Annotated in this window: 48 protein-coding genes (2 of these 48 only partly in view); 32 read left to right on the forward strand and 16 right to left on the reverse strand. The window is 63.9% G+C overall.

All coding sequences use genetic code 11. The annotated features are described in order from the left end of the window. Together YUA_RS0118615 and galE are read right to left on the reverse strand one after the other, a co-directional pair. On the reverse strand, window positions 1-860 hold the start of the coding sequence (locus YUA_RS0118615) for an ABC transporter ATP-binding protein (protein WP_027532060.1). It extends 943 nt beyond the left edge of the window; the window shows 860 of its 1803 coding nt (coding positions 1-860); it begins with the start codon at window positions 858-860; its stop codon lies off the left edge, out of view. A 119-nt stretch (window positions 861-979) separates the two neighbouring features. Next, window positions 980-1993: a UDP-glucose 4-epimerase GalE gene (gene galE, locus YUA_RS0118620; protein WP_027532061.1), complete on the reverse strand. Its 1014-nt coding sequence runs from the start codon at window positions 1991-1993 to the stop codon at window positions 980-982. Window positions 1994-2119: 126 nt separating this feature from the next. Between galE and YUA_RS0118625 the strand changes: the two genes are divergently transcribed. The 4 genes from YUA_RS0118625 to YUA_RS0118650 all read left to right on the forward strand — a co-directional run bounded on the left by YUA_RS0118625 (window position 2120) and on the right by YUA_RS0118650 (window position 5464). Continuing rightward, entirely contained in the window at window positions 2120-3157 is a 1038-nt protein-coding gene (locus tag YUA_RS0118625; RefSeq protein ID WP_027532062.1) for a glycosyltransferase family 4 protein, read from the forward strand. Between the two features lie 429 nt (window positions 3158-3586). Beyond that, the gene (locus YUA_RS0118630) at window positions 3587-3883 is read left to right on the forward strand and encodes a type II toxin-antitoxin system RelE/ParE family toxin (RefSeq protein WP_027532063.1); all 297 of its coding nucleotides are present in this window, start codon (window positions 3587-3589) and stop codon (window positions 3881-3883) included. A gap of 13 nt (window positions 3884-3896) precedes the next feature. Beyond that, window positions 3897-5003, forward strand: coding sequence for a HigA family addiction module antitoxin (locus YUA_RS44395; RefSeq protein WP_035971244.1), 1107 nt, complete (start codon window positions 3897-3899; stop codon window positions 5001-5003). Next, window positions 5000-5464, forward strand: coding sequence for a hypothetical protein (locus tag YUA_RS0118650; RefSeq protein WP_027532066.1), 465 nt, complete (start codon window positions 5000-5002; stop codon window positions 5462-5464). The genes YUA_RS44395 and YUA_RS0118650 overlap by 4 nt, the downstream gene beginning before the upstream one ends. Before the next feature lie 131 nt (window positions 5465-5595). Here YUA_RS0118650 and YUA_RS0118655 read toward each other — a convergent pair whose 3' ends face one another. After that, the gene (locus YUA_RS0118655) at window positions 5596-6126 is read right to left on the reverse strand and encodes an HAD-IIIA family hydrolase (RefSeq protein WP_027532067.1); all 531 of its coding nucleotides are present in this window, start codon (window positions 6124-6126) and stop codon (window positions 5596-5598) included. Then, on the reverse strand, window positions 6119-7189 hold the full coding sequence (waaF, locus tag YUA_RS0118660; protein ID WP_027532068.1) for a lipopolysaccharide heptosyltransferase II: 1071 nt from the start codon (window positions 7187-7189) through the stop codon (window positions 6119-6121). The genes YUA_RS0118655 and waaF overlap by 8 nt, the downstream gene beginning before the upstream one ends. Window positions 7190-7393: 204 nt before the next feature. Here waaF and YUA_RS0118665 point away from each other — a divergent pair, with 204 nt between their 5' ends. From YUA_RS0118665 to YUA_RS0118695, 6 genes are all read left to right on the forward strand, one after another. Next, window positions 7394-7660, forward strand: a complete 267-nt coding sequence (locus tag YUA_RS0118665; RefSeq protein ID WP_027532069.1) for a type II toxin-antitoxin system Phd/YefM family antitoxin — start codon at window positions 7394-7396, stop codon at window positions 7658-7660. 8 nt (window positions 7661-7668) lie between these two features. Continuing rightward, a complete protein-coding gene (locus YUA_RS0118670) occupies window positions 7669-7935 on the forward strand; it encodes a Txe/YoeB family addiction module toxin (protein ID WP_027532070.1) in 267 nt (88 codons plus the stop codon). A 446-nt stretch (window positions 7936-8381) separates the two neighbouring features. After that, window positions 8382-9362, forward strand: a complete 981-nt coding sequence (rfaD, locus tag YUA_RS0118680) for an ADP-glyceromanno-heptose 6-epimerase (RefSeq protein ID WP_027532071.1) — start codon at window positions 8382-8384, stop codon at window positions 9360-9362. A 28-nt stretch (window positions 9363-9390) separates the two neighbouring features. Then, complete coding sequence (gene rfaE1, locus YUA_RS0118685) at window positions 9391-10875, forward strand: D-glycero-beta-D-manno-heptose-7-phosphate kinase (protein WP_027532072.1); 1485 nt, start codon at window positions 9391-9393, stop codon at window positions 10873-10875. After that, window positions 10875-12161: an O-antigen ligase gene (locus tag YUA_RS0118690; RefSeq protein WP_035971245.1), complete on the forward strand. Its 1287-nt coding sequence runs from the start codon at window positions 10875-10877 to the stop codon at window positions 12159-12161. Before rfaE1 ends, YUA_RS0118690 begins: the two co-directional genes overlap by 1 nt. Before the next feature lie 83 nt (window positions 12162-12244). Then, window positions 12245-14167 carry an SDR family NAD(P)-dependent oxidoreductase gene (locus YUA_RS0118695; RefSeq protein ID WP_027532074.1) on the forward strand — a complete coding sequence of 641 codons (1923 nt, stop codon included), beginning with the start codon at window positions 12245-12247 and terminating at the stop codon, window positions 14165-14167. Here YUA_RS0118695 and YUA_RS44400 read toward each other — a convergent pair. Both YUA_RS44400 and YUA_RS0118705 read right to left on the reverse strand, forming a co-directional pair. After that, a complete protein-coding gene (locus YUA_RS44400) occupies window positions 14145-14918 on the reverse strand; it encodes a glycosyltransferase family 2 protein (RefSeq protein ID WP_051383263.1) in 774 nt (257 codons plus the stop codon). The genes YUA_RS0118695 and YUA_RS44400 overlap by 23 nt on opposite strands. Before the next feature lie 103 nt (window positions 14919-15021). Continuing rightward, on the reverse strand, window positions 15022-15981 hold the full coding sequence (locus YUA_RS0118705; RefSeq protein ID WP_027532075.1) for a lysylphosphatidylglycerol synthase transmembrane domain-containing protein: 960 nt from the start codon (window positions 15979-15981) through the stop codon (window positions 15022-15024). Between the two features lie 192 nt (window positions 15982-16173). Here YUA_RS0118705 and YUA_RS0118710 point away from each other — a divergent pair, with 192 nt between their 5' ends. The 7 genes from YUA_RS0118710 to YUA_RS0118740 all read left to right on the forward strand — a co-directional run bounded on the left by YUA_RS0118710 (window position 16174) and on the right by YUA_RS0118740 (window position 23840). Continuing rightward, window positions 16174-17163: an SDR family NAD(P)-dependent oxidoreductase gene (locus YUA_RS0118710; RefSeq protein ID WP_027532076.1), complete on the forward strand. Its 990-nt coding sequence runs from the start codon at window positions 16174-16176 to the stop codon at window positions 17161-17163. Window positions 17164-17170: 7 nt separating this feature from the next. Then, window positions 17171-18583 (forward strand): mannose-1-phosphate guanylyltransferase/mannose-6-phosphate isomerase, encoded by a 1413-nt coding sequence (locus tag YUA_RS0118715; protein ID WP_027532077.1) that lies wholly within the window; start codon window positions 17171-17173, stop codon window positions 18581-18583. A 182-nt stretch (window positions 18584-18765) separates the two neighbouring features. After that, a complete protein-coding gene (locus tag YUA_RS0118720; RefSeq protein WP_027532078.1) occupies window positions 18766-19770 on the forward strand; it encodes a Gfo/Idh/MocA family protein in 1005 nt (334 codons plus the stop codon). Window positions 19771-19780: 10 nt separating this feature from the next. Then, entirely contained in the window at window positions 19781-20968 is a 1188-nt protein-coding gene (locus tag YUA_RS0118725; RefSeq protein ID WP_027532079.1) for a DegT/DnrJ/EryC1/StrS aminotransferase family protein, read from the forward strand. A 191-nt stretch (window positions 20969-21159) separates the two neighbouring features. Continuing rightward, entirely contained in the window at window positions 21160-22686 is a 1527-nt protein-coding gene (gene murJ, locus YUA_RS0118730; protein WP_027532080.1) for a murein biosynthesis integral membrane protein MurJ, read from the forward strand. A gap of 165 nt (window positions 22687-22851) precedes the next feature. Continuing rightward, window positions 22852-23055: a hypothetical protein gene (locus YUA_RS0118735; protein ID WP_027532081.1), complete on the forward strand. Its 204-nt coding sequence runs from the start codon at window positions 22852-22854 to the stop codon at window positions 23053-23055. A gap of 380 nt (window positions 23056-23435) precedes the next feature. After that, the gene (locus YUA_RS0118740; RefSeq protein WP_027532082.1) at window positions 23436-23840 is read left to right on the forward strand and encodes a DUF1127 domain-containing protein; all 405 of its coding nucleotides are present in this window, start codon (window positions 23436-23438) and stop codon (window positions 23838-23840) included. 95 nt (window positions 23841-23935) lie between these two features. Here the strand turns inward: YUA_RS0118740 and YUA_RS0118745 are convergent, their stop codons facing one another. Then, window positions 23936-24631, reverse strand: a complete 696-nt coding sequence (locus YUA_RS0118745) for a class I SAM-dependent methyltransferase (protein WP_027532083.1) — start codon at window positions 24629-24631, stop codon at window positions 23936-23938. Between the two features lie 203 nt (window positions 24632-24834). Between YUA_RS0118745 and YUA_RS0118750 the strand changes: the two genes are divergently transcribed. Further along, a complete protein-coding gene (locus YUA_RS0118750; protein ID WP_027532084.1) occupies window positions 24835-25875 on the forward strand; it encodes a glycosyltransferase family 2 protein in 1041 nt (346 codons plus the stop codon). Continuing rightward, entirely contained in the window at window positions 25875-26474 is a 600-nt protein-coding gene (locus tag YUA_RS0118755) for a bifunctional 2-polyprenyl-6-hydroxyphenol methylase/3-demethylubiquinol 3-O-methyltransferase UbiG (RefSeq protein WP_027532085.1), read from the forward strand. Before YUA_RS0118750 ends, YUA_RS0118755 begins: the two co-directional genes overlap by 1 nt. 15 nt (window positions 26475-26489) lie before the next feature. Here YUA_RS0118755 and YUA_RS0118760 read toward each other — a convergent pair whose 3' ends face one another. Further along, window positions 26490-28031 carry a hypothetical protein gene (locus YUA_RS0118760; RefSeq protein ID WP_245285195.1) on the reverse strand — a complete coding sequence of 514 codons (1542 nt, stop codon included), beginning with the start codon at window positions 28029-28031 and terminating at the stop codon, window positions 26490-26492. A gap of 273 nt (window positions 28032-28304) precedes the next feature. On the opposite strand from YUA_RS0118760, the gene YUA_RS0118765 reads away from it, so the two are divergent. The 3 genes from YUA_RS0118765 to YUA_RS0118775 all read left to right on the forward strand — a co-directional run bounded on the left by YUA_RS0118765 (window position 28305) and on the right by YUA_RS0118775 (window position 32587). Continuing rightward, window positions 28305-30614 carry a xanthine dehydrogenase family protein molybdopterin-binding subunit gene (locus YUA_RS0118765; protein ID WP_027532087.1) on the forward strand — a complete coding sequence of 770 codons (2310 nt, stop codon included), beginning with the start codon at window positions 28305-28307 and terminating at the stop codon, window positions 30612-30614. 97 nt (window positions 30615-30711) lie between these two features. Next, the gene (locus YUA_RS0118770) at window positions 30712-31161 is read left to right on the forward strand and encodes a cytochrome c (protein WP_027532088.1); all 450 of its coding nucleotides are present in this window, start codon (window positions 30712-30714) and stop codon (window positions 31159-31161) included. 142 nt (window positions 31162-31303) lie between these two features. Continuing rightward, complete coding sequence (locus YUA_RS0118775) at window positions 31304-32587, forward strand: cystathionine gamma-synthase family protein (protein ID WP_027532089.1); 1284 nt, start codon at window positions 31304-31306, stop codon at window positions 32585-32587. 7 nt (window positions 32588-32594) lie between these two features. On the opposite strand, the gene YUA_RS0118780 is transcribed toward YUA_RS0118775, so the two are convergent. Both YUA_RS0118780 and YUA_RS0118785 read right to left on the reverse strand, forming a co-directional pair. Further along, window positions 32595-32969 carry a VF_A0006 family four-cysteine protein gene (locus YUA_RS0118780; RefSeq protein WP_084292684.1) on the reverse strand — a complete coding sequence of 125 codons (375 nt, stop codon included), beginning with the start codon at window positions 32967-32969 and terminating at the stop codon, window positions 32595-32597. A gap of 164 nt (window positions 32970-33133) precedes the next feature. Then, window positions 33134-33553, reverse strand: a complete 420-nt coding sequence (locus YUA_RS0118785; protein ID WP_027532091.1) for a CHRD domain-containing protein — start codon at window positions 33551-33553, stop codon at window positions 33134-33136. Between the two features lie 153 nt (window positions 33554-33706). Here YUA_RS0118785 and YUA_RS0118790 point away from each other — a divergent pair, with 153 nt between their 5' ends. Continuing rightward, window positions 33707-34633, forward strand: coding sequence for a cytochrome c (locus tag YUA_RS0118790; RefSeq protein ID WP_027532092.1), 927 nt, complete (start codon window positions 33707-33709; stop codon window positions 34631-34633). A gap of 11 nt (window positions 34634-34644) precedes the next feature. Here YUA_RS0118790 and YUA_RS0118795 read toward each other — a convergent pair whose 3' ends face one another. Next, window positions 34645-34890 (reverse strand): Lrp/AsnC family transcriptional regulator, encoded by a 246-nt coding sequence (locus YUA_RS0118795; protein ID WP_018642903.1) that lies wholly within the window; start codon window positions 34888-34890, stop codon window positions 34645-34647. 83 nt (window positions 34891-34973) lie between these two features. Next, window positions 34974-36953 carry an ATP-binding protein gene (locus YUA_RS0118800; protein ID WP_156947168.1) on the reverse strand — a complete coding sequence of 660 codons (1980 nt, stop codon included), beginning with the start codon at window positions 36951-36953 and terminating at the stop codon, window positions 34974-34976. A 304-nt stretch (window positions 36954-37257) separates the two neighbouring features. On the opposite strand from YUA_RS0118800, the gene thiD reads away from it, so the two are divergent. From thiD to YUA_RS0118820, 4 genes are all read left to right on the forward strand, one after another. Then, window positions 37258-38058, forward strand: coding sequence for a bifunctional hydroxymethylpyrimidine kinase/phosphomethylpyrimidine kinase (gene thiD, locus YUA_RS0118805; protein ID WP_027532094.1), 801 nt, complete (start codon window positions 37258-37260; stop codon window positions 38056-38058). 204 nt (window positions 38059-38262) lie between these two features. Beyond that, window positions 38263-39075 carry a UDP-2,3-diacylglucosamine diphosphatase gene (locus tag YUA_RS0118810; RefSeq protein ID WP_027532095.1) on the forward strand — a complete coding sequence of 271 codons (813 nt, stop codon included), beginning with the start codon at window positions 38263-38265 and terminating at the stop codon, window positions 39073-39075. Window positions 39076-39088: 13 nt separating this feature from the next. Further along, entirely contained in the window at window positions 39089-40147 is a 1059-nt protein-coding gene (locus YUA_RS0118815) for a glycosyltransferase family 1 protein (RefSeq protein WP_027532096.1), read from the forward strand. Window positions 40148-40274: 127 nt separating this feature from the next. Continuing rightward, a complete protein-coding gene (locus tag YUA_RS0118820) occupies window positions 40275-41258 on the forward strand; it encodes a threonine/serine dehydratase (RefSeq protein WP_027532097.1) in 984 nt (327 codons plus the stop codon). A 245-nt stretch (window positions 41259-41503) separates the two neighbouring features. On the opposite strand, the gene YUA_RS0118825 is transcribed toward YUA_RS0118820, so the two are convergent. Both YUA_RS0118825 and YUA_RS0118835 read right to left on the reverse strand, forming a co-directional pair. Continuing rightward, entirely contained in the window at window positions 41504-43225 is a 1722-nt protein-coding gene (locus YUA_RS0118825; RefSeq protein WP_027532098.1) for a caspase family protein, read from the reverse strand. Between the two features lie 273 nt (window positions 43226-43498). Next, window positions 43499-44863, reverse strand: coding sequence for a hypothetical protein (locus tag YUA_RS0118835; protein ID WP_027532099.1), 1365 nt, complete (start codon window positions 44861-44863; stop codon window positions 43499-43501). A 75-nt stretch (window positions 44864-44938) separates the two neighbouring features. Between YUA_RS0118835 and YUA_RS0118840 the strand changes: the two genes are divergently transcribed. After that, window positions 44939-46135, forward strand: coding sequence for an MFS transporter (locus YUA_RS0118840; RefSeq protein WP_027532100.1), 1197 nt, complete (start codon window positions 44939-44941; stop codon window positions 46133-46135). On the opposite strand, the gene dgcA is transcribed toward YUA_RS0118840, so the two are convergent. Further along, window positions 46105-47100, reverse strand: a complete 996-nt coding sequence (gene dgcA, locus YUA_RS0118845; RefSeq protein ID WP_027532101.1) for an N-acetyl-D-Glu racemase DgcA — start codon at window positions 47098-47100, stop codon at window positions 46105-46107. The genes YUA_RS0118840 and dgcA overlap by 31 nt on opposite strands. 134 nt (window positions 47101-47234) lie before the next feature. Between dgcA and YUA_RS0118850 the strand changes: the two genes are divergently transcribed. Genes YUA_RS0118850 through YUA_RS0118860 form a run of 3 tightly spaced genes read left to right on the forward strand, consistent with a single transcriptional unit; the run spans window position 47235 to window position 50048 of the window. After that, window positions 47235-48368 carry an ABC transporter permease gene (locus YUA_RS0118850; RefSeq protein ID WP_027532102.1) on the forward strand — a complete coding sequence of 378 codons (1134 nt, stop codon included), beginning with the start codon at window positions 47235-47237 and terminating at the stop codon, window positions 48366-48368. A gap of 2 nt (window positions 48369-48370) precedes the next feature. Next, complete coding sequence (locus YUA_RS0118855; RefSeq protein ID WP_027532103.1) at window positions 48371-49153, forward strand: ABC transporter ATP-binding protein; 783 nt, start codon at window positions 48371-48373, stop codon at window positions 49151-49153. A 16-nt stretch (window positions 49154-49169) separates the two neighbouring features. Then, window positions 49170-50048, forward strand: coding sequence for an MlaD family protein (locus YUA_RS0118860; protein WP_027532104.1), 879 nt, complete (start codon window positions 49170-49172; stop codon window positions 50046-50048). 131 nt (window positions 50049-50179) lie between these two features. Here the strand turns inward: YUA_RS0118860 and YUA_RS0118865 are convergent, their stop codons facing one another. Further along, window positions 50180-55888, reverse strand: coding sequence for a negative regulator of septation ring formation (locus YUA_RS0118865; protein ID WP_027532105.1), 5709 nt, complete (start codon window positions 55886-55888; stop codon window positions 50180-50182). 421 nt (window positions 55889-56309) lie between these two features. Here YUA_RS0118865 and YUA_RS0118870 point away from each other — a divergent pair, with 421 nt between their 5' ends. Then, window positions 56310-56453, forward strand: the start of a protein-coding gene (locus tag YUA_RS0118870; protein WP_035971270.1) for an Hpt domain-containing protein. 201 nt of this gene lie beyond the right edge of the window; the window shows 144 of its 345 coding nt (coding positions 1-144); the start codon lies at window positions 56310-56312; its stop codon lies off the right edge, out of view.

Raw genomic sequence — 56453 nt, forward strand, 5'->3', positions numbered from 1 at the left:
GTGGCGTTGAGCGCAACCACGCTGTAGCCGCCATAAAGCAAACAACCGGCGACCGCGAAGCCGCCGAGCATTTCCATCAGCGGGTTGGAGCGGTTGGCGACGCGGGCCATCTTGTTGGCATTGCGCTCGACGATCGCGATGTTCTGGTCGATGCGCTTCTGCATCGTCTCTTCAAGCGTGAAAGCCTTGACGGTGCGGATGCCCTGCAGCGACTCCTGCATCGTTTCCAGGATGTCGGCGGTGCCGGTGAACTGGTTATAGGCGAGGCCCTTGATGCGCTTGACCAGCTTGCGCAGCACCAGCATGGCCGGGGGCACCACGACGAGGCCGATCAGCGACATCAGCGGATCCTGCCACACCATCACGCCGATCATGGCGAGCAGCATCATGAGGTCGCGCCCGACCGCATTGACGAGCATGTTGAGCACGTCGGTGATCGACTTGGCGCCGGCCGTGAGCCGCGCCAGGAATTCAGACGAATGCCGCTCCGAGAAGAAGCCGACGCTCTCGCGCATCAGCTTGGCGAACAGCTGGCGCTGGTTGGTGGCGAGGATGGCGTTACTGATCTTGGTCAGGATCACCATGTGGCCGTAGGTCGCCACGCCCTTGATGAAGAGCAGGATCACCGTGATGCCGGAGAACATCGCAATGCCCGGGATGTTCTTGTCGACATAGGCCTGGTTGATGACCTGGCCGAGCACGTAGGTCGCACCTGCGGTCGCGCCGGCGGCAGCGGCCATCAAGGCAAAGGCAACGAGGTAGCGCCGCCAGTAGGCGAGCCCCTGTTCCATGACCAGGCGGCGAACAAGGACCATTGCCGCATAGGGATCGTCGGTGATTTTCTTTGGAAACTGGGCCATCCGGTGTCCATTGACGGCCAAGGCGAAAAGCCTGCCCGCGCGTCAGGGATCGAACGGCCTCTGTGCCCGCTAAAGCTGGGCTTTTCAAGCCCAATTAAGGGCTTGCGCCTGGATGGAATCTAGGCCGAGACGGCGTGGCGGAGCTCGCTGTGGCGCTCGCGGAACAGCTTGTCCTCCCAGGCCAAAGCGTGCGCCGCGATGGTCTCGAGGTCCTCATATTGCGGCTTCCAGTCGAGCAGGCCGCGGATGCGGCTGGTGTCGGCGACCATGGTCATGATGTCGCCGGGCCGGCGCGGGGCGTATTGCACGGCGAAGCTGCGGCCCGACACCCGGCGCACGGCGTCGATGGTTTCCAGCACCGAATAGCCGCGGCCATAGCCGCAGTTCAGCGTCGTCGAGGCGCCGCCATTGCGCAGGTAAGCGAGCGCCGAGCGATGCGCCTGCGAGAGGTCCGTGACGTGGATGAAGTCGCGGATGCAGCTGCCGTCCTGGGTCGGGTAGTCGGTGCCGAACACGTCGATCTTGGCGCGCTGGCCGGTCGCGGCTTCGACCGCGATCTTGAGCAGATGTGTGGCGCCGGCGGTGGCAAGCCCGATCCGGGCCTGCGGATCGGCGCCCGCGACGTTGAAGTAGCGCAAGGTCACGTACTGCATGCCGTAGGCGGCGGCGACGTCGTGCAGCATGATCTCGGTCATCAGCTTCGACGAACCGTAGGGCGACAGCGGACGCGTCGGCGCGCGCTCGGGCACCGGCACCTGGTCCGGATTGCCGTAGACGGCAGCGGTCGAGGAGAAGATGAAGCGGTTGATGCCGCGCTTGACCGCGACGTTGAGCAGATTGCGCGCGGTCGTGAAATTGTTGCGATAGTAGCCGAGCGGATCGCGCATCGACTCCGGCACGACCACCGAGCCTGCGAAATGGATGATGCTCTCGATGTTGTGCTGGGCGATCACGCCTTCGAGCAAATTCTCGTCGCCGGCATCGCCAATGAACAGCGGCACGCCTTCCGGCAAGTAGGCGGAGAAACCGGTCGAGAGATCGTCGATCACGACGACGTCCTCGCCGGCTTCCGCCAGCGCCAGGACCGTGTGACTTCCGATATAGCCGGCGCCGCCGGTGACTAGCACAGTCATGATCTCACCCGTCTTCGATCAACGCACCAAGTTAACGTTTGCGCGGTGAAGAGGGGGTTTCGGATCGGCTGAACTGGTCACTATGCTTAATGTTGCGTATAGGGGTCGCATCAGACGGAGCATGACGTGGCGAATTTCCCGGGCGATCTGCAAGTGATCGTGCCAAATCTGCACAGGCGCTATTCCGGGGTCACCGCGACCAACCGGATGGTGGCGCCGCGGCTGGCCAAGCTCTATTGCGCCGCATGGTTCGGCTCGGATGCGCCGGAGGGGATTTCGCGGCTCAGCGTCGCCGATGTCCTGAAGCTGTGGCGCCGCAAGTCGCCCGTGATCTGGCATGCGCGCCGCAACAACGAGATGATCGCCGGCGTGGTGCTGCGCGGGATCGGCTGGCCACTCAAGCTGGTGTTCACCTCGGCGGCGCAGCGGCATCACAGCTGGATCACGCGCCGGCTGATCCGGCAGATGGACGCGATCATCGCGACATCGGATCTCTCGGCCTCGTTCCTCAAAGTGCAATCGACCGTGATCCCGCACGGCGTCGACACCGAAATCTATGCGCCGCCGCACGATCGCGCCGCGGCCTTCGCGGAAAGCGGCTTGCCGGGCCGTTACGCCATCGGCTGCTTCGGCCGCGTGCGCGCACAGAAGGGCACCGATGTGTTCGTCGATGCGATGTGCCGATTGCTGCCGCGCTATCCGGATTTCACTGCGGTCATCGTCGGACAAGTCACGGCCGAGCAGACGCCTTTTGCGAACGATCTGAAGAAACGCATCGAGGCGGCCGGCCTGCCATCGCGGATCGTCATCACCGGCGAATTGCCGATCGAAGACGTGCAGCGCTGGTATCAGCGGCTGACGATCTACGCGTTCACTTCACGCAACGAAGGTTTTGGCCTGACGCTGATCGAGGCGATGGCGACCGGCAGCGCGCTCGTCGCCGCACGCGCCGGTGCGGCCGAGCTCGTGGTCGAGGATGGCGTGTCGGGCGTGCTGATCCCGACCGGTGATGCGGATGCGCTGGTGGCGGCGCTCGAGCCGCTGATGCGCGATGTGGCTCTTGCGACCGCGATGGGCGAGCGTGGGCGGGCGCGGGTGCTCGAAAAGTTCAGCCTCGATGCCGAGGCGGCCCGGATCGGCGAGGTCTATCGTCCGCTGCTCTGAGCGAGGGCTGTCGCGACCGCAGACCGAAAACGCGAAAACAACCCCATGCACAGTAGCCGGTGGCAGCGAAATCAACGGCTTGCCCGGCGCGCATGATGTCGATGCGGATTTTACGAATTTCGTTTGACGCGTCGGGCAAAACACCTCTAGAGTGCCAACATCACGAAATTCATAAAGCCAGCGCCGTCTTCGGCTGCGGGGCTCTTTGTTGCAATGAGAAGAGAAGCAGTGGTCCAGCGATATTCTGCTCCTGCCGTAACAGGAGCGCTTTAAAATATCATCAACCCACAGTTGGACTAGGAAGCTTCTCCCGGCGCTGTTATCGTCGTAACCCTCGGGAAACACAAATGAAAGTATAATTACGTCACTACGTGACGTAATGACTTGAAATTGTGATGAGATATGCTAAATTCCCGTCATGAGGGCGACATGGAAGTGGAATTTGCGGATGAAGCTCTCGACCAGCTGGAAATCGACATCCAGTTCAACGGTGGATTCGACCGCGCCATCGTCAAAGGCTTCCGCAAGGTGATGCAGGTGATCCGCGCAGCACCGGATGAGCGCGAGTTCTATGCCCTCAAAGGGTTGCACTTCGAGAAACTCGAAGGAGACCGATCGCATCAACGATCCATGCGCCTGACGGGCAAATGGCGTTTGATAGTGGAACTTCATGGGCAGGCGCCGAATAAAGTCGTCCGCATCATAGGCATCGAAGATTATCACTGAGAGGGAGGGCGAGATGACGGATAGACGACCCGCCGAAGTGTTCCCTCCCGGGGAGTTCTTGGCAGATGAGCTTGAAGCCCGAGGTTGGACTCAGAGCGAATTTGCAGAGATTATTAGTCGGCCTCAGAAGCTCGTAAACGATGTTGTTCTAGCAAAGCGCGCTGTTACTCCGGAAACTGCCGCCGATTTTGCTGCGGCCTTGGGTACTTCTGCGCAGTTTTGGATGAACCTCGAAACTGCCTGGCAACTCTCCAAAGTTTCACCTCGCGACGATTCCATTTCTCGCGCCGCTAAACTTCGCGAACGCTTTCCGGTTCGCGAGATGTGCAAGCGCGGCTGGATCAAGTCCGGAGGGTCCGCAGCCGAGCTAGAGCGAGATATCTTGGCGTTCTTCGGTCTCAGTTCGATCGAGGAACCAATAGAATTCCAGCACGCCGCGCGTCGCAATTACAAGCGAGAGGTTACGGTACATCAGTGGGCATGGATCTTTCGGGCTAATCAGCTCGCGAGTGCGCTAAGGACACCGCCATATTCTGAATCAGCTCTTCGCAAGAGGAGTTCTGATCTCGAAGCGCTCATGATTGAGCCAGAAGGAATTCGCCATGTGCCGCGAATTCTTTTGGAGTGTGGTGTTCGTCTTGTTGTTGTTGAGCCGATACCGGGTTCTGAAATTCAGGGGGCCTGCTTCTGGATCAATGAAAATAAATCTCCTGTCATTGGTCTCACTTTGAAGGGAGATCAGATCGATAAATTCTGGTTCGACCTTTGGCACGAGCTTGAGCATGTTCTTAGTGGCGATGGTAAGGAGGGCGTCATCATTGAGGATTTTGATGAAAGCAAAGTGGGGGACGATGAAGCGGAGATTAGAGCTAATCGAGCTGCTGCGAACCATTGCGTTCCGCTAAGGGCGATGAACGACTTCTTCCTGAGGCACAATCCGATGTTTGCTGAGAAGAGTTTCCTTGGATTTGCTCGCATCATGAAGCGCCATCCGGGCATTGTTGCTGGGCAACTTCAAAAGCGATCTGGTCGATGGGACTTATTTAAGAAACATCAAGCCAAGGTTCGACACATCATAACAGAGGCGGCCCTGACAGACGGCTATGGAGTGAGCTCATGACTTACGTCAAGCAAATGCAGCGTATTGTTGATGAGTACAGACTTGAAGGGCTATCATGGCCGACCTCAGCGAAGAACATGGCGGATTGGGCGATCAGAACAGGGCGCTGGGAGCTTCCCGCCGCTGCACTGAGGCGCCGTTGCGCTGACGACATCGCGTCAGCCATGCGCGAGGAATTTATGACAGATCGGAAAGGTCGTCGCGTTCGCCTCTTGCATCCAGCGCCTCTTGAAACGGAGGGGCAGACAGAAATGGTGTGGGACGATATTCGTACCGCGCCGCGCGACCATATGCAGCTATCGTTCCAGCATCGCAGGAAAGGCATAGTTGGGGATTGCCGCCAGATGAAGGTGGACGTGGACAGTTACAACGACGCACATCCTGACGCAGAGCCAATCCAGATCGTTTTCGACTTCACGATGGACCTAGCCGAGTTGGAGGCCGCTGACGAGGCGGCCTAGGCTAATTCGCTTTTGGCGAGTTGGGGATATGATGTGTGATCCCTCATCCGCCGATGCGATGGGCGCACTTGCGCGAAAAATGTTGTCGAGAGTTCAGTCTCGCCCTCGAAGGCCGGCCGAATCGCAGCCATTTACCGCCGCTTAATCTGAGCAATCACCTCGGTCACGAATGCGTCGAGGTCGCCGCCTGGAAACAGAAAGCCCGGCAGTCCGAGCGCCTTGCCTGCCTCGATGTCCCGGGCCTGATCTCCGATCACGAAGCTGCCGTCGAGTTGCACCGGCCAGTGCCGGACGAGATCGCGCAACATGCCGGGCGCGGGCTTGCGCCAGTCATGCTCCCCGATGTAACCGGCGACCGTTCCTTGCGGATGATGTGGACAGAAGCGGATGTCAGCGATCCGCGCGCCGTCGCGGGCGAGCTCGTCGCGCATCCAGCCGTGCAGCCGGTTCACATCGTCTTCAGTGAAGAGGCCGCGCGCGACGCCGGACTGGTTGGTGAAGACAAACACCCAATAGCCGGCCTCATTGAGGCGGCGAATGGCCCTGGCAACGTTTGGCATCCAACGGATGCGGTCTCGCGTGCCGATATAGCCATCGTCATGGTTGATGACGCCGTCGCGATCGAGGAATGCGGCGGGCTTCGCCGCGCGGCTGTCAGACATTTGCAAGTCCCTGCGTCCTGGCAAGCACGTCTCTTGCGATCTCGACCACGTCCTGCGCCGCGATGTCACGCATGCAGCGGTGGTCGTTGATCCGGCAGATCGTGCTTTGGCAGGGCTGGCAGGCGAGCACGCTCTTGGTCTGGACCACGGTCGCGGCGAGGCCGTTGAGGGGCGCCCAGAGATAGGGGCTGGTCGGGCCGAAGATCCCCATGGTGGGCGTGTCGAGCGCGGCCGCGATGTGCATCAGGCCCGAATCGTTCGAGATCGCGACGCCGGCCGCGGCCATGGCGAGGACGCCGTTGCGTAAATCGTTGCCGGTGAGGTCCCGCACCCCCGGGCCACCGGCTGCGACGATCTCCTGGGCGAGGCCTTTTTCCGCGGGGCCGCCGACCACCCAGACTTCGAGCCCGCGCTCGACCAGCAGGCGCGCGGCCTCGGGATAATAGGTCCAGCGTTTCGACACCCCGACCGAGCCGGGGGCGAGCGCGACCGCGGCCCCGGCGCTGAGGCCATTGGCCTGCCGCCAGCGGGCGATCTCCTCGGCCGCCACCCGCAATTGCGGCACCGGCCATTCCGGCGGCAGGGGGGCGCCGTCGGGCTGGGCCAGCGCGGCGTTCTTGTCGATGAAGCGGGGCAGCTTCTTCTCGCCCCAGCGCCAGCGGTTGAGCAGGCCGAACCTGAATTCGCCGACGAAGCCGATCCGCTCTGGGATGCCGGCCAGCGCCGGCGCAATGGCCGACTTCCAGGTCCGCGGTAGCACCAGGGCGGTGCCGTAGTTCCGCTCACGCAGGAGCCGCGCCAGGCCGAGCTGGCGGCCCGCGGCGAGGCGGCTGCGGGGCAGGTCCCAGACGAGCCCAGCGCGCACGCCGGGCATGTAGTCAACCAGGGGCGCGCACTGGGACGTGGTCAGGAGATCGACCGGCCGATTCGGCCATCGCTCCTTCAGCACCCGGACGACGCTGTGATTCCGGACGAAGTCGCCGATCCACATATAGGGCACGATCAGAATCGGGCGCGTATCGCTCCGATCCACACTTCCGCCAAATTGCGAATCGCTGTTCATTCGTTAATCGTGCCGCGGCGCTCTATTTGTGGCGGTTCGGTTAGCCGCTCCCGGCCGGTAGGTAAAGCCGGAGCGGCTGGAGCGTCTGACGTATCGTCAAACTAACTGAGCGGGATTCCAGCTGATGAATTCTTAAGTCGCCGTTGACTCTTGGGTCGCCTATGTACATTTATTTGTACAGATGCGTACAAGGGGAGTTGTACGATGGCACACGTTTCATACACAGAGCTTCGCGGCAATCTAGCTGCATATATGGAGGCGGTTTGCGATGAGCGATCCCCCCTGGTCGTTACGCGTCAGAACGCACGTAGTGTCGTTTTGATATCTGAAGAGGAATATGAGGGTCTTATGGAGACAGTACATCTCCTAAAGAGCCCAGCTAACGCCACTCGTCTTCTGCGTTCCATTAAGGAGGCTGATGACGGCAAGCTAATCAAGCGCGATCTGATCGAGCCCACCAAGGTAGGCTAAGCGGTTGGATGATAACCGTTTGGACCGAGGATGCTTGGCAGGAATATCTTGAGTGGCAAAAAGAGGACGAAAAAATCCTCGAAGTGATCAACAATTTGGTCCGAGATATCAAGCGCGATCCATTTAAGGGGCTTGGGAAACCTGAGCCACTTAAGCACGCTTTGCAGGGATGGTGGTCCCGCCGGATTACCGGAGAACACAGGTTAGTCTACCGGGTTAGCGGCAGGGGTGAATCTCAGCAGCTCGATATTGTCCAGTGCAAATATCATTACTGAGCAGATTTGGCCTTCTTAGCTTTCTTTTTCACTTTCGGCTTTTCCTTCAACGGCTTTGGCGGCGTCTTCAGGCCGTTACGTAGCGTAGCTGCGAAACGGTTGAGCCTCTATTTCCGTATCGGCTCGACAACGAAAGGCCGCCCCTCGAGGTGGCCTTACTTTTTGGGTGGGGCCACGTACCAATGCAGCGTTAGAAGCGCGGCGAAAGCGCCGGACAAGGCCAGGATAACCGCGAAGGTGATTGAATATTTGCGAAACCGCTTCGCTTGCCCGGTCTGGATAATAAGCATCAGCCGAATATACACGCTCTGGTGAATTCGGGCACCCCCTTAGTTCGGCCTAGGACATTGGGGGCGAATACAGACGGCCCCCAAAACCGCTTACACTTTGGCAGATGATGCGCTACGGCAGGTATCGGACCCCAAAACTCGGGCAGGGATTTCGGAATGTTGCTGGTGACCGGCGGGGCCGGTTTTATCGGGTCGAATGTTGTCGCCGCGCTGAACGACGCCGGCCATAGCGATGTCGTGGTCTGCGATCTCCTCGGCAGCGACGGCAAGTGGCGTAATCTCGCCAAGCGACAACTTGTGGATATCGTTCCCCCGGCCGAGCTGCCTGACTGGCTGAAGGGCCGCAAACTCGACGCCGTGATCCATCTCGGGGCGATTTCCGAGACCACCGCGACCGACGGCGATCTCGTGGTCGAGACCAATTTCCGCTTCTCGATGCGCCTGCTCGACTGGTGCACGGCCAATGCGGTGCCGCTGATCTACGCGTCCTCGGCTGCGACCTATGGCAACGGCGCGGAAGGTTTTGACGACGATGCCTCGCTGCCGGCGCTGAAGAAGCTGCGGCCGATGAATCTCTATGGCTGGAGCAAGCAGCTGTTCGATCTCGCCGTCGCCGAACGCGTCGCGCGGGCTGAGAAGCTGCCGCCGCAATGGGCGGGCCTGAAATTCTTCAACGTGTTCGGCCCAAACGAATACCACAAGGGCACGATGATGAGCGTGCTGGCGCGCCGCTTCGACGACGTCAAGGCGGGCCGCGTCGTGCAGCTGTTCAAGTCGCATCGCGACGGCATCGCCGACGGCGACCAGCGCCGCGATTTCATCTATGTCGACGACGTCGTGCGCGTGATCCTGTGGCTGCTGGCAACGCCTGCGGTGTCCGGCCTTTTCAATGTCGGCACCGGCAAGGCGCGCAGCTTCCGGGAGCTGATGCTGGCTGCCTATGCCGCGCTGGGCACCAGACCCAACATCGACTATATCGACATGCCCGAGCAGATCCGCGGCAGCTACCAGTATTTCACCGAGAGCAAGGTCGATCGTCTCCACCGCGCCGGCTATAACGGCGGCTTCACGACGCTCGAAGACGCGGTGAAGGCCTATGTCGGGGATTATCTCGACCGGCCCGATCGCTTTCGCTAAGGCCCCAAGGATCTGAGGCCCAATGACCATGCCGACGCCCATTCTCGATTTCGATGCCCTCGCGCAAGCCATCGCCGATCGCACGGTGCTCTGCATCGGCGACATCATGCTGGACGAATTCGTCTACGGCGAAGTGTCGCGGATCTCGCCGGAAGCGCCGACCCCCGTCATCGCGGCCCAGCGCAGCGAGATCCATATCGGCGGTGCCGGCAACGTCGCGCGCAATATCGCTTCCCTCGGTGCGCGCTGCGTCTTCGTCGGCCTTGTCGGCGAGGACGATGCGGGGGCGCGGCTCAAGGCCGCGCTGGCGAACCATGCCGGCATCGAGAGCGCGCTGGTGTGCGACCCGTCGCGGCCGACCACGCGAAAAGTCCGTTTCGTCTCCGAGCATTTTTCCACGCATATGCTGCGCGCGGATTGGGAGCAGGCGCAGCCCGCTTCCGACGAGGTCGAGACCAGGCTGATCGAGGCGATCCTGCCGCAGATCGCGCGCGCCGATATCGTGCTGCTGTCCGACTACGCCAAGGGTGTGCTGACCGCGCGCGTGATCCGCCACACCATCGATGCCGCGCGAAAGCTCGGCAAGCCCGTGATCGTCGATCCCAAGAGCCTGAACTGGGCGATCTATCGCGGCGCCACGCTGCTCACGCCCAACCGCAAGGAATTCTCGGAAGCCACCCGCAGCCGCGCCGACACGCCGCAGAGCATGGTCGATGCCAGCGAGGACGTGATGCGGCTCGCCGATTGCGAGGCGATCCTGGTCACGCAAGGCGAGCACGGCATGACGCTGGTGCCGCGCAAGGGTGAAGCCGTCCATGTTCCGGCCTTCCCAGTGAAGGTGCGCGACGTCTCCGGCGCCGGCGACACCGTGGCCGCCGCGCTCGCGGTCTCGATCGCGGCAGGCGCGGAATGGGAAACGGCGCTGCGCATGGCGAGTGCGGCCGCCGCCGTCGCGGTCGGCAAGCAGGGCACCGCCAGCGTGAGCGCGGCCGAGCTGCGCCGCAAGATCCTGCCGCATGCCACTCTTGCGACCGAGGAGAAGGTCGTGAGCGGGCCTGATGCGCTCGAGGCCCAGCTCGCCGAATGGAAGGGGCAGGGGCTGCGCGTCGGCTTCACCAACGGCTGCTTCGACATCCTGCATCCCGGCCACGTCAAGGTGCTGACCGCGGCGCGCGCCGCCTGCGACCGCTTGATCGTAGGCCTCAACAGCGACGCCTCGGTACGGCGGCTGAAGGGCGCGGATCGCCCGGTCCAGGACGAGCGGGCGCGCGCGGAAGTGCTGGCTGCGCTCGAAGCGGTCGATCTCGTCGTCATCTTCGAGCAGGACACGCCGATCGACCTGATCACCCGGATCACACCCAGCGTGCTGGTGAAGGGCGGCGATTACACCCGCGAGCAGGTAGTCGGCCACGAGGTCGTCGAGGCCGCCGGCGGAACGGTTGTGCTGATCGACATCCTCAAGGGTTTCAGCACGACCGCGCTGGTTCATCGCGCGCGCGGAGAGACGAAGTGATGGAGCTCGTGCGTGAGTCGGCGTGGGGGACGACGGTCCGGCGGTTGCGCAGTCCAGCGGCATGGTCCGAGACGGTCGACCTGTTTGCCATCCTGACCGCGGCCTCGCTGCCGTGGTCGACGTCGCTCGCGGCGATCTTCAATGTCGCGATGCTCGCTTGCATGGTGCCGTTTCTCGACGTCAGGGACTTCCTGCAGTCGCTGAAGCGACCGATCTGCGCGCTGCCGATCGCGCTGTTCCTGCTCGCGCTCGTCGGCACGCTGTGGTCGGAGGCGCCCTGGGGCGCGCGGTTCTACGCCGTGAACCCGACGACGAAGCTGCTGGTGCTCCCGATCCTGATCTATCATTTCGAACGCTCGTCGCGCGGACATCTTGTGTTCATCTCATTTCTGGTTTCCTGCGCGCTGCTGTCGGTGATGTCCTGGCTCGTGTTTTTCCATCCCACGCTCTCGCTGAAGCCGCCTGATGAACCCAACTCGCGCGGCATCTTCGTGAAGAACTATATCGACCAGAGCCAGGAATTCACGCTGTGTGCGGTCGCGCTCGCGCTTCCGATCGTGAAGCTGCTACAGCAGAAGAGGGTCTGGCTCGCCGCGCTGCTGACGACGATCGCGCTCAGCTTCTTCGTCAACATGGCCTTTGTGGTGATCTCGCGCACCGCACTCGTGACCGTGCCGATCATGCTGGCGGTCTTCGGGCTGTTGCATTTGAAATGGCGCAGCGTCTTGATCATCTTCGCGGCCCTCGTGGCCCTCGCCGCGCTGGCATGGCAGACCTCGTCGACGCTGCACAACACGATTGAGACATTCTCCGTGCAGTACGAGCTCTACAAGGACAAGGGCATCCCCACATCGATCGGACTTCGGCTGGAGTTCTGGCGCAAGTCGCTGGCTTTCTTTGCCGAGGCACCGGTCGTCGGGCATGGAACCGGCTCGACGCGCGGCTTGTTCGAGCAGGCCGCGACCGGCGGCCCCAATCAGGCCTCAAGCGAGGTTATCGGCAATCCCCATAACCAGACGCTGAACGTGGCCGTGCAATGGGGCGTTGTCGGCATCATCATCCTGTATGCGATGTGGGCGGTCCATCTCCTTCTGTTCCGCGGCGACTCGCTCGCCAGCTGGATCGGGTTGCTGGTCGTTGTCCAAAACGTATTCACCTCGCTCTTCAATTCCCATCTGTTTGATTTCCACGAGGGCTGGATGTACGTGCTCGGTGTCGGTGTAGCCGGCGGCATGGTGATCAATTCGCACCGGAACGGCCGGAGCCCGGGACAAGCCCGCGGCTGAGCTTCGGAGCGCTGGCAAGTCCCGGCGAGATGCGCTATCAGCGCGGTCAGGTTGTATGTAGCACTGGAGATATTCGGCCGCAGATGACGCGTCTTTCGCATCTCACCTTGCGTAACTTCCTGATCGCGCTTCACGACCTGGTGGCGACGGCCGCGGCCCTGTTCGTTGCGTTCTATCTGCGCTTCGAGGGCGGCGCGGGCTTCTTTGCTCGCTTGCCTCTGCTGCTGCAGATCCTGCCTTATTTCCTCGCTTTCAGCGTGGTCGTCTTCTACGTCTTCAACTTGACGACCACGAAGTGGCGCTTCATCTCGCTGCCCGATGCGCTGAACATCATCCGCGTCGCCACTGTGCTGACGGTGGCCCTTCTCGCGCTCGACTACATCTTTGTCGCGCCGAACGTGCACGGGGCTTTCTTCCTCGGCAAGATCACCATCGTCCTCTATTGGTTCCTGGAAATCTCTGCGCTGAGCGCGCTGCGGCTGACCTATCGCTATTTCCGATATACCCGCGTGATGCATCACGTCAGGACCGAAAATGCCGCAACGACGCTCCTGATCGGGCGCGCCGCCGATGCCGAGGTCGTGCTGCGCGGCGTCGAGAGCGGCGCCATCAAGCACCTCCGCCCGGTCGGAGTGCTGTCGCCGTCCCGGGCCGATCTCGGCCAGCTCATCCGCAACGTGCCGGTCGTGGGCGCGATCGACGACATCGAGGATGTCATCAGCAGCTTCGCCAAGCGCAACAAACCGATCGCCCGGGTGGTGATGACGCCCTCCGCCTTCGAGCCGGAAGCGCATCCCGAATCCGTGCTGATGCGCTCGCGGCGGCTTGGCGTGATAGTCAGCCGCCTGCCGTCGCTCGAGCAAGGGGATGTGCCGCGGCTCACCTCGGTTGCGGTCGAGGACCTGCTGCTGCGGCCGAGCGAAACAATCGACTATGCGCGTCTCGAAGCCCTGATCAATGGCAAGAGCGTCATCGTGACCGGCGGTGGCGGCTCGATCGGCTCAGAGATCTGCGAGCGCGTGGTTGCGTTCGGCGCGGCGCGTCTCCTGATCGTCGAGAATTCGGAGCCGGCCCTTTATGCGGTCACCGAGGCGCTCGTCGCGCGCGGTTCCGGCGCCGAGATCGAAGGTCGGATCGCGGATATTCGCGACCGCGAGCGCATCACGCGTCTAATGGCGGAGTTCAAGCCGGACATCGTGTTCCATGCCGCCGCGCTCAAGCACGTTCCGATCCTGGAGCGGGACTGGAGCGAGGGCGTCAAGACCAACATCTTCGGCTCGATCAACGTGGCCGATGCCGCGCTGGCGGCAGGCGCCGAGGCCATGGTGATGATCTCGACCGACAAGGCGATCGAGCCGGTCTCGATGCTTGGCCTGACCAAGCGTTTCGCGGAGATGTATTGTCAGGCGCTCGACCACGACCTCGTGGTGCGGGCCGGCGGCAGCAAGCCGGCGATGCGTTTCATCTCGGTCCGGTTCGGCAATGTGCTGGCTTCGAACGGGTCGGTCGTGCCGAAGTTCAAGGCGCAGATCGAGGCTGGCGGTCCGGTCACCGTGACGCATCCCGACATGGTCCGGTATTTCATGACCATCCGCGAAGCCTGCGACCTCGTCATCACGGCCGCCACCCACGCGCTCGGCGCCAAGCGTTTCGACGTTTCGGTCTACGTGCTGAACATGGGCCAGCCGGTGAAGATCGTCGATCTGGCGGAACGGATGATCCGGCTCTCGGGTTTGCAGCCCGGCCACGACATCGAGATCGTGTTCAGCGGCATGAGGCCGGGCGAGCGGCTGAACGAAATTCTGTTCGCCTCCGAGGAGCCGACCGTCGATATCGGGGTCGCGGGCGTCATGGCGGCGAAGCCGAACGAACCGCCGATGCAGACGCTGCGCAAATGGATCTCCGCGCTCGAACTCGCCATCGTGCATGACGATCGCGCCACCATCAGGACCATCCTGAAGGACGCCGTCCCGGAGTTCGGCGTCAACGCGAGCGCTGCATCCTGAGTGACGCCGGCGAGCGGAGCTGAAAGATTCGCCGGGCAAAGCGCAGGAAGAACGCCGCGTCGATGACCGGCGCGTTCAGATGCTGCCGGCGCGATCGCAGGCACTCCAGATTGGCGCGCAAGGTCACGCGCCAGCCGCTGGTGCTGATGCCGCCCATCTGGAAATCGGCAATGACGCGCGGAAGGTAGGCGACCCTGTAGTCGTTCAGCGCCAGCGCACGCAGCATGTAGTCGTAGTCGGCGGTCGTGACGTAACTCAGATCGTAGTCGCCGACCGTCTCGGCGACCTGGCGCCGCATGTAGAACGTCGGATGCGGCGGGACCCAGCCGAGCTGAAACGAGTGGCGACCGTAGTGCCCAGCGCGCCAGGCGCGCACGACGGTCTTGGATTGATGGTCGATGACCATGTCGAGGTCGCCATAGACGACATCGGCCTGTTCCAGCGCCGCCGCGATCGCTGCCAGCGCACTGTCGTTGTGAAACGTGTCGTCCGAATTGAGGAAGCCGATCGCGTCGCCCATGAACAAGTGCAGCCCCTTGTTCATGGCGTCGTAGACACCCTTGTCGGGCTCGGAGACCACGCGGATCTCGCTGGAGCCGAACGACTCCACGATCTTCAGCGTCGCATCCTTTGAGGCACCGTCGACGACCAGCATCTCCTTGTCGGGATGCGTCTGGCCGAGGAAGGATTCGACGGTGGCGCCGATCGTCGCCTGAGAGTTGTAGCTGGCTGTGATGACGCTGATCTTCATTCCGGATCCGTGCTGCTACGTGCCGGAGATTATAGGGAACAACCCTGAAGGTTGATAGACAACTGAAGAGGCCGCGGTGCTTCCGTGCCGGCCTTGTGAACGCTCATTCGCGCACCCCGATCGGTGCCGAGTCCTGCGCGGCCTTCTCCGCGCTGAGGATCCAGACCAGGCCGCCGAATGCGCCGACGATGAAGGAGACCGCGCCGAGCAGCAGCGAGACGTTGACGCCTTCATTGGCAGCCAACCCGGCGAAGCCGAAGGCCAACCCCATGCTCGCCTCGCGCACGCCCCAGCCGGCGATCGAGATCGGCATCAAGGTAATCAGCATCACCGGCGGCACCAGCAGGAAGACCTGGGCGAAGCTGACCGGTGCCGCGATCGACTGCACCACGCACCAGGCGATGACGACGGCAAGCACGTGAACCAGCAGCGACAGGATCGCGATCATCGGTCCGCGCGTGCGGTTGAAGATCACGCGGTTGGCGATCACGGCGCAGGCGTGGATGTGATGGGTGGCCCACCAGGTCTTCAGCCACGACCATTTCAGCGCGCCGAAGATCAGGAAGCCGATGCCGCCCGCAAGCGCTGCGAAGTCGACCAGCAGCAGCGCCGAGCGGCCGTGCGGATCGGTGATGAGCGTAAAGCTCCAGGGCAGGCTGGCGACGATGAGGACCGCGAGCGCAACGAGGCCGATCGCACGATCGACGAAGATCGAATAGGTCGCCGCGCGCCATCCGGCGCCGGTGCGCGCCACCAACCAGAGCCGGACCGCATCGCCGCCGATCGCGGACGGCAGGGTCTGGTTGAAGAAGGAGCCGATCACGTTGTAGCGCATCGCGCGGCCGAGCTCGAGCGGCGCACCGCACGCGGCGCTGACCTCGCGCCAGCGCAGCACGCCGACGAAGATTTGCAGGAACGTCACCGCGATCGCCATGCCGATCCAGAACAGGCTGGTCGCGGTGAAGCGCGAGAACAGCTCGGTCAGATCGACCTTGCGCAGCGCCAGATAGAGCAGCGCCGCGGAGATCAGGATTTTGGTTGTCGACAGCAGGATTCGGCGCATCTCGCCCGCAGGGTTTGCGAAAATTGGAGGCAACCCGACGCGATGCGCCGAATTCGGCCGCTTTGGTATGGTTTTGGCGCCGATCTTGCAATAGCTATCATGGGGGCGGCGATCTATTGCGCCCTCTCGATACCGGCTAAAGAGGCGCTGTGTGCTGGCTTTGGGGATTGCTCGGGATCGCTTGGGAACAGGATGACGGATCAGGCGATTTTGGTGACGGGTGCCGCCGGTTTCATCGGCTTTCACGTCACCCGGCAGCTCCTCGCCGAGGGGCGGTCCGTGGTCGGGCTCGACAATCTCAACAGCTATTACGATCCAGCGTTGAAACAGGCGCGTCTTTCGCTGCTCGGCAACGAGTCCCGTTTCTCCTTTGTCCAGGCCGATCTCGCCGATCGCGAGACGATGGCGGCGCTGTTTGCGCGGCATCGCTTTTCAGAGGTCGTGCATCTCGCCGCCCAGGCCGGCGTGCGCCACTCGATCGAGCATCCGCAGAGTTACGCCGATTCCAATCTGCAGGGCTTTCTCAACGTGCTCGAGGGCTGCCGGAGATGCGGTTGTCGTCATCTCGTCTACGCCTCGTCATCGTCCGTTTATGGCGCCAACACTAAACTGCCGTTTTCGGTGGAGGACCGGACCGATCATCCTGTGAGCTTCTACGCTGCGACCAAGAAGGCCAACGAGGTGATGGCGCAGTCCTACAGCTATCTCTACCGGTTGCCGGTCACTGCCTTGCGCTTTTTTACCATCTACGGCCCGTGGGGACGGCCTGATATGGCCATGTTTCTGTTTGTAAACGCCATCATGGCGGGCCAGCCGATCCGGCTCTTTAACCATGGCAAAATGCGCCGCGACTTCACCTATATTGACGACGTGACCCGTGTAGTGTCCAAGCTGATCGATCTGGTGCCTGCGGACGACCCGGCTGCCGCAAATGCGCCGTCTCGGGTCTACAATGTCGGAAATCACCGCCCCGAAGAGCTGATGCATGTCGTCGGACTTCTGGAGCGGGAGCTGGGTCGGACGGCGGTCAAAGAATTGCTGCCGATGCAGCCGGGAGACGTGGTGGAAACGTTCGCGGATGTCGAGGATTTGATGCGCGACACCGGCTTTGCACCGTCAACGCCGATCGAGCACGGGGTCCATAATTTTGTCACCTGGTATCGCGACCACTTCAAGGTTTGAAATGACGATGGACAAACGCATTATCCCCCTGATCATGTGCGGCGGCGCCGGCACGCGGCTGTGGCCGGCTTCGCGCGAGGTGCGCCCGAAGCAGTTCCTGCCGCTGTTCGGCGCGCGCTCGACCTTCCAGGATACGCTCTCGCGCGTCTCGGATGCGTCGCTGTTCGATCGCCCCATCGTCATCACCAACGCCTCCTATCGCTTCATGGTGCTGGAGCAACTCGCCGAGATCGGCATCGAGGCCGACGTGATCCTCGAGCCGATGCGGCGCGACTCCGGTCCCGCGATCGCCGCGGGCGCGGCGTTTGCGCAAAACCGCACGAGTGAGGCGATCGTGCTCGCGCTCGCCGCCGACCATGTGGTGCAGGACAATGCCGCCTTCGTCGCGGCGTGCCGTGAAGGCCTGGCCGCCGTAAGCACCGGGCGCATCGTCACCTTCGGCGTCAAGCCGGAGCGGCCGGCGACCGAATACGGCTATATCAGCCCGGGCGAGGTGATCTCCGGCGAGGTGCACGCGGTTGCGCGCTTCGTCGAGAAGCCGGATGCCGTGAAGGCCGCCGACTACGTCAATTCGGGCTATCTCTGGAACAGCGGCAACTTCATGTTTCCCGCGACCCTGCTGCTCGACGAATATCGCAAGGTGGACGCTGCGAGCGTGGAGACGATCTCCAACGCGGTTGCCAGCGCGGGGCGCGACCTCGGCTTCGTGACGCTGGAGCCGCAGGCGTTCGGCGCGGCGAAGGCGATCTCGATCGACTATGCGGTGATGGAAAAGACCTCGCGCGCAGCCGTGGTGCCCGTGTCCTGCGGCTGGTCCGACGTCGGCTCCTGGCGCGCGGTGTGGGAATTGTCCGACAAGGACACGCAGGGCAACGCGGCGCACGGCACCGCCGTGTTCGAGGATTCGCGCAACTGCAACGTCACGACGGATCATGCGCTCGTCGCGCTCGAAGGCGTCGACGATCTCGTCGTCGTCGCGACCGCGGATGCGGTTCTGGTCTCGCGCCAGAAGGATGCCAACGGCCTCAAGCGTCTCGTGACCAAGCTCAAGGCGGTTGCGCCGAAGGTCACCGAGGAGCATCTCAAGGTGCATCGCCCCTGGGGCAGCTACCAGTCGGTCGACAATGGCGAGCGCCATCAGGTCAAGCGCATCGTGGTCAAGCCTGGCGGGCGTCTGTCGCTGCAGAAGCATCATCACCGCGCCGAGCATTGGATCGTGGTCCGTGGTGCCGCCCGCGTCACCGTGAACGAGACCGTGAAGACGGTGCACGAGAACGAGTCGATCTACATCCCGATGGGCGCCGTCCACCGGATGGAGAATCCCGGCAAGATCCTGCTGGAACTGATCGAGGTTCAGACCGGCTCCTATCTCGGGGAAGACGACATCATCCGGATTGAAGACGACTATCAAAGGTCGTAACCAGCAAGCTCCGAATCACGGGATCCGGGCCCGAAAAGTCCGCTTCAAGCGGCTTAAGGCCCGGAGAACGTGTAACTTTTTGAATCAAATCGTGTCCGGGCAGTTTTGCCGGCATTCGCCACAAATGTGGCACCCGTGCTAGAAGCGGCCCGGGGATTTGCGTTGAATCGGGGTTTGCTCAGATGAGTTCCAAAGGGTCACAACCGGCAAAGGCCGGCTTGCGCGTCGGCGTCATCGGCGCGGGCGTGATGGGCAGCAACCATGCGCGCGTGCTGAGCGGTCTGCCCGGCGTCAGCCTGGTCGGCGTGGTCGATCCTTCGCCGGCGCATCGGATGCGCGCGACGGAACTGGCCAATTGCGCGAGCTTCGAGACGCTCGACCAGCTCCTCGCCGAGGGCGTCGATGCCGTCACCATCGCGGCGCCGACCCATCTGCACCACGAGGTGGCGCTGGCGTGCATCGCCAACAACATTCATGTGCTGGTCGAGAAGCCGATCGCCTCCACGGTCGCCGAAGGCCGCGAGATCGTCGCCGCTGCGCAAAAGGCCGGCGTCACGCTGATGGTCGGCCACGTCGAGCGCTTCAATCCGGCGGTCGCCGCCGTCAAGCAGGCCATTGCGGGCGAGGACATTCTCTCGATCGCGATCACGCGCGTCGGTCCGTTCCCGCCGCGCATGTCCAATGTCGGCGTCGTCATTGATCTGGCCGTGCACGACATCGATCTGATCCGCTGGTTCACCGAATCCGACATCGTCGAGGTGCAACCGCAGCTGTCGAGCGCGGTCGCCGAGCGCGAGGACATCGCGCTTCTGCAGTTCCGTACCGCCAACGGCGTGCTCGCGCACATCAACACCAACTGGCTGACGCCGTTCAAGGCGCGCAGCGTCACGGTTGCGACCCGCGGCAAATATGTGATGGGTGATCTGCTGACGCGCCAGGTCACCGAATGCTTCGGTTTCAAGCCTGATGGCAGCTACTCGATGCGGCATCTGCCGGTCGGCCATGACGAGCCGCTCCGCGCCGAGCTGATCGCCTTCCTCAAGGCCGTGCGTAACGGCGAGACGCCGGCGGTCACCGGCGACGAGGGCGTCGCCAGCCTCGAGATCGCGACGCAGTGCCTCGAGACGCCGTCGCGGCCCGCAGCCACGTCGCCCGCCCGCAAGGGCCCGCGCCGCGTCGCCGGCTAAAACCCTTTCCATGTCGACCACGCAAGAAGGCGCCAAGAACCAGGCCATGAACCAGCATCTGCGTTCCGAACCGATTCCCTTCATCGACGTCGCCTCGCAGCGACAGCGGCTCGGCGCCTCGCTCGATGCCGCGGTCAAGCGTGTTCTCGACCATTGCCAGTTCGTCAATGGTCCTGAGGTTGCTGAGCTCGAAAAGCAGCTTGCGGCCTATTGCGGTGCCAAGCACGTCATCGGCTGCGCCAGCGGCACCGATGCGCTTCTCATGGTGTTGATGGCGAAGAACGTTGGTCCCGGCGATGCCGTGCTGTGTCCGTCCTTCACCTTCATCGCGACCGCGTCGCCAGCGGCGCGGATGGGCGCGACGCCGGTCTATGTCGATGTGGATGAAGCGACCTTCAACATGAGCCCGGAGTCGCTCAAGCGCGGCATTGCGACCGCGCGCAAGGCTGGCCTGAAGCCTGTCGCGGTCATTCCGGTCGATCTGTTCGGACAACCTGCCGACCACGATGCCATCGCCGAGATCGCGATGGCCGAAGGCCTGTTCGTGATCGATGACGCAGCGCAAGGTTTTGGCGCAAGCTACAAGGGTCGCAAGCTTGGCACCTTCGGGCTCGCCACCACGACCAGCTTCTTCCCGGCAAAGCCGCTCGGCTGCTTCGGCGACGGCGGCGCGATCCTCACCGATGACGACGAGCTCGCAGCGACGCTGCGCAGCATCCGCGTGCATGGGCAGGGCGTCGACAAATACGACAACGTCCGCCTCGGCCTGACCGGCCGGCTCGACACCATGCAGGCCGCGATCCTGATCGAGAAGCTGAAGATCTTTGACGACGAGATCGCCGCTCGCAACAAGGTCGCCGAGCGCTACGCGCGGGGCCTGTCCAACGTCGTAACCGTGCCGCGGCTGGCGCCGGGCAATACCTCGGTCTGGGCGCAGTACACGATCCGTCTCCCTGAAGGTACCGACCGCGACGGCTTTGCCGCGGCGCTGAAGGCCCAGGGCGTGCCGACCGCGATCTATTACGGCAAGTCGATGCATCAGCAGACCGCCTACAAGCAGTATCCGGTCGCCGGCGGCGGCCTGCCGGGCTGCGAGAGCCTGTCGCAGGACGTCATCAGCCTGCCGATGCACGCCTATTTGACCGAAGCCGATCAGGAGCGAATCATCGCCGCCGTGCGCGGCGCGCTTTCGGCCTGATCTTGCTTCACCTCTCCCGCTTGCGGGAGAGGTCGTCGCGCGAAACGCGGCGGGTGAGGGCTCTATCCTCTGGGGGAATCTTCGTTGTTGAGACACCCTCTCCCCAGCCCTCCCCCGCAAGCGGGGGAGGGGGCGCACTTCCGTCGCAGCTTGCACCTAGACCTAATCTTGCCATGCTCTAAAACAGACGCATGCTCGGACGCATTTTCACGGTCGGTGGTTACACGCTGCTCTCGCGGCTGACGGGATTTGCCCGCGACATCATGCTTGCGGCGATCCTTGGCGCCGGCCCCGTGGCCGACGCCTTTTTCGTGGCGCTGCGGCTGCCCAATCATTTCCGCGCGATCTTTGCCGAGGGCGCCTTCAACGCCGCCTGGGTGCCGGCCTATGCCCACGTCCATGGTGAGCGCGGGGAGGGGGCAGCACGGCTGTTCGCCGACCGCATCTTCACGCTGCTGCTGGCCTCGCAGGTCGTGCTGCTGATGGTCGCCTGGCTGTTCATGCCGCAGGCCATGAGCATTTTGGCGCCCGGTTTCAGCGAGGACGCAGAGCAGCGCAAGCTCGCGATCGAGCTGACCCGGATTACGTTTCCCTATCTGCTGCTGATCACGCTGGTGACGCTCTATGGCGGCATGCTCAACGTGATGCAGCGCTTTGCCAGCGCCGCCGCCGCGTCGATCTTCCTCAACGTCGCGATGATGATGACGCTGGCGCTCGCCGCCTGGTTTCCGACCGCGGGTCACGCCGCCGCCTGGGGCGTCTTGATCTCGGGCTTCCTGCAATATTTTTTGCTCGCGGGCGACCTCGCCCGCCATGGCGGCCTGCCGCGCTTTGCGCCGCCCAAGCTAGACGAAGACGTCCGCGCCTTCTTTAGGGCGCTGGGCCCCGCGACACTGGGCTCGATGGGCACGCAGGTCGCGCTGTTCGCCGACACCATCATCGCGACCTTCCTGCCGGCGGGCGCGCTGTCGGCGCTCTATTACGCCGACCGGCTCAATCAATTGCCGATCGGCGTCATCGGCATCGCCATCGGCACGGTGCTGCTGCCGGAGATGTCGCGGCGGATCACGGCCAACGACCACGACGGCGCGATGAAGGCGCAACGCCGCGCCTTCGATTTCACGCTGCTGTTCTCGGTGCCGTTTGTGGCCGCCTTCCTCACTGTGCCCGACGAGATCATGCGCGCGCTGTTCGCGCGCGGCGCGTTCTCCAAGGCCGACGCGGTCGCCGCGGGCGGCACACTTGCGGCCTACGCCATCGGCCTGATCCCCTTCGTGTTGATCCGCAGCGCGGTCGCAACCTTCTATGCGCGCAAGGACACCGCGACGCCGGTTCGCGCCTCGCTGTCGGGCATCGCGGTCAATGTCGCCTTGAAGCTTGCCTTGATGGGATCGCTGGCCCAGATCGGCCTGGCGCTGGCAACCGCCGTCGGTGTCTGGACCAATCTGCTGCTGGTGCTGTTCTTCGCCGTGCGGCGCGGCTTTCTCGTGCTGGACCGCGCCTGGCTGATGTCGCTCGCCAAATTCCTGCTGACCGGACTGATCCTCGCCGCCGCGTTCTGGCTGATCGCGCGGTTCGCTGGATCGTCGCTGGGCGCGATGCACTTCCGGGACGAAGTGACGTTGGTCCTGCTGGCCGTCGGCGGCACCATCGTCTATGCGCTGGCGATCCTGGTATTGTTCGGCCGCAGCTGGCTGGTTTCGCTGGTGCGTGGTTAGGCGAGTATCGATAAGTTCGTCTTGTCCGCCCTACCCGCGAAAAGTGAACCCACGTTAAGCGTGAGTGTACTTCGGTTACGGGCCAAAGAGAGATGGGCGGAACAAGCGCCAAACTCGCAATGAAGATTGGGCTTCATTGCTTCCGAGAGAAAGTGAGATGGCCTTATGGACGCGAAATCAGCCATAAGATTTAAACTGCACGCAGAGCGGATCATTGAGGAGTTGTCCTTGGCGCTCACGCTCGCCAAAGAAGCCTCTCCGACAGACGAGTTTCTGAAATTGAGGGCCTCGGTCGGCGATATCATCGCTCGGGTAGGCACTATGCTTCTGGACAATATCTATAAAGATCATCCCGATCTGATGGCATGAAACGCTGACGTGCTAGCGTCTGCTTTGGGTCTCATCGCAGGCCTCTCAAAGCAAACGTCCGCATTGGGATGCCCTCGCGTAGGGCGGGATGAATCGTCGCTTCGAACGAGCGAATTCGCCGGAACGAGGGACTCGCCTCCAAGGTGCAAGTGACTTCCGCACACCCCTTGATTTCGCGTGATTGCCGTGCTATCGACGTCGCCATGATCAAACGCTCGCGCAAAGTCAACTTCTCGCACATGACCCGCTTCGGTTGGGCCGTGGAAGGAGTCGTGCGCTAGCATTTCGACGACGACATCTTTTCCACCAAGCCCCGCCGGCATCGGATGGGGCCTTTTGTTTGGCCACGCTCCCTGCCGGCACAACAGCAGGAGCGTCCGATGCCACCCCAACTGACGAAGATCTCCCCCGGGATTGAGGGCGATGCCGCAAGGCGCGGCCTCACCTTCTCGATCGTGTCGGCGAAGAATGCAGTCGACCAGGCGTTGGCAGCACGCCTCAAGGCGTCCGCTGCGGCGCTGGACGATGCTTTGCCGGACAAGGATGCTGCCGGATCAGCGGCCGCATCGACGCGAAGCGTCCTGGGCTTGCTCAGGCGAGTCTGGCTCGCGTTTCAGGAGCGGCGCCAACGCCGGGGCTTGCGCGTCAACTTGCAGGAGTTGAGTGACAGGGAGCTGATGGACATCGGCTTGACGCGCGGTGAGATCGACTATCTCACGCCTCAGCGAGCCATCGATACGCTGAGGGATAGCACAATCTATCTCTGGAGCCGTCGTGGGATGTAGTGGACTCACCGCCACAGGCGGACATGCATTTTGAGAGCAAGCGGCGGTTAGCACGGCTGCTTGTTCTCGCCGTGGTTCGCCGTATGGCCGTAGCATCAAGCCTTGCGTGCGGTGGCGACGTATTGCGCGCCCAAGGGCAACCAGCCGAGCCTGTTCTCAAACGGCCGCAGCCGGGCGAGAGCGCGAGGGAAAAACAGATTGTACCGGATGCGCGATGAAGCCCAGCCGCCGGCTTGCAGCCGCTTGCCCAGATCGCCGGCGAAAATCAGCCTGGCGTTCTCGTCGAACGGACAGGTGTTCACCGCACGCACGGTGAGCGGATTCAGCGGATTGTGCTCGAAGATGGCAATCAGGCCGCCCGGCCGCGTGATCCGATGCAGTTCCTGCAACCACGACAGGTGCTCGCCGTGCGGGATGTGGTGGAACACGCAGGCTGAAAACACCACGTCGAAGCTGTCGTCCTCGACCGGAATCCGGTTGTTCTCGATCAGTACGCAGTTGCCGGCTTCGGGGTACCGCTGCCGGCCCAATGCGAGGCTGCGTTCGCTGACATCGGACGAGGTCAGTGCCGTCTCGGGAAAATAGTGGTGGAAATACGGAATCGAATTGCCGATGCCGGAACCGAAATCGCAGATCCGCTTCACGCCGATGCCGGCGCGATCGACGATCTCCCGGAGCGCCCTGACCTTGTATTCGGCGAAATATTCCGGGCCCTCGCCGGTCAGCGCGATGTTCTCGCGATGCTGGTCCTCATAGGCGTCGGCGAAGCGATCGAACTCGGCCTTGTCCATACGGCGATCCAGCTATCCGGCGTTTGATGAGATATCGGTGTTTGCCCGCCCGAATCATGCATCAAGGGGTCTAAAAATTGATGAACAATTAACCGGACTTCGTTGAATATCGGCGGCAGGAATCTGACCGATCCAACCCTCCAACCCTCTAACCGGCTGGCTGATAGATGGACCTTCAGGACGAGATGCCGCGCCCTGGAAAGATGTTTCTGTCGATCGTTGTGCCCTGCTACAACGAGGAGGAGGGCTTGCGCGAATTCCATCGCCAGATGGTGTCGGCGGCGCGCGCGCTGTGCGGGGCAAAGTTCGAGCTGATTCTGGTCGATGACGGCTCGACCGACAACACCTGGAAGATCATCAACGAGCTTCTGGCGGAGGACCGCAACGTCGTCGCGGTCCGGCTCGCGCGCAATCATGGCCACCAACTCGCGCTCACCGCCGGACTTTCGACCGTGCGCGGCGATCTCGTGCTTGTCATCGATGCAGACTTGCAGGACCCGCCGGAACTCCTGACGCCGATGTACGAGATGATGGTCCGCGAGGGCGCCGACGTCGTTTACGGCATGCGGCGAAGCCGCGCCGGCGAAACCCGCTTCAAGAAGCAATCGGCGGAAGCGTTCTACCGCCTGCTCGCCAAAGTCACCCGCGTCCAGATTCCCGTCGACACAGGCGATTTCCGCCTGATGAGCCGGCGGATCTCCGACCAGCTCGTGCAGATGCCGGAGCATGACCGCTTCATCCGCGGCATGGTGGCATGGCTCGGTTACAAGCAGGTCGCCTACGAATACGACCGCCATCCGCGCTTCGCCGGCACCACCAAATATCCGCTGATGAAGATGATCGGTTTTGCTGCCGACGCGCTGATCAGCTTCTCGATGGTGCCGTTGCGGATCGCGACCTATGTCGGCGCGCTGTTGACGACCCTGCTGACCTTTGTAGGCATCGCCGCGGTGATAGGCTGGGTGTTCTCCGGCACCGTGCCCGGCTGGACCAGCTTGACGCTCCTGGTCGTCATGATCTCCTCCGTACAGCTCCTCGTGCTCGGACTGATGGGCGAATATATCGGCCGCATCTACATCCAGTCGAAGAACCGCCCGCTGTTCCTGATCTCGCATATCCACCGCCGCGGCAGGTTGCCGCACAGTGCAGAACCGGCAAGCGATCTGGAGCGGGCGCCGTTCAGGACGTTGCTCGCGCAATCCGGACCGGAGGCGCGCGGCCAGGTTCACGACGAGGTGCCCTGATGAAGGCGATCCTCAACCATCCCGTGCTCTATCAGGCCTACCAGAACGCCGGTGGCTTTTTCGGCGCGCGGGTCAAGGCGATCGCGGATTATCTCACGCTGCGGCCGGGCATGCGGGTGATCGATATCGGCTGCGGGCCCGGCTACATCCTGCGCCATCTGCCCGATGGAATCGACTATACCGGCTTCGACATCGACCCGGCCTATATCGCACATGCGCAGCGCGCGTTCGGCCATCTCGGCACCTTTCATTGCCGTCATTTTGACGCCGCTGCCGCGCGGGAATTTGCCGGCGCCGACGTCGTCATGATGAACGGCGTGCTGCATCACATCGCCGATGCGGATTTGCAAACCACGCTGGCCGATGTCAGGGACGTGCTCAAGGCGGACGGCGTGCTGTTCACGCTCGACGGCTGTTACCGCGAGGGGCAGTCGCGCATCGCAAGATGGCTGCTCGACAACGACCGCGGCGAATTCGTTAGGGATCACGACGGCTACGATCAGGTGCTGCGCGGCGCGTTCGGCAAGGTGAATCTCGCGATTCGCGACGATTATTCGCGGGTGCCCTACACGTTCATCATCGGCGTCTCGCAGAAATAGCGCCGGCCGGAAAGACTAGTCGTTCCGCCGCAGCACGTCGATTCCGTCTACCGAACGCACCAGCGTATAGGGTTTGAGCAACTGTGACAGCTCGGCGTCGGCACGCGCCCAATCGCCCCATCCGTCGCGGAGATTATCGACCAGGACGATATCCGGCGGCATCTTTCTGAAATCCTCGATCAACCAGTTGCGCTCCAACGCAAGATAATCCTTCAACCTCGCCTCGGTCGCCGCGTCGACAATGGTCTTTTCACGCGTCAGCCGCACGAACTCCCGAATCCACAGATTCTCCTGCCGGGATACCCAGGTGCCGCCGATGTCGCGGACCAGTGGATGGCCGATGGCCGCCTCGCCGCTCAGTACCAGGATCCGGGGATGCGGCTTGAGGGCGGCGACCGCTTCCCAGACAGGGCCTACATACACGTTGCCGTTGAACCATTGCGCACCGAACAGAAAAGTCGCGGCCAGAATCAGCGGCGTCGCCAGGCCAAGGCGGCGGCGCTCCGGCGTGCCGTACGCGACCAGCAACGCGTATCCCGTCGCGAGCATGGCTACCGCCACCATCGGATAGGAATGATAGGCCCAGCCGCGCCGCTGCAGGAAAAACGACACCGCAAATCCGCTTGCAGCAAAAACGGCCGCGAGCAGCAGCGAGTCGGGCGTTCGTCCCCAATTCGTCAACAGCACCGACAGCATCGCGACGGCGAAGAGCAGTGAGGCCGCATTCAGGAAGATGACGGAGAGCGGCATCGACCAGGACAGATACGTGTCGCGCACCAGCGGATAGGTCACCGTGAAATATTCGGGATAGAGGAGGTACGTGCCGACACTGATGGTGGCTACCAGCACGCCGGCGATGATGTTTTCCGGCGCAAACAACACAAGCCATGAACGCGCGCGAACGGCGCTCGCCAGCATGCACAACGCCACCGGCACAGCGAAGAACGGCTTGAAGGCAAGTGTGATCCCGGCACCCAGGCCGGCAATCAGGATTGCCCACAACGGAACCGAAAGGCGATCGCTGCGGAGCGCATAGACTGCGAGTGCGGGCAGGAAGGTCAGCGTCGCGATATGTTCGCGCTGGCCGAACACGTGCATCGGCAAGATCGTGACAACGGCCGCGGCCCAGATCGCGAACGGTCCCCAGTTCGCCTGAGCCCATGCCGGCGACAGCCGCACGATCCGCGACACGGCATAGAGCGAAGCCGCCGCCAGCAGCAGAAGCTGAGCATCGATGACATGCCTCGCATCGACGCCGAGCAGGCGGCCCAGCGCAACGCCGGGCAGATAGGCAAACGCCGCCATCGGCGGATTGATCTCGATGATATCGCCATAGAGATGCTGGCCATCCAGCATACGCTCGCCGACCACGAGCAGCCAGCTGACATCGGTATTGAGCGGAACGAACTCGCGCATCAAGATTGCGAGCCCAAACACGGCGCCGATCAGCAGCCAGGGCATGGCAACCGGCCGTTCGCGGTCATGCGGGCTGACGCGCGCGTGGCGGGAAACGTCTCCGATCTCCGAACTCATCTCCGAACTCATCTCCCAGCTCATGGGCCTATCCTGCGAGGAAACGCACCCACGCTAACCGAGGGGCGTTAACGAGTGACTTTCGGGGCAAACCACGGCACGGTCGCAGTGGCTGAAGACCTCTATGGCAATTTTGGGGACTTGAACGGATGTAGGGCCTGGAAAGCCCGCGCAGGCACAGCACTGCACGATCTCTCTGGATGGGCATTTACGGATGGCAAATTGCCAAAGCCATTTGCGCTCTCCCTCGTTCCACGGCAATATGCCGACAAAACAACCATAGGACGGGACAAGAAAATGGCGGCTCCCATCAAGTTCGGCGTTGGCCAAAGCGTGCTGCGCAAGGAGGATGACGCGCTCATCCGCGGCAAGGGCCGCTATACCGATGATTACGCGCCGCAGGCCGCGCTGCGCTGCCTGATGCTGCGCTCGCCGCATGCGCATGCCAAATTCACCATCGATGCGAGCCGCGCCCGCGCCCTTCCCGGCGTGGCGCTGATCCTGACCGCCGCCGAGGTCGGGGATCTCGGCAATCTGCCCTGCCTGTTCAATCTCGAGACCGATCCCTTCACCGGCCCGCCGTACCCGATCCTCGCCAAGGACGAGGTGCGCCATGTCGGCGATTCCATCGCCTTCGTGGTTGCGGAGAGCATCGACCAGGCCCGCGATGCCATCGAGGCGATCGACGTCAAATGGTCGCCCCTGCCATCGGTGACCGGCGTCGTCAACGCCGTCAAAAAGGGCGCGCCGCAGGTCTGGCCGGACAAACCCGGCAACGTGCTGTTCGACGTTTCGATCGGCGACAAGGCCGCAACTGAAGCTGCGTTTGCCAAGGCGCATACGGTTGCCGAGATCTCCATCGTCAATCCGCGCGTGGTCGCGAACTTCATGGAGACGCGCGCGGCGGTTTGCGAATACGACGCCAAGAATGATCATCTCACGCTGACAATCGGCAGCCAGGGCAGCCACCGCCTGCGCGACATCCTCTGCCAGAACGTGCTGAACATCCCGACCGAGAGGATGCGCGTGATCTGCCCCGACGTCGGCGGCGGCTTCGGCACGAAGCTGTTTCCCTATCGCGAGTACGCCCTGGTGGCGGTCGCAGCGCGCAAGTTGAAGAAAGCGGTGAAATGGGCGGCCGATCGCTCCGAGCACTTCATGGGCGATGCGCAGGGGCGTGACAACGTCACCACCGCGAAGATGGCGCTGGCCGAGGACGGCAAATTCCTCGCGATGGATTGCGACCTGATGGGCGATATGGGCGCGTATCTCTCGACGTTCGGTCCCTACATTCCGCACGGCGGCGCCGGCATGCTGCCCGGCCTCTATGACATCCAGGCCTTCCACTGCCGGGTGCGGACCATCTTCACCAACAGCGTGCCGGTCGATGCCTATCGTGGCGCGGGCCGGCCCGAAGCGGCCTATGTCATCGAGCGCCTGGTCGACGCCTGCGCGCGAAAACTCGACATGACGCCGGACGCCATCCGCCGCAAGAACTTCATCCAGCCGAAGGCGCTGCCCTACAAGACCGCGACCGGCAAGGTCTACGATTCCGGCGACTTCGCCGCGCATCTGAAGCGCGCGATGGAGATCGCCGACTGGAAGGAGTTTGGAAAGCGCGCCAAGACGGCCAAGAAGAACGGCCTGATCCGCGGCATCGGGCTTGCGAGCTATGTCGAGATCTGCGGCACCATGGGCGAGGAGACCGCCAATGTGCGGATGGACCCCAATGGTGATATCACCGTCCTGATCGGCACCCAATCGAGCGGGCAGGGCCACCAGACCGCCTATGCGCAGATCGTCGCCGAGCAGTTCGGCGTCGCACCCGAGCGCGTGCACGTCCACCAGGGCGACACCTCCATGATCGCCACGGGCCTCGGCACCGGCGGCTCGGCCTCGATTCCGTCGGGCGGCGTCAGCGTTGAGCGTGCCACGCGCGAGCTCGGCCAAAAGCTCAAGGAGATCGCGGCGCAGGCGCTGGAAGCCAGCGCAGGCGATCTCGAGATCACTGACGGCATCGTGCGCATCGCCGGCACCGACCGTTCAATCTCGTTCGCCGATCTCGCCAAGCGTCCAGGCGCCGATCCGTCGAAGCTGAACGCCAGCGCGACGTTTACCAGCGCCGACGGCACCTATCCCAACGGCACCCATCTCGCGGAAGTCGAGATCGATCCGGCGACCGGCATCATCAGAATCGTCAACTACGTCATCGTCGACGATTTCGGCAAGACGCTCAATCCGCTGCTGCTCGCAGGCCAGGTGCATGGCGGCGCCATGCAGGGCATCGGCCAGGCGCTGATGGAGCAGGTGGTCTATAGCGCGGCCGACGGCCAGCTCATCACCGCGACCTTCATGGACTACGCGCTGCCGCGCGCAGCCGACGGCCCGTCCTTCGTGTTCGAGACCAACAATATTCCCTGCACAACCAATCCGATGGGTGTGAAGGGCGCGGGCGAGGCCGGCGCGATCGGCTCCTGTCCCGCCGTGGTCAACGCCATCGTCGACGGGCTCTGGCGCGAGTACAAAATCGACCACATCGACATGCCGGCGACACCAGAACGTGTTTGGATCGCGATCAACGAGCACCATCGCCGCCACAGCCTGTAGAGCTCGGCGCTCCCGCGGCGGGAATTAAGTGCCCGCCGCCGGGTTCTATCCTCAATGACCTCCCCCAAGCCGTCTTGCGAGCCGGAGAAACACGCCGATGAAACGGATTTTGATTGTCGCGGGCACCCTCGTCCTGGGTGCGGGCGCCGTGATGGCGCAGCAGGAGGTTGCCGTCCAGCAGGACAACCTGATGCGCTCGCAGGCCAAGAGCCTGTATACGGTCATCCTGAAGATGACGAAGGGCGATATCCCCTACAGCCAGAAGGCCGTCGACGAGGCGATCGCCAATCTGGAGGCCGACGTCGCCAAGATCGCGAAGACCTTCGAGGCCAATCCCAAGCAGAACGTGGTCAACGCGACCTACGGCGCGTCGCCAAAAGTCTGGCAGAACAAGGCCGATTTCGACTCCAAGATCCCGCCGGTGCAGAAGGCGATTGCCGACGTCAAGGGCAAGATCACCGACGTGGCGAGCTTGAAGAGCGCGTACACCGCGATGAACGATCGTTGCACCGACTGCCACGAGACGTACCGGCTGAAGCTGAAGTAGGCAATCAGCAATTTCTCCTCCCATGGCCTGACGGATCGCCGTCAGAATGGTTATGTTTGCTCGCGCCGTCGCGGCGTTGATGCGTCACGCCGTCCCGAGTTCCGACGCGCGGCGGCGATCTCAGGCAACAGCGAGACAGGCCATGGCAAAACCGTTTCCGTCGAAGACCCACATCGGCAACCATATGCTGCATCCGGAAACGTTGATGCTGACCTATGGCTATGATCCGCAGTTGTCGGAAGGCGCCATCAAGCCGCCGGTGTTTTTGACCTCGACCTTCGTATTCAAGACGGCCGAGGACGGGCAGGACTTTTTCGATTACGTCTCGGGCCGGCGCGAGCCGCCGGCGGGCATGGGCGCGGGCCTGGTCTATTCGCGCTTCAACCACCCCAACAGCGAGATCGTTGAGGACAGGCTCGCGATCTATGAACGCACCGAGAGCTGCGCGCTGTTCTCATCCGGCATGGCGGCGATTTCGACGACGATCCTGGCGTTCGTCCGCCCCGGCGACGTCATCCTGCATTCCCAGCCGCTCTATGGCGGCACGGAAACGCTGCTGACCAACACGCTGGCGCGGCTCTCGATCGGCGCGGTCGGCTTTGCCGACGGCGTTGACGAGGTGGCGGTCAACCAGGCCGCCGAGGAGGCGATGCGCAAGGGCCGGGTTTCGATGATCCTGATCGAAACGCCGGCCAATCCGACCAACGGCCTGGTCGACATCGCGCTGATGCGCCGCGTCGCTGACACCATCGGCAAGGCCCAGGGCCATACGCCGATCATCGCCTGCGACAACACGCTGCTCGGCCCCGTGTTTCAGCGGCCGATCGAACATGGCGCCGACCTCTCGCTGTACTCGCTGACCAAATATGTCGGCGGTCATTCCGACCTGATCGCGGGCGCCGCGCTCGGCACCAAGGCGATCATGAAGAGCGTCAAGGCGCTGCGCGGCGCCATCGGCACCCAGCTCGATCCGCATTCCTGCTGGATGATCAACCGCTCGCTGGAGACCTTGAGCCTGCGCATGGAGAAGGCCAACAGTAACGCGCGCCTGGTCGCGGACTATCTGCGAGACCACGCCAAGGTGGGCAAGGTCCACTATCTCGGTCATCACGAGGAGACCGCGCCCGCAGGACGCGTGTTCGCGCGGCAATGCCTCGGCGCGGGCTCGACGTTCTCGTTCGACATCGTCGGCGGCCAGGCGGCGGCGGAGAAGTTTCTCAACGGCTTGCAGATCTTCAAGCTCGCGGTCAGCCTTGGCGGAACGGAATCACTGGCGAGCCTGCCGGCGACGATGACCCACTCCGGCGTCCCCGCGGACATCCGCCGCAAGATCGGCGTGCTCGATTGCACCATCCGGCTGTCGATCGGCATCGAAAATCCGTCGGATTTGATCGCGGACCTCGAGCATGCATTGAGTGCGGCTTGAAGGCTATTCAAAGCGGATTGGACGTGCGACATGCCGACATGATGGCCGCGGCCGCCTCGTTGGACTGGGCGCCCGAGAGCTGCCGCACGAGGCAAACGTAATAGCCCTTGCTGGATGCGTTCAGCAGGGAGTCGCCGTTGACCACGAGCCAGTTGCAGGCCGAACGAATGTACTGGACGGCAAGTGCCGATCTCGTGTCACGGATGGCGGACAGCTCGCATTGAGCCTGCTTTTCCATGTCGGTTTGCGCGACGGCGAATTCAGCCGATGAAAAAAGCACTCCCGCAGCAACAGCTGCCATCAGAATGGCTGACAGCGAGCGAGCCGCGTCACGGGACGCAAAGTGCGGCGGCACATTCCATTCCACCGGTGCTTTGGTCATGAACCACTCCAGCCGCTACGGATCAAGGCGCGCCAATGGACATTCTAGCCTCGTAGCGGCCTTGGCTCCATCCGGACGGCGGATGCAATTTGCGCCCGCCTGGAATCGAAAAGGCCGGACGCTCCTCCTGCGCCCGGCCTTCGCCGAAAAAGTCGCGTTGAAACTTACTTGGTCACCTGGCCGCGGATTTCGCCGCCCGGGTTCGCCGCAGTGTGAATGTTGACGTAGAGCTTGCCGGCGAGGAGATCGGCGGCCTGCGCGTCGGTCAGCGTCGCCGAGCCCTCAGCCGGGCTCTTGGCAGCACCCGGGATCGGCACCATGACGCCGGCGTTCTTGCCGGCCTCGGCGGGGCCATGGAAATGGGCGGCGGTGGCGGGGCCGGAGAGACCGGAATAGGTCAGCTTCCAGGACAGCTTCTTGGTGGCGGCGTCATAGTCGAGATCGGCCGTGCCGGTGCCGCTGCTGGTGGTGGCGGGCACCTCGGACTTGCCGTCCAGCGTCGCCTTCAGTTTCTCCGCGCTGGCCGGGCCTGCGAATGCGACGGCGGCTCCGAGCGCCAGCGTGGCAAAAAGCGCTTTGTTCATGGGTCTCTCCCTGTTGACGCCTGATTGCTATCAACTTGCAAACAGTGTGGTTCCGACTTTATTCCCAGATTCCGATCAAACCATCTAAATTATTCGTGGCTGGAGCGGCCGCGGGATGATCCGTAAATTCGCCAGAGCCCGATGGGATCCTCCATGCTGCGACGAACAATTTATGTCATTTTGATTGCCGCTGTCGCATCCTTTGCCAGCTACTGGTGGCTCACCACGCCGACCGCTTTGGCCCTGCCGGCGCCGATGCGCGGGCCCGATCTCGCCAACGGACAGGAGCTGTTCAACGCCGGCGGCTGCTCGTCCTGCCATGCTGTGCCCAACCAGCCCGACCGGTTGCGGCTCGGCGGCGGCCTGGCGCTGGGCTCGCCGTTCGGGACGTTCTATGCCCCGAACATTTCGTCCGACCCCACCGACGGCATCGGCCGCTGGAGCGAGGCCGATTTCGTCAACGCGGTGATGCGCGGCATTTCGCCTGAGGGCACGCACTACTTCCCGGCATTTCCCTACACCTCCTACCATATCGCCAAGGTTGACGACGTCCGCGATCTCTTTGCGTATCTGAAGACGCTGCCGCCGGTGTCGGGACGGGCGCGCGACCACGATCTGCCGTTTCCCTTCAACATCCGCCGCAATGTCGGCATCTGGAAATTGTTGTTCATGGGTGTCAGGCCGTTCACGCTGGATGCAGCGCGTTCCGCGCAATGGAATCGCGGCGCCTATCTCGTGAACGGTTTTGGCCATTGCGCCGAATGCCACAGTCCGCGCAACGCCCTCGGTGGCATCAACCGGGGCGAGCTCTTCGCCGGTGGTCCCAATCCCGAAGGCGAGGGCTGGGTGCCGAACATCACACAGAAGGGCTTAGGTAGCTGGAGTGAGAAGGATATTGCCGACTTCCTCGAGACCGGCGACATGCCCGAGGGCGACAGCGCATCGGGCTCGATGCGCCCGGTGATCAAGAACCTCGCGCAACTGACACCTGAGGATCGCGCCGCGATGGCCGCTTACCTGAAGTCGCTGCCGCCGGTCGACGGCCCGACGCCGCCCAAGCGCAAGGAGGGTGGCGGCTGAATCCCGTCGAGCTAGCCCGTGCCAAACGCCTTGAAGGTGATGATGGTGAGGGTGTCCTGGATGCCGGGCAGCACCTGCACCTTCTCGTTGACGAAGTGGCCGATGTCGGTGTCCTTGTCGACATAGAACTTCACCAGCAAATCGTATTGGCCCGCCGTGGAGTAGATCTCGGAGGCGATCTCGGCTTCGGCAAGCGCATTGGCGACCGTATAGGACTGGCCGAGCTTGCATTTGATCTGGACGAAGAAAGGAACCATTGCAGTCACTCCGAAGGCATATCTTGTCGGCTAATAGGCCAAAACCGGCTCGATTTAGCAAGCCGCCAGATATCAGTCCCGCCCTACGAAATCACCGGCGCCGCGGCGAATGCGTCCCTGAGCCGCTGGGCGAGCTCGGCCTTGCGATAGGGCTTGGTCAGGACGACCGCCTGCGCCTGCGCGCGGCCATGTTCGACCAGCGTCTCCAACGCATAACCGGAGGTGAACAGCACCGGCAGCCCGGGGCGAATCCGCCGGGCCTGCTCGGCGAGGTCCCAGCCGCTCATACCGCCCGGCATGATGATGTCCGTGAACAGCATGTCGATGCCGGGGTCGGTGCGCAGCCGCTGCAAGGCCTCCTCGCCGTTGACGGCAGCGACGACGCGATAGCCGAGGGACTCCACCCTCTGGATCACCGAGGAGCGCACGAACGGATCGTCTTCCGCGATCAGGATTGTCTCGTGTCCGCGCGGCGCGGCGTCCTCGCTCTCCAGCATGTCGGCCAGCGATTGTCCGGCACCGGCGCGCGGCAGGTAGATCCGGACTGTCGTCCCCAGGCCCTCTTCGCTGTAGATCGAGACGTGGCCGTCGGACTGCTTGGCGAAGCCATAGACCATGCTCAACCCGAGGCCCGACCCCTTGCCAACCTCCTTGGTTGTAAAGAACGGCTCGAATGCGCGCTCAATGACCTCGGGCGTCATGCCTTCGCCGTCATCAGTCACGGAAATCAGCGCGTAGGCGCCGGACGCCACCTCCGGGTGCAGGGCACGATAGTCCTCATCGATCGCAGCCAGCTCCGTGCTGAGCGTCAGATGTCCTCCGGATGGCATGGCATCCTGCGCATTCAGCGCAAGGTTCAGCACGGCGGATTCGAGCTGGGCGCGGTCGGCAAAAGCCAGGATAGTACCGGGCCCGAAGGCTGTCTTGATCTCGATGTTCTCGCGCAAGGCGCGCTTGAGCAGCTTGAGCATGGACCCGAGCAGCTCGCGGCAATCCACCGTCTGCGGCTGGAGCAACTGGCGGCGACTGAAGGCGAGCAGCCGCTGCGTCAGCTCTGCGCCGCGTTCGCCGGACTGGTAGATGTCGTCGGCAAACTGCCGCAGATCGGGCCGGGCCTTGAGCTGCTCGCTGAGATGCTCGGCATTGCCGATGATCACGGTGAGGAGATTGTTGAAGTCATGCGCGATGCCGCCGGAGAGCTGGCCGACCGTCTCCATCTTCTGCGCCTGCTGGAGCTGCTGCTCGGTCAGCTTGCGCGCGGTCAGATCGTGGATGATGCCGACGTAGATCAGCTCGCCGTCCTGCCACGCCTGGCCGACCGACAGATTCATCGGAAAGCTCGTTCCGTCCTTGCGCAGGCCGGCGGCTTCCCCGGTTGCGAAATGCGGCGCATGACCGGTCGATGGGTGCCTCTCCTCGTTGGACATCAGCATGCCGATGTCGAGATTCATCACCTCCTGGGCGCGATAGCCGAACAGCCGTTCGCAGGCGGGATTGAACAGGAGAATGCGGGCTTGCGCGTCGAACAGGATGACGCCGTCGACCGCGGTCTCGACGACCGCGGTGAGGCGGGTCACGCTCTCGCGCATCGCGCGCTGGGCGTCCTCGACCTGGCGCAGCAGCAGCGTCGCGTCCCGGCTCTTGATCTCCTCCTCCTCAAGCGCGGCCTGGACCTTTTGAAGCTCGAACGGAGAGGGGATCGCCAGGATCTTGGGCAGCAGCGGCCAAAGCGCGGCCGCGGTGAGGATCGACGCAACCGCGGTCGCCGCCTTGACCAGGCCCTCGATTCCATAGATCGGGACCCAGAGCGTGTAGATCGAGAGCACATGCGTCAGGCCGCAGGCCATGATGAAGACCGCGAACGCCCAGTAGACCCATCCAAACTGAAGGTCGCGCCGCTTGGTGACGAGAATCGTGAGTGCAAACGGGATCGAGAAATACGCCGCCGCGATGCAGGCGTCCGAGACGACGTGGAGCCAGATCAGTTCCGGCTCCCACAACAGGCAGATGCCGTGCGGTGAGAACATTGAGGAGTCGAGGATGCGTTCGAAATAGGCCCACATGATTTCTTCCCAAGAGGATTGCGGGCCGAGCCCGGCCCGCAACAAGGCGTCGCTGGACGAATCTACCACCTAACGTGGCATTCGCGCGGATGGGCGCCAAGGCCGGGCGATGCCGTGGTCTTGTTTTCACGGGTTATGCACGGTTACGGGACGACAATGCCGCGCAGCAAGGACCGCGCCTTGATTCGCCGGCTTGCTGATGCTTCGGCGGCGCGCTAGGACAGGCCATGCTAGACAGGCCATGCTAGACAGGTCATGTTAGGACAGGTTATGGCCGTGTTTTCTTCGAGCAAGCGATCCTGAGATGACCACGCCCGTGGCGCTCACCATCGCCGGCTCCGATTCGAGCGGCGGCGCCGGTATTCAGGCCGACCTGAAGACCTTTGCCGCGCTCGGCGTCTATGGCGCGTCCGCGATCACGGCGATGACGGCGCAGAACACCAAAGGCGTCACCGGCATTCATGCGGTGCCCGCCGCGTTCGTCACCGCGCAGATCGATGCGGTGTTCTCCGATCTCGATGTCGGCGCGGTCAAGATCGGCATGGTGGCGCAGGCCGAGAGCATCGATGCGATCGCTGCTGCGCTGTCGCGCTGGAAGCCTGGCCATATTGTGCTCGATCCCGTGATGGTCGCGACCTCCGGCGATCGCCTGCTGGCGGCGGAGGCGGTCGAGGCATTGCGCACGAAGCTGATGCCGTTGGCGTCAGTGATCACGCCCAATCTGCCGGAGGCGGCCGCACTGCTCGACGAGCCGATCGCGCGAAGCGAGGCTGAGGTCGAAAGCCAGGGGCGTCGTCTGCTAGGGCTCGGCTGCCGCGCAGTCCTGATCAAGGGCGGGCACGGCGGGGGCAGTGAGAGCATCGACTATCTCGTCAGCGCCGAGGACACGATCGCGCTCGCCGCGCCGCGCGTCGCGACCCGCAACACTCACGGCACCGGCTGCTCGTTGTCCTCGGCAGTCGCGGCGGGGCTTGCCAAAGGCGAGGATCTCGAGACGGCTGTACGCAACGCCAAGAACTGGATCAGCGCGGCGATCGCAGCCGCCGACCGCTTTAGCGTCGGACACGGCCACGGGCCGATCCATCATTTCCACAAGTTTTACTGACGCCATCCTCGCGGCTTGCCGTTAACCAGTGCGGCCGCGTTTTTCCGGTATTTTGCGGACAACCATTGCTCCACCATGTCGCCTGATTGTCGCATGCGGCTGATATTCGCGGGGAGGGCGAGGCAAGGTCTGATTCGTATCTGAGGGTGCCTCATAGGTTCAATCGTCATCCCCCTGTCACGGGAAATTGTTACAGGCTGTCGCATGGGAAGTTACGATGTGAGTGACGAGAGCCCGGAGCGGCGCTTTCGCACGTTGTTCATCTCCGACGTCCATCTCGGAGCCCGCGGCTCGCAAGCCGACCTTTTGCTGGACTTCCTGCGCTACCACGATGCCGACACGATCTATCTTGTCGGCGACATCGTCGACGGCTGGGCGCTGAAGTCGAGCTGGCACTGGCCGCAATCGCATAACGACCTGGTCCAGAAGCTGCTGCGCAAGGCGCGCAAGGGCGCCAAAATCATCTACGTGCCCGGCAATCACGACGAGTTCCTGCGCAACTATTACGGCACGCATTTCGGCGGCATCGACGTCGTCGAGAACACCGTCCACACCGGCGTGGACGGCAAGCGCTATCTCGTCATCCACGGCGACATCTTCGACCTCGTGGTACAGAACGCGCGCTGGCTCGCCCATCTCGGCGACAAGGCCTACGACTTCGCGATCCAGATGAATCGCTTCGTCAATTTCTTCCGGCGCATGTTCAAGGTGCCTTATTGGTCGCTGTCGCAATGGGCCAAGCAGAAGGTCAAGAACGCCGTCAACTACATCGGCGCGTTCGAGCAGGCGCTCGCGGCGGAAGCGCGGCGCCACGACGCCGATGGCGTGATCTGCGGCCACATCCACTACGCGGTGATCCGTGACGAGAACGGCATCCGCTACATGAACTGCGGCGACTGGGTCGAGAGCTGCACTGCACTCGTCGAGCACGACGACGGGCGTTTCGAGATCATCACCTGGGCGGATCACCTGCGGAAGCCGGCAGAAGTTCCGCAGGTGGCGGCAAGAGCTGCCTAACGAGAGCTGCTTGATGCGCATCCTGGTCGCGACCGACGCCTGGCACCCGCAAGTCAACGGTGTGGTTCGGACGCTGACCAAGCTCGCTGACGCCGCCAAGGGGCTTAGTGTCGAAGGTCTTGGCGTCGAATTCACGTTCCTGACGCCGCAATCGTTCCGCACCTTCGCGATGCCGAGCTATCGCGATGTGCGGCTCGCCATGCCGCGCCCCGCGCGAATCGCAAAACTGATCGAGGAAGCGCGGCCTGACAGCATCCATATCGCGACGGAAGGGCCGATCGGCCTGATGGTCCGCCGCTATTGCCGGCAGCGCAAACTGCCGTTCACGACCAGCTTCCACACTCGCTTTCCCGAATATGTCCGCGCCCGTGTGCCGGTTCCGGGCTCGCTGATCTGGCGGGCGCTGCGCCGGTTCCATAGCCCGAGCCGCGCCGTGATGGCGGCTACGCCTGCGCTGGCCCGCGAGCTCGGCGAGCGCGGTTTCGACAATGTCGTGCTGTGGCCGCGCGGCGTCGACACCCATTTGTTCCACCCTCGTGCCGTCGACCTCTGCCTGCCGGCCCCGGTGTTCCTCTCGGTCGGCCGCGTCGCGGTGGAGAAGAATCTCGAGGCGTTCCTCGATCTTGATCTGCCCGGCACCAAGGTGATCGTCGGCGACGGCCCGGCGCGCAATGCGCTGGAAGAGGCCTATCCCGACGCGATTTTCTTAGGGGAAAAGCACGGCGAGGAACTGGCCGACATCTATGCGGCGGCCGACGTCTTCGTGTTTCCGAGCAAGACCGACACGTTCGGCCTGGTCCTGCTCGAGGCGTTGGCGAGCGGCCTGCCGGTCGCGGCCTTCCCGGTGAAAGGGCCCCGCGACGTCATTGGCGATGCGCCGGTCGGCGCCCTGGGCGATGATTTGCGTGACGCCTGCTTCGCCGCGCTCGACATTTCGCGGCAGGCCTGCGTCGAATTCGCCGCCAATTACACCTGGGAGGCCTCGGCGCGGGCCTTCGTCGACAGCATTTTGGCGGTTGGCGCGGTGCTGCCCGGCCGGACCGGGGCGGAACAGCCGCGGTTCGTTGCCTGAGGGGTAGATTCTTGTTCTGACGCGTTTTCTTGACGCGAACTGGTATCCACTTCGCTTGAAAACGCTATCGATATCTTCGCGCGGAGGTGTCTTGCCCGCGCCGCGTCAGCCGCGATAACATCGCCCCATGTCCGAACAGCCCCTTCCGATCGGCCCTGCCGATATCGATGCCGCGGCGCGCGTGCTCGCGCCCTTTGCCGTCCGCACTCCGCTGCTGTCGTTTCCGGTGCTCAACGAGCGCATTGGTGCAAAGGTGTTCCTGAAGCCGGAGATGCTCCAGCGCACCGGATCCTTCAAGTTCCGCGGCGCCTTCAACAAGGTGTTCTCGATCCCGCAGGACAAGCGCGCCGGTGGCGTCGTCGCATTCTCCTCCGGCAACCATGCCCAGGGCGTGGCGGCCGCGGCCAAGATCCTCGACATGCACGCGACCATCGTGATGCCGGCCGACGCGCCGCTGTCGAAGCGCGAGCGCACGAAATCCTATGGCGCCGAAGTCGTGCTGTATGATCGCGACCGCGACGACCGCGAGGCGATCTCGCGCGGCATCGCCGAGAAGCGCGGCGCGACGCTGGTCAGGCCCTATGACGATCCCTTCGTGATCGCAGGCCAAGGCACCGCCGGCCGCGAGATCGCGGAAGACATGGCAACGCTCGGCCTCTCACCCGACATCGTGGTCGCCCCGGCCTCCGGCGGCGGCCTGATCGCGGGCGTCGCAACAGCGGTGAAGGCGCGCTATCCGCAAGCCGAGATCGTGGTGGCCGAGCCCGAGGCGTTCGACGATCACGGCCTGTCGCTGACCGCAGGCCATCGCGAGCCGCACCCGCCGGCAGGCCGCACCATCTGCGACGCGCTGATGGCGCTGATTCCCGGCGAGATGACCTTTGCGATCAACAGCAAGCTGCTCGCGCGCGGCGTGACCGCGTCGGACAAGGAAGTCGGCGCGGCCGTCGCCTTTGCCTATCGCGAGCTGAAGCTCGTGGTCGAGCCCGGCGGCGCGGTGGGCCTTGCAGCGTTGCTGGCCGGCCGTCTCGACGTCGCCGGCAAGAACGTGGTCATCGTGCTCTCCGGCGGCAACGTCGATGCGGATCTGTTCGCCGAGCTGGTGGCTTGATCATTTGACATGAAGAAGGGGCCGAGCGTTGCCGCTCTGCCCCTTCTTCATGTTTGTGGGTTCGAACTTGCCGCTTGCTCGGTGCAACCTCTCCCGCTTGCGGGAGAGGTCGGCGCGTAGCGGCGGGTGAGGGCTTTCTCCAAGCGAGGATATTCTCGGTCGGCCGCCAACTGTCCCATTGCGGAGACACCCTCACCCCAGCCCTCTCCCGCAAGCGGGAGAGGGAGCACACCATCTTCGTGTAATCAGTGCATGAAGCTGCGGTGGTTGTTGCCGCCGTTTGACTGGTTCATCGACTGACGGACATTGTTGTCGCCGCCATTCCCCATCGCATTGAACTGCGGCCGGTTGTACTGGACGTCATTCTGGACTTGCACCTTGCTCACCGGGTTGTTGTTGAGCTTCACGCCGTTGTTGATACGGATCGGGTTGTTCTGCGTCTGAACGTTCACCGGCTTCACATCGACGGTCGAGCCGCCCTTGCCGATCGTCGTGGGCATGCTCACGACCTTGCCAGGGGTGCCGGTGGTCGTGACGGCATTGTTGTTGCCGGTGCTTTGCGTGGTGGTGGTCACCGGCAGTGTCGTGATCTTGCCGATGCCATTCTTGTTCGTCGTCGTGTTGGTTGGCGCGGGCAGGGTGACGATCTTGCCGCCATTGCCGAGCTTACCGATGACGTTGCTGTCGACCGGCTTCTGCACGCCCGGCAAGTTGGCGTTCATCTGCGAGCCGCCATTGCCCTGCTGGATCAGCGGCATGTATTTGGGTTGGCCGAGATTGCCGATCTTGAGCGTCGGGGCGATGTTCTGCGGAGCGAGGAACTTCGTCGCCTGCATCAAGGGGATCATCTTTGGCTGCGTCTCGAGCTTCAGCGCCATCTGTGCATAGGGGCTGTTGCCGTAGCTGTCGTAGAAGCCCTTGTAGCCGACCGGCGAGTTCGCCAGCACCGCCTGGTGCCAGGCCTGCGAGAGCAGGAGGTTCGACAGCAGCCAGCGGATGTGATCGCACAGCGGGTCGTGCGGATACATCTGGATGAACTCCTGATAGTACTCCGGCCGTCCCTCGGACACGACGTAGTCATAGGCCTGGCGCGTTGAACGGCTCGGCAGGTTAGAGGCCATCTGCACCACCGGCGCGTTCACCGGCGCGCGGTTGGCAGCAACCGCGGTGTCGCCGAAGAAGGTGAAGTCAGACGTCAGCGACGAGCTCTCCCAAGGAATCTGCGCGCCCCTGGTGGTCTGGTTCACCTGGAGCCGCACGCGCTTGAACAGCTGCTCGATCGGCACGTTGGGCTCGCGCGCGACGTTCAGGAAGGCTTGCGTGTAGGGGCTGTGGCCACCACTGCCGTCGAGCGCTTCGGCGCCCGGCGCGGTCGAATAGCCGACGATCGAGCCGTTCGGCGCATCGACGATGGCGAGGCCGCGGCTGGCGTCATTGACGCCAGGGAACGGGTTGTTGCGGCAGGCGTCGAGGATGACGATGCGCATCCGGCTCGGAATCGTCTCCAAGGTCGACATCACGTCGACCAGGCGGACCGAGTCGTTGACGAGGTCGGTCTGGTTCGACACCTTCGCGTCAACAGGGACGAGATAGTTCTCGCCGGCGAGCTGCACGCCGTGACCGGCGTAATAGACCATCGCCACCGTGTTCGGCCCGCGCGCGGACACTTTTGCGGAGAAATCCTGTACCACGCGCAGCATGTCGTTCTGGCCGAGGTCGGTCGCCGAGATCACCTCGAAGCCCGCCGAATTGAGGAACTGGGCCATCGACTGCGCGTCATTGTCCGGGTTCGCGAGCTGCGGCGCATTCTGGTAGTTCGAATTGCCGATCACCAGCGCCATACGCTGCTCCGGGCCTTGCAGCGCGGAAGGCGCAGCCGGTTCGACAGGGGCGACTTGCGCGGAAACCGGGCCGCAGACGAAGCCGAACAGGCCGGCAGTCATCAGGGCGGATTTCAGGCGGAACATGGCAAGCTCCCTCGGGGCTAATCTCGATGCGAGATTGGTTGCGAGGAAATTAGGCCGCGTTCAAACCCTGGTCCGTGATCGCGATCACCAAGGCGCGGTGCGTGATCCAAATCACGCAGGCTCCGGTGTCGTGCAGGTCGGTAATAGTAGGGCCTATGGCTGCTTCCTGATCCGCAAGGGCGTGATCAGCCAATGGTTCGCGTGAACTACCGTTTGGTGGTCCGGTCGTCGCGAAGTCCTGACCGCGCGGCGGAACCTTGAGAACCAATGCCGTTACGAGAAGAACGCGATCTTCTCGGCCTGGGTCATGCGGCGGATCGGCGCGAGGGCGTCGTTGGCGGCGGGGCGGGGCTTTTGCACGATGCCGCTGGCGAGAATGGTGGCGCCAAGCGAGGGTTCGGGCATCGGTGACGGCATTGGAAGCGTCGCGGTCGGTGCTGCGCCGGATGTCGCCGCGGCCGCCATGGCGGGGGCCGGCTGCTCCATCACTTCGGCGGCCGCTTCCGCAATGGCATCGGTGAGGCGCGCGAGCGATTCCATCGCGATCGGGGCTTCGACAGCCGGCTCCTCGACAACCAGTTCCTCAACGTGCGGCGCGATCGGCGCCTCCATGGCGACCGGCTCGGCGACGTCCGCGGCCATCGGCTCCGGCGTCGACTCAGGAATAGCCGCTTCCATCTCGATGGGCTCGACGATCTCGTCGAACTCCGGATCGGGCGCGGCCATCTCCATCGCGATCCGCGCGAGCACGGCATCGTCCTCGGCCTCCGCGGCGGCATCGAGCGAGAACTCGTCGGTGATCTCGGCGACGGAAGCGGGATCGGCGAGACCGTCCTCGACCGTAGCAAAACTCTCGTCGACCGCGGCGTGGCTTTCGGCGATCTCGGGCGCGATCGCGACGTCCATCGTCCCGTCCTTGGCGATGCCGCTCATGTCAGCGGCTGCCTCGGGCTCGGGAGCGATCTCCTGCGGCGTCTCCGTAGAAGCCACGGGTGCTTCGCTGGCCATCTCCGCCGGCGCTTCGGCAACGGGAGCTTCCGCCATCGACGGCGCAGCCTGCGCCGGAGACGGTCGCACCGCGGCCTGTGGCGCTGCGCAGTCGCCTGCGTCGGTCTGCTCGACCCGGTCCTTGAGCAGATCGAAGGCGGCCTTGAGGTCGCCGCGCGGGTCGATGGTCGACACCTGGGTGCAGGCTGCTTCGATCGAGGCGAGCTGCGAATCAATCAGGTCGCAGATTCGCCCGTCGGCGCCGATCTCGCGCCAGCGCCAGGAGATCTCCTTGATGATGCGAACGCCGCGCGGGATCGGCGCGAGGCTCGCCTCGAGCGCGGCCGGATCGAACGCCTTGCCGGCGGCGCTTTCTGCGTCCTCGACGGCGCGGCGGATCGCGACCAGCGCTTCAGGCAGGCGGTCCTCGACGACGGGTTGTCGTTGTGCCGCAAGGGTTTCTTCGATTTTGGCGACCGCGTCGAGCACCATGCGCGTATCGGCATTGCGGTTGCGCTTGGCGTATTCGCCGAGGAACCAGCGGCCGCGCGCGGTCTCCATGAAGGCTTCGCGGATCGCGTCGTAATCCTGCTCGTTCGGCTCGGCCGCGCGGGCAGACATAGGCGAGAGGGCGAATGCTTCGTTGGCCATGTCAATCTCGTCGCGCAAATCACCGCGCGTTACTGTAACGATCACCACGATATCGACCGAATCGCAATTGGTTTGATGCCAGCCGAATCACAAATCCCCATCGCAGCAACCGTCAAGCGGCGATTTGCCGTGAGGCTCGCGCTGTTCTACTCGGCCGTGTTCGCGGTGTCGGGAACGCATCTGCCGTTCTTCCCGGTCTGGCTCAAGGCGGTCGGCATCGATGCAACTTGGATCGGGATCATCAACGCGCTGCCGGGGATTACGCGCTTCACCACGCTGCCCTACGCAACCGCCTTTGCCGAAAAGCGCCATGCGATTCGTGCCGGCATGATGGTTTCGGTAGTCGCGACGGCGGTGGGATTTGCGCTGGTCGGCTTGCTGCACGAGCCGCTGGCACTCCTGCTGATCTATGCGGCCACCTGCATCATGTGGACGCCGATCGTCCCGCTGACGGATGCGTACGCGTTGCGCGGCGTCATTCGCTACGGCTTCGACTATGGGCCAGTTCGGCTGTGGGGCTCGGCAGCCTTCGCTGCGGGCGCTCTCGCCTGCGGCTATCTTGTCGATGTCATCGCCACGCGCGACCTGATCTGGATCATCGTCGCATGGGCTCTCGTCGCGGCCATCGCAGGCCTGTTGCTCCAGCCGCTCGACGACGTCAGGCGAAGGACCGTGGAAACGCACGCCGGCAATGCCCTGCTGCGCGATGCCGGGTTCTGGTTGGTCATCATTTCGGCCGCGCTGATCCAAGGCAGTCATGCCGCCTATTACTCGTTTTCGGCGATCAGCTGGCAGGCCCATGGGCTCGGCGGGTTCACAATCGCAGGGCTCTGGACGCTGGGCGTGATCGCCGAGATCATCGTCTTCGCGCTGTCGCCGCGCTTCTCGCTGCATCCGTCATCGCTGATGGCGATCGGCGGCGTAAGCGCGGTGCTGCGCTGGATCGTCACGGCGCAGGAGCCGTCGCTGGCGCTGCTCGCGATCGCACAGCTCGGCCACGGCCTCACGTTCGGCATGACCATCGTCGGCACCATGAATTTGCTGGTGCAGCGCGTGCCGTCGCATCAGATCGCGCGGGGGCAGGGTTACTATGCTGCGTGCAGCGGATTATTGGGCGCGACGACCTCGATCGCTTCAGGCGCGATCTACGCCCGCATCGGCGACAGCCTCTATTACGTCATGGCTGCGATGGCGGCGGCCGGTGCGCTTCTGATCTGGTCGGCGCGGCACCGGCTGAAGGCTCAGCCCCAGAGCGAAGCGTCGGGCGGATAGACCAGGCTGCCGTCGTAACGCAGTCCGTGATCGCGATCGCGCGCCAGCAACAAGGGGCCATCGAGATCGACGAAGCGCGCCTGCGGGGTCACCAGCATGGCGGGCGCCATCGACAGCGAGGTCGCGACCATGCAGCCGATCATGATCTGGAAGCCGAGCGCCTGCGCCGCATCGGCCATGGCGAGCGCCTCGGTGAGGCCGCCGGTCTTGTCGAGCTTGATGTTCACAGCGTCATAGCGCGCGCGCAAGGGTGCCAGCGAGTTGCGATCATGCACGCTCTCGTCGGCGCAGACCGCGAGCGGCCGCTTGATCCGCGCCAGCGCGTCGTCCTTGCCGGCCGGCAGCGGCTGCTCCACCAGGGTGACGCCGACGGCGGCGCAGGCGGCGAGGTTTTGCTCCAGACAGGCCTCGGTCCAGGCCTCGTTGGCATCGACGATCAGCTCGGACTCGGGGGCAGCCCTGCGCACGGCCGCGATCCGCAGCCCATCGCCGTCGCCGCCGAGCTTGATCTTGAGCAGCGGCCGGTGCGCCGCTTTCGCAGTTGCCGCCGCCATGGCCTCAGGCGTGCCGAGCGAGATCGTATAGGCTGTGGTGCGCTCGCCCGGCGCCGGCCGATCGAGCAGGTTCCAGGCCCGCCGGCCGGCCGCCTTGGTCTCGAGGTCGATCAGGGCGCAATCCAGCGCATTGCGGGCAGCTCCAGGCGGCATGGCGGCCTGGAGGGTCTGCCGCGTCAGCCCGTCCGCCACGGCCGCCTGCATGGCCTCGATCGCGGCCAGCGTCGCCTCGGGGGTCTCGCCATAGCGGGGATAGGGCACGCATTCGCCGCGGCCGGTCAGGCCGTTTTGGCTCAATTCGGCCACAACGGTCACCGCTTCGGTCTTGGCGCCCCGGCTGATGGTGAAACTGCCGGCGATGGGAAACCGCTCGATTCGGGCGGCGAGGGCAGGAACTTTGCTGGAAGTCATTTTGAACTCTGGCGAAATCTGAACCTGCTAGTTACCTCTAGCAACTAACGTTAACCAGTTGGGGATACCTTTCCTGGGTAAGGGCGCGTGCGCAACGATCTGATTTCCTCCGCCCTGGTACGGGAGCGGACACCTTGAGCGGCGATCCGAAGCTGGAACGGATTGCCAAAGGCAACGCGCTGGCCCTCTGCGCCACCGGAACCTGGACCGCGAGCTTCGCGCCGGTGCTGGAGCGGATGGTGGCCGACGCCGAGAAGCTCGCCGGCAGCCCCCAAAGCATCTTCATCGACGTCTCCGAGATCGCCAGGCTTGACACCTTTGGGGCCTGGCTGATCGAGCGGCTGCGCCGCAGCCTGACGCAAGGCGCCGTCGAGGCGCAGATCGCGGGGCTGTCGGCCAATTATTCGAGCCTCGTCGACGAGGTGCGGCGGGTCAAGGCGACGCCGGTGATCGACAGCAGCACGATCACCATCACCGACATGCTGGAGCAGATCGGCCGTGCCGTCGCCGGCATTGGCGGCACCATTGCGGGCCTGATCGACATGCTCGGCGCGGTGCTCGCGGCAGGCGGGCGCGTGCTGATCCATCCGCGCTCGCTCCGCCTGACCTCGACCGTGCACCACATGGAGCAGGTCTGCTGGCGCGCGGTGCCGATCATTGTGCTCATCACGTTCCTGATCGGCTGCATCATCGCCCAGCAGGGCATTTTCCATTTCCGCCGGTTCGGCGCCGATATCTTCGTCGTCGACATGCTCGGCGTGCTGGTTTTGCGCGAGATCGGCGTGTTGCTTGTCGCCATCATGGTCGCGGGCCGCTCGGGCAGTGCCTACACCGCCGAGCTCGGCTCGATGAAGATGCGCGAGGAGATCGACGCGCTGCGCACCATGGGGTTTGACCCGATCGAAGTTCTGGTGCTGCCGCGCATGCTGGCGCTGGTGCTGGCGCTGCCGATCCTCGCTTTCCTCGGCGCCATGGCCGCGCTCTATGGCGGTGGGCTGGTCGCCTGGCTCTATGGCGGCGTCGATCCCGAAGCATTTCTGTTGCGCCTGCGCGATGCCATCTCGATCGATCATTTTATCGTCGGCATTGTGAAAGCACCGGTGATGGCTGCCGTGATCGGCATCGTCGCCTGCGTCGAGGGACTTGCGGTTCAGGGCAGCGCGGAATCGCTCGGGCAGCACACCACGGCGTCGGTGGTGAAGGGCATCTTCTTCGTCATCGTGATGGACGGCGTATTCGCGATCTTCTTCGCCTCGATCGGAATGTGACGATGGCGCAAGAAACTCAAAACGCGATTCAAAACCCCATTATCCGCGTCCGCGACATCACCGTGCAGTTCGGCGCGACGCGCGTGCTCGACGGTCTCAACCTCGACGTCAAGCGTGGCGAGATCCTCGGCTTCGTCGGTCCCTCCGGTGCGGGCAAATCGGTGCTGACGCGCACCATCATCGGCCTGGTGCCGAAGGTCGCCGGCTCCATCGAGGTGTTCGGAGTTGACCTCGATTCCTCCAACACATCGCAGCGCCGCAACGTCGAGCGGCGCTGGGGCGTGCTGTTCCAGCAGGGCGCACTGTTCTCCTCGCTCACGGTGCGGCAGAACATCCAGTTTCCGATGCGCGAGTACTTGCGCGTCTCGCAGCGGCTGATGGACGAGATCACCATGGCCAAGCTCGCCATGGTCGGCCTCAAGCCGGAAGTGGCCGAGCGTTTCCCCTCGGAACTCTCCGGCGGCATGATCAAGCGCGTCGCGCTTGCCCGCGCATTGTCGCTCGATCCGGACCTCGTCTTCCTGGACGAGCCGACCTCCGGTCTCGATCCGATCGGCGCCGGCGACTTCGACGAGCTGGTCAGGACGCTGCAGCGGACTTTGGGGCTGACCGTTTTCATGGTAACCCACGACCTCGACAGCCTTTACACAGCTTGCGACCGCATCGCCGTTTTAGGGAACGGTAAGATCATTGCGGCAGGGTCGATCGCCGACATGCAGGCCTCGCAGCATCCCTGGCTGAGGCAGTATTTCCATGGCAAGCGCGCCCGCGCGGTCATGAGTTGAGTAGCCGGAGCACCTGATGGAAACGCGGGCGAATTACGTACTGATCGGATCCTTCACGCTGGCGGTGATCGCGGCTGCGATCGGCTTCGTGCTGTGGTTCCAGTCGCTGCACACCACCAAGCAGCGCAGCCCCCTACGCGTCGTGTTCGAGGGCCCCGCGGCAGGTCTGCGCAACGGCGGCAGCGTCAATTTCAACGGTATCCGGGTCGGCGAGGTGGTCTCGGTGAAGCTCGACAATCCGCGGCGGGTTGTCGCACTCGCCATGGTCGAGAACAACGCCCCGATCCGCAAGGACACCCTGGTCGGCCTCGAATTCCAGGGCCTGACCGGCGTCGCCGCGATCTCGCTCAAGGGGGGCGAGGAGGCCGCACCTCCGCCAGCGCTCGACGAGGACGGCATCCCGACGCTGATGGCCGATCCGAACAAGCTCCAGGACGTCACCGAGGCGATCCGCGGCACGCTGCAGAACATCAACAAGATCGTCGCCGACAATCAGGAATCGGTGAAGAACTCGCTGAAGAATCTGGAGACCTTCACCAACTCGCTCGCCCGCAACTCCGAGAAGATCGACGGCGTGATGGCCAAGGTCGACGGTGTGATGCTCAAGGCCGACAGCCTCATGCTCGGCCTCAACACGCTCGCCGGCGGCAAGGACGGCGGCGAGCTGTTCCTGACGGTCAAATCGATCCGCGAACTCGCCGAGGATTTCGACAAGCGCTCGGGTGCACTGATGACCGACGGCCGCCGCACGCTCGGCGACATCAGCCGTGCGGTGAACAATTTCGACCGCAATCCGACGCGCGTCCTGTTCGGCGCCAGCAACAGCGCGCCGGCCGCGGCGCCGCCGCCGGCCGAGGCGTCGAAGCCGGCCGCGACGGAGCGCCGCCGGCAGTAGGACCCGGTGTTTCGCCAGGACGACATCGAATGCGTGGCGGATTGCTTCGCATTCGATGACAGGGCCACAAACAAAAAACGGAGGCCGTGAGGCCTCCGTTTTCATTTGTATTACCTGTCGTTACGAGCCGCTTACCCCAGCCGGCCCGCCGCGTGCGCAAGCAGCGTGTACACCAAACCCGTCTCCGAGGTCAGATGGCTGCGCAGCTCCTGCGGGCCGCGGCCGTCGCGGGCGACTTCGTCGAGCAGGCGTTCGAACTCGCCGATATAGCGGTCGACCGTGCCCTTGAAGTTGCGGTCGGCGCGATACTTGCGTGCGACCTCGTCAAAGGCCTTCTGGCCGGCGGGCGTGTACAGCCGCTTGGTGAAGGCCTTGTTCTCGCCGCGCTGGTAGCGGTCCCACATCTCGGAGGCGAGGTTGCGGTCCATCAGCCGGCCGATGTCGAGCGACAGCGATTCCAGCGGATTGCCGCTGCTCTGCGGGGCCTGCGGCTGCGGAGCGGGTGCAGCCTGGCGGCCACGCGGGGCCTCGCGTCCGTTCGGAGCAGCCTGGTTGGCGTCCGTGCGGTTCAACAGATCTGACAGCCAGCCGTCGCGGCCCTGGTCGTTGCCACCAGGTGCAACCGGCGGTGCCTCGGTGCGACGCGAGGCGGGCACGCCGAGGTCCGGCGGCGGCAGGGTCGAGGCGCTGGCGCTTTCGCGGATCCGCGTTTCGCTGCTGCTGCTGCGGCCGCCGACGGTCGCCATCATCGGCTCTTCCTGGCGCTGGACAGCGACAGAAGCGCGGCCCGTCGTGGTGACGTCCAGGCCGCGGCCGTGCTGGGCCACGATGCGGTTGAGCTCGGCGAGCGCCTCGATCTGGTCGACGATCACCTTGCGCATCTGCGCAGTGCTCTCGGCGGCCTCCTGCGGCATCTCGAGCACGCCGCGGCGCAACTCGTTGCGGGTGGCTTCGAGTTCGTTGTGCATCTCGAACGCCATCTGCTTCATGCTGGAGACGAGGTTGCCGAACTTCTCCGTCGACTGCTTGAACATCGCATCCGCCTCGTCGGTGGTCTGGCGGTAGATGTCGTGCATCGACTCGACGGTCTGGCGGTGCTCCTCCTCGGACGCAGCCCGTACCGCCTCGAACTGGCGGGTGATCGCGGCAGAACCTGCGCCGGCGGTCTCCGCCACCACGCGGGCGATGTCGCGGGCCCGCTCTTCGGCCGCAGCGAGCGATTCATCGAGCAGCCCGGTGAAGCGCGACAGGCGCTGGTCGAGATCGGTTGTGCGCAGGTCGATGGTGGTGACGAGCGATTCCAGCGCCGCCTTGCGTTCGGCAAGCGAGGCGGTGGTGTTCTTGTTGCTCTGCTCGACGACCTGCGCGGCATCGACGAGTGCCTTGCCGTGCGCGTCGAACTGGATCGACAGCTCGCCAAGATCCTGGAGCGCTCGCGTGGTCTTCGTGTTGAAGACGTTGAGCTGGTCTTCCAGATTCTGCGTCGCAGCGCCGTTGCGCGAGGTGACGTCGTTCATCGCCGAGACGAAGTCTGCAACGCGCGTCACCAGCGCCCGCTCGAGCGAGTTGAGGTTGTCGTGCGCACCGGTCAGCACCTCCTGGAGGAGGATGTTGCCTTCACGCAGACGCTCGAACAGGGCGACCGTGTCTGTGCGCAGGATCTTGCTGGTCTCCTGCATCTCGGTGACGGCCGCGATCGAGACCTGGCGTGACTGGTCGATCGCCGCGCGCGAGGCCGCCTCGAGGTCCTTGAGCGACCTGCCGACCGCGCTGGTCGCGACCTCGCTCGCCGAGTTGATGGTGCGGGCGACTTCGTTGCCGTTGCCCATCATGGTCTGCGAGAAGGCATGGCCGCGCGTCTCGATCGACTTCAACGCGTCCGAGGTGACGCGGTCGATGTCGAGCGTGAGCTGGCTGGTCTTGGAGCCGATCGCGTCCACGAGCGAGCCGCGCTTGGCGTCGATCATGTTGGCGAGGCGGTCAGACTGCTGCTGCACATAGGTCACGATCTCGTCGGTCTTGCCGGTCATGGCCTGGCCGAAGCTGCTGCTGGCCGCGAGCACAGAGCGCTCGACGTCGGCCGAGCTCGACTTGACCCGCGAGCTCGCCTCGTTGGAGGCATTGATCAGCGCATTCTGGGCGTTGAGCGCGCTGGTCTGGATGTCGTTGGTCGCGTTGGCGGTGGCCGTGCTCAGCGCGCGCTCGATCTCGGTCGAGATCGTGCGGATCTGGCTTGCGGCATCCGCCGAAGTCGAGGTCAGCGAGGTCTGGGCCTCGCGTGCGCTGCTGAGAATGGTCGAGGCGGTGTCGGCGCCGACCGAAGTCAGCGTGCGCTCGATGTCCGTCGTCAGCAACTTGATCTGGCTCGCCGCGTCGGTCGAGGCAGAGATCAGCGTGCCCTGGGCCTCCCGCACGCCGCTGGTGAGGGCCTCGATGGTGGCGCCACCGGCGGTCGCCAGCGCGCGCTGCATCTCGGCTGCGAGCGAACGGACCTGGCCGGTCTGTTCGGCGGAGACCGCGAGCAGGGTGCTCTGGGCGTCGCGGGCACTGGCCGTGATCGTCTCGGCGGTCGACTGGCCGACCTGCGAGAGCGAGCGGTGCACTTCGGCCGCGAGCGACTTGACCTGGCTCGCCGCATCCGAGGACGCATTGACCAGCGTGCTCTGGGCTTCGCGCGCGCCGGTCATGATGGTCTCGGCCGTCGAGGTGCCCGCCATCGAGAGCGAGCGCTGCACGTCCGAGGACAGCGCCTTGATCTGGTTGGCGGTCTCGGTCGAGGCCGCGATCAGCGTACCCTGCGCGTCGCGGGCACCAGCGGTGATCGATTCCGCCGTGGAGGTGCCGGCCATCAACAGCGAGCGCTGCACGTCGGCGGTGAGGGTCTTGACGTGGTTGGCCGCATCCGACGACGCGGTGACGAGCGTGGTCTGCACCTCGCGGGCGCCGGCCAGGATCGAGGCCGCGGTGGCCGAGCCAGCCGCGGACAGCGTGCGCTCGACGTCGGCCGCGAGCCCCTTGATCTGGTTGGAGGCATCGCCCGAGGCTGCGACCAGGCTCGACTGCGCCTCGCGGGCGCTGGTCAGGATCGAGTTCGCCGCACCGGTGCCGACCGCGGTCAGCGAGCGCTCGACCTCGGCGGAGGTCATCTTGAGCTGGGCGTTGACGTCGGAGGAGACCGTCATCAGCGACTGCTGGGCGGTGCGCGCACCGGTCTGGATCGTCTCGCTGGTGTTGACCACGAGGTTGGTGAGTGAGCGTTCGGCGTCCTCGACATGCGAGCGGATCGCGGTCGAGATCATCTCGGCGCGGGACATCATGTCCTCGCTGGCCTGGCGGCCGCTGCTCTCGATGCGGCCGGCGACGGCCTCGACACGCGAGCCGAGCAGGTCTTCGAACTGCGCCACGCGCACGTCGATGTCGTTGGCAACCGAACCGACCTTGGTCTCGATCGCCTGGTGGATGTCCTGGAAGCGTGCCGTGACCGTGTCGGTCAGGTGCATGCTGCGGCCGTCGATGAGTTCGGCGACGCTGGTGATGCGGCGGTCGACCGCGTCGATCGCCTGCGCCGTACCGTCCGTGAGCGTCGAGGTCAGCAGGGTGAGGCGGGTGTCGATCGACTGCACGGCCTGCGAGGCGCCGTTCGTCAAGGCGGTGGTCAGGTAGGTGAGGCGGCTGTCGACGGACTCCAGCGCCTGCGATGCGCCGCTGTTGAACGTCGTCGTGAGATGCGTCAGGCGTGTATCGATTGCCTGGATCGTCTGCGATGCGCCGTCGGTCAGCGTTGTCGTGAGGTTGGTCAGACGGGAGTCGATGGACTCGAGCGCTTGCGTCGCGCCGCCGGTGAGTGTCGTCGTGAGATGCGTCAACCGCGTATCAACCGCCTGGATCGCCTGCGCGGCGCCGTCGGTCAGCGACATGGAAAGCGTGTTGAGGCGTCCGTCGATGGTCTCGGTCACCGACTTGGCGCGGATATCGAACGACTGTTCAAGTTCAGCGACCCGGCCGACGAGCTGCTCGTCGAAGGTCTTGATGTGGCCTTCGATGGTGCCGTCGAGGCTGGCGATCTTGCCATTCAGCGAGGCGTCGAGATTGGTGACGCGTTCGCCGATGGTGGTCTCGAACTGCACCAGGCGCTGGTCGAGCACGGCCGTGATCGCACCGCCGTTCGAGGTGAAGCGGGTGTCGAAATCGTCGACATAGTTCTTCAGCGACTCATGGATGTCGTGGGTGCGCTGGCCCATGCGCTCGACGATCTCGCCGCCGAACGTCTTCACGGTGCGGTCGAACTCGGAGATGTGGCGCGTGATCAGCGCGCCCAGCGTGCCGGAATCGCGTGCGAACTTCTCCACCAGCTCGGAACCCTGGTTCTTCACCAGCTCGTCGAACGCGCTCATCTGCAGCGACAGCGAGTCGTGCGCGGTCTCGGTCTGGCTGACGACCTTGGCGACGAGGGTGTTGACGGTGGCGTCGAGCGCTTCACTCGCCTTGTCGCCGGAGGTCATGATCTGGCCGGCGAGGCGGTTGCCGGCGTCGTCGATCTTGGCGGAGAGGTCGTTGGAGCGCAGCTCGAGCTCGAGCAGCAGTGAGTCCGACGAGTTCTTCAGGCTGTCGTGCACCTGCTCGGTGCGCTCGGAGATGCCGTCGACGATTGCGGCGGAACGCTGCTCGAACTCGCCGGTGATGCGGTCGATGCGCTCGTTCAGCATCTCGTGGACGCGGTCGGCGAGGTCGACGAACTCGTCGTGGACGTGGCCGGTCTTGAAGTTGAGGCTGGTGGTCAGCCGCTCGCTGGCGTCGAGCACCGCGCGCGTGGTCTCGGCGCTGGCCTCCTCGAGGCGGTCGAGCAGGTCGCCGCCGCGCTCGCCGAGCGCCAGGATCATGTTGTCGCCGGCGTGGCTCAGCGCACCGGTGATGTGGGCGCCGCGCTCTTCCAGCGCGCCGGTGATGGATTTGGCGACCTCGTCGACGCGCGAAGCGATCGCGTCCGAGATCAGCGCGATGTCGTGGCGCAGGTCGATCTGCACGCCGGAAATGGCGCTGCGGACCTGCTCGGCCTGGCCGACCAGATTGTCACGCTGATGCGCGATGTCCTGGAGCAGGGCGCGGATGCGCACTTCGTTGTCGGAATAGGCGCGCTCAAGTGCTGCGACTTCGTTGGCGACCAGCGTCTCGAGCTCGCCGGCGCGCGCGATGGCGCGCTCGATGCCGTCGCCCATCGCCGCGACCTCGCGGCGGATGGCCTGGCCGACGGTGACCATGGAATCGGACGCCGAGCCTTCCGGCTCGGAGAAGCGGATCGCAACCTGCGCCATCGCCTGTGCGACCTGGCTCATCTGCTGGCCGCGCCAGACCAGGCTGGCGAGGAAGTAGAACAGCATGATCGGCGCGAAGAACATCGTGACGAGGCCGGCGATCGCCAGCACGCCGCCGCTCTGGCCCATGGCGGCCTGAATCGAGGGCAGGAAGCCGACCGTCAGCGCGGCGCAGGCCGCAAGCCAGATGACGGTGAAGATGGTCGCGCCGGTGTAGATGTTGCGGGCAGGGCGGCCCGTCTGCAGCGACTGGAGCAGCTGGCCGATGGTCTCGCGATCGTCATTGGCGGCGCGGCGCGAGGTGCGCGGTTCCTCGATCGGATCGAACACGGCGCGCTCGTTGGCGGCAGGGCGCGGTTCGAACGCCGGTTCGTCAAACACGGGAGGCGCGACTGAAGGCGCCGTTTCGTTGCGCATCGATGCGTTGCGGCTGGTGTCGGCAGCCGTGTCGCTGATGTTGAGGGCTTCCTGAATCGCAGAAAGCGCAACTTCTGTGGGGTCTTTGACCTTTTTGGGAGTATTGGCCATGTTCAGTCGAGCCCTCGTTACTTGTACGCGCCCCCCCGCGAGCCCTGCGCGCTGCGCAAGCCCACAGACCGGATCATGCCGCTTGCGCGGATCTCCGAGCCATCCCCACCCGGACGGCTTGTCCGCCAATTTCCGCAACATCCTATTGGCAGAGCGTCGCGAATGAAATGCCTGCGATTAAGACAATCTTAATCATCGTTAACAGGTTCGCGCCGTAACACCTTAGGCCTAAATGAAATTCTCCACCGAACCTGGCCGATTGCGGCAACTTTTCGTCAATAAACGGGCAGATTTGCGTAAAACGGCCCAAGCACTTCGTTAACCATTTCCATGCTTCGGTGGGGCGAACCGCCGGACCGGCGGACCGTCGCGCGATGCCGGGGCCTGCGCCGTGATGCCTGAACTGCAACGGATGGACTGGATGCCCTCGCCCCCGCTTGCGCCCATCGACAGCCCCCTCGACCTCGACCACCTCTCGCGCATGACGCTCGGCGATTCCGAACTGGAGCAGGAAGTGCTTGCGATGTTCGCCGAACAGGCGGTTCGGCTGATCGCAGCAATGACG

The organism is Bradyrhizobium sp. WSM3983 (genome assembly GCF_000473045.1).
GTDB lineage: Bacteria > Pseudomonadota > Alphaproteobacteria > Rhizobiales > Xanthobacteraceae > Bradyrhizobium.

What these genes read in the sequence shown, in the direction of transcription:
- galE (WP_027532061.1), bottom strand. Translation starts at nt 1,993, where the DNA reads ATGACTGTGCTAGTCACCGGCGGCGCCGGCTATATCGGAAGTCACACG.
- YUA_RS0118630 (WP_027532063.1), top strand. Translation starts at nt 3,587, where the DNA reads ATGGAAGTGGAATTTGCGGATGAAGCTCTCGACCAGCTGGAAATCGAC.
- YUA_RS44395 (WP_035971244.1), top strand. Translation starts at nt 3,897, where the DNA reads ATGACGGATAGACGACCCGCCGAAGTGTTCCCTCCCGGGGAGTTCTTG.
- YUA_RS0118650 (WP_027532066.1), top strand. Translation starts at nt 5,000, where the DNA reads ATGACTTACGTCAAGCAAATGCAGCGTATTGTTGATGAGTACAGACTT.
- YUA_RS0118655 (WP_027532067.1), bottom strand. Translation starts at nt 6,126, where the DNA reads ATGTCTGACAGCCGCGCGGCGAAGCCCGCCGCATTCCTCGATCGCGAC.
- waaF (WP_027532068.1), bottom strand. Translation starts at nt 7,189, where the DNA reads ATGAACAGCGATTCGCAATTTGGCGGAAGTGTGGATCGGAGCGATACG.
- YUA_RS0118665 (WP_027532069.1), top strand. Translation starts at nt 7,394, where the DNA reads ATGGCACACGTTTCATACACAGAGCTTCGCGGCAATCTAGCTGCATAT.
- YUA_RS0118670 (WP_027532070.1), top strand. Translation starts at nt 7,669, where the DNA reads ATGATAACCGTTTGGACCGAGGATGCTTGGCAGGAATATCTTGAGTGG.
- rfaD (WP_027532071.1), top strand. Translation starts at nt 8,382, where the DNA reads ATGTTGCTGGTGACCGGCGGGGCCGGTTTTATCGGGTCGAATGTTGTC.
- rfaE1 (WP_027532072.1), top strand. Translation starts at nt 9,391, where the DNA reads ATGCCGACGCCCATTCTCGATTTCGATGCCCTCGCGCAAGCCATCGCC.
- YUA_RS0118690 (WP_035971245.1), top strand. Translation starts at nt 10,875, where the DNA reads ATGGAGCTCGTGCGTGAGTCGGCGTGGGGGACGACGGTCCGGCGGTTG.
- YUA_RS0118695 (WP_027532074.1), top strand. Translation starts at nt 12,245, where the DNA reads ATGACGCGTCTTTCGCATCTCACCTTGCGTAACTTCCTGATCGCGCTT.
- YUA_RS44400 (WP_051383263.1), bottom strand. Translation starts at nt 14,918, where the DNA reads ATGAAGATCAGCGTCATCACAGCCAGCTACAACTCTCAGGCGACGATC.
- YUA_RS0118705 (WP_027532075.1), bottom strand. Translation starts at nt 15,981, where the DNA reads ATGCGCCGAATCCTGCTGTCGACAACCAAAATCCTGATCTCCGCGGCG.
- YUA_RS0118710 (WP_027532076.1), top strand. Translation starts at nt 16,174, where the DNA reads ATGACGGATCAGGCGATTTTGGTGACGGGTGCCGCCGGTTTCATCGGC.
- YUA_RS0118715 (WP_027532077.1), top strand. Translation starts at nt 17,171, where the DNA reads ATGGACAAACGCATTATCCCCCTGATCATGTGCGGCGGCGCCGGCACG.
- YUA_RS0118720 (WP_027532078.1), top strand. Translation starts at nt 18,766, where the DNA reads ATGAGTTCCAAAGGGTCACAACCGGCAAAGGCCGGCTTGCGCGTCGGC.
- YUA_RS0118725 (WP_027532079.1), top strand. Translation starts at nt 19,781, where the DNA reads ATGTCGACCACGCAAGAAGGCGCCAAGAACCAGGCCATGAACCAGCAT.
- murJ (WP_027532080.1), top strand. Translation starts at nt 21,160, where the DNA reads ATGCTCGGACGCATTTTCACGGTCGGTGGTTACACGCTGCTCTCGCGG.
- YUA_RS0118735 (WP_027532081.1), top strand. Translation starts at nt 22,852, where the DNA reads ATGGACGCGAAATCAGCCATAAGATTTAAACTGCACGCAGAGCGGATC.
- YUA_RS0118740 (WP_027532082.1), top strand. Translation starts at nt 23,436, where the DNA reads ATGCCACCCCAACTGACGAAGATCTCCCCCGGGATTGAGGGCGATGCC.
- YUA_RS0118745 (WP_027532083.1), bottom strand. Translation starts at nt 24,631, where the DNA reads ATGGACAAGGCCGAGTTCGATCGCTTCGCCGACGCCTATGAGGACCAG.
- YUA_RS0118750 (WP_027532084.1), top strand. Translation starts at nt 24,835, where the DNA reads ATGTTTCTGTCGATCGTTGTGCCCTGCTACAACGAGGAGGAGGGCTTG.
- YUA_RS0118755 (WP_027532085.1), top strand. Translation starts at nt 25,875, where the DNA reads ATGAAGGCGATCCTCAACCATCCCGTGCTCTATCAGGCCTACCAGAAC.
- YUA_RS0118760 (WP_245285195.1), bottom strand. Translation starts at nt 28,031, where the DNA reads ATGAGCTGGGAGATGAGTTCGGAGATGAGTTCGGAGATCGGAGACGTT.
- YUA_RS0118765 (WP_027532087.1), top strand. Translation starts at nt 28,305, where the DNA reads ATGGCGGCTCCCATCAAGTTCGGCGTTGGCCAAAGCGTGCTGCGCAAG.
- YUA_RS0118770 (WP_027532088.1), top strand. Translation starts at nt 30,712, where the DNA reads ATGAAACGGATTTTGATTGTCGCGGGCACCCTCGTCCTGGGTGCGGGC.
- YUA_RS0118775 (WP_027532089.1), top strand. Translation starts at nt 31,304, where the DNA reads ATGGCAAAACCGTTTCCGTCGAAGACCCACATCGGCAACCATATGCTG.
- YUA_RS0118780 (WP_084292684.1), bottom strand. Translation starts at nt 32,969, where the DNA reads ATGACCAAAGCACCGGTGGAATGGAATGTGCCGCCGCACTTTGCGTCC.
- YUA_RS0118785 (WP_027532091.1), bottom strand. Translation starts at nt 33,553, where the DNA reads ATGAACAAAGCGCTTTTTGCCACGCTGGCGCTCGGAGCCGCCGTCGCA.
- YUA_RS0118790 (WP_027532092.1), top strand. Translation starts at nt 33,707, where the DNA reads ATGCTGCGACGAACAATTTATGTCATTTTGATTGCCGCTGTCGCATCC.
- YUA_RS0118795 (WP_018642903.1), bottom strand. Translation starts at nt 34,890, where the DNA reads ATGGTTCCTTTCTTCGTCCAGATCAAATGCAAGCTCGGCCAGTCCTAT.
- YUA_RS0118800 (WP_156947168.1), bottom strand. Translation starts at nt 36,953, where the DNA reads ATGTGGGCCTATTTCGAACGCATCCTCGACTCCTCAATGTTCTCACCG.
- thiD (WP_027532094.1), top strand. Translation starts at nt 37,258, where the DNA reads ATGACCACGCCCGTGGCGCTCACCATCGCCGGCTCCGATTCGAGCGGC.
- YUA_RS0118810 (WP_027532095.1), top strand. Translation starts at nt 38,263, where the DNA reads ATGGGAAGTTACGATGTGAGTGACGAGAGCCCGGAGCGGCGCTTTCGC.
- YUA_RS0118815 (WP_027532096.1), top strand. Translation starts at nt 39,089, where the DNA reads ATGCGCATCCTGGTCGCGACCGACGCCTGGCACCCGCAAGTCAACGGT.
- YUA_RS0118820 (WP_027532097.1), top strand. Translation starts at nt 40,275, where the DNA reads ATGTCCGAACAGCCCCTTCCGATCGGCCCTGCCGATATCGATGCCGCG.
- YUA_RS0118825 (WP_027532098.1), bottom strand. Translation starts at nt 43,225, where the DNA reads ATGTTCCGCCTGAAATCCGCCCTGATGACTGCCGGCCTGTTCGGCTTC.
- YUA_RS0118835 (WP_027532099.1), bottom strand. Translation starts at nt 44,863, where the DNA reads ATGGCCAACGAAGCATTCGCCCTCTCGCCTATGTCTGCCCGCGCGGCC.
- YUA_RS0118840 (WP_027532100.1), top strand. Translation starts at nt 44,939, where the DNA reads ATGCCAGCCGAATCACAAATCCCCATCGCAGCAACCGTCAAGCGGCGA.
- dgcA (WP_027532101.1), bottom strand. Translation starts at nt 47,100, where the DNA reads ATGACTTCCAGCAAAGTTCCTGCCCTCGCCGCCCGAATCGAGCGGTTT.
- YUA_RS0118855 (WP_027532103.1), top strand. Translation starts at nt 48,371, where the DNA reads ATGGCGCAAGAAACTCAAAACGCGATTCAAAACCCCATTATCCGCGTC.
- YUA_RS0118860 (WP_027532104.1), top strand. Translation starts at nt 49,170, where the DNA reads ATGGAAACGCGGGCGAATTACGTACTGATCGGATCCTTCACGCTGGCG.
- YUA_RS0118865 (WP_027532105.1), bottom strand. Translation starts at nt 55,888, where the DNA reads ATGGCCAATACTCCCAAAAAGGTCAAAGACCCCACAGAAGTTGCGCTT.